Consider the following 54,745-nt stretch of genomic DNA (forward strand, 5'->3'; position numbering starts at 1 on the left):
CTTGTGCGACGGTCATGGCCTGGTTAACGCGGCCATCTTGCGGACAATTGCGCTCAACCTCCTGCGTCAACACGGATTTGCCTCACTCACCACTGCCATTCGACAACTCGCGCACGACGTCCACCGTCTATTTTCCTTCTGCCAATGAATCAGCCCTGCCCTTCAAAAGGGGGATTCAGGGGGATCCACACCGGGAAATCCATCCGAGCAGAAGGTTTTCAAACACACCCTAAAGCTACTCTTGGCGAATCGCGGCAGAAATATTCATCCGACCAAGACGAAAAGCTGGGTAGATTCCGGCCAGCAGAGCCGCAACGATCGCCACCAGCAACGCCTGCCAAAAATATTTGCCTTCGATCGCCATTTGCAGCGTCCAGCCAAACGATCGCACGTTGATCACGTAAATTAAGATCCAGGCCAGCGCGAAGCCGAGCGGGAGGGCGAACACTCCGGCCATCGTGCCCATCAATCCGGTTTCCAGCAGGGTGAGCGTTCCGAGTTGGCGCGGGGTCATGCCCGTAGCGCGAAGAATGCCGAGTTCGCGGGTGCGCTCAAGCTGCAAGCTCATCAAGGTGCTGAGAACGCCGATGAAGGCAACGACGACGGCAAGTAGACGGAGGGCGTTTGTGATCGCAAAGGTGCGATCGAAAATTTCTAGCGAACCTTGCCTGAGACTGCGATTCGACTGAACGGACAGACTTTGTTGACCTTTGAACGTTTCCTTAATTGCCTGCACAGTTTGCTCGACATCCACACCGGGAGCGACGAACAAGCCGAGCGAGGCAATGCGATCGTCGTGCCAGAATTGCTGATAGAGATTGTCGTCGAGAATAATTGTGCCGCGATCGGATGAGTAGTCGTAGAAGACGGCAATGACCGGAAAGGTGCGATCGCCTTCGGGTGTTTCTAACGTTACAGTCTGCGGGATTTCGCTGACACCTTCGCGCAGGTACAGCGCTTCCGAGATGATTGCACCTTCACCGCGATCGAGCGCATCCCAAGGATCAGACCCCAAGTCCGGGCGAATCCAACCGTAAGGACGCTTGCCTTGTGAGACATCGCCATCGGCAGAAATCAGCTTCACGGACTTGTCAAAATCGCGGACGGTCACTTCGGCATCGTTGTAGGTGACGGCTTTGGCGATGCCCGGAAAACTGCGGAGCGACTGGGCGATCGCAGGCTCCACTTTTCCTAGAACACGATTCGCCGTCGTCGTTGGTGGCGAAACGTAAATATCCGCCTGCAACGTCTGATCGAGCCACTGAACGACCGTGCCACGAAACGACCCGACCATAATCGACACGCCGACGATCACCGAAACGGACACCATCAGGGCGGCAACCGCAACCGAGGTGCGGCTGAGCGATCGCAAAATATCTCTCGGTGCAATTCGTCCCAACACACCGATCGAATCGGCGATCGGGGCGATGCCGCGCATGACGCTGACAATTAGCGGGGGTGTCAGCAAAGCCGCTCCCAGCAAAACGGCGAACAGTCCGGCAAACGCGGCCACCAGTCCAGCAGACTGCCAGCGGAGCAGTAAAATTCCCGCTCCGGTCAGGGCAAGCCATGCGATCGCCAGTTTTGGCAAAAGCTGAAGGACTTTGTTTTCCAGGGTCGATCGCTGCAAGGTCATGCTGGGCGTTGTGTTCATCGCTTCGAGGGCGGGCAGGCTGGAGGCAAACAGGGCGGAAGCGATGCCAATGATTAAACCTTTGGCGATCGTGCTGTTCGACAGCGTCACCTGCTTAACGTTCACCACAAAGTAGAAATCGTTGATCGTCTGCGTAATCAGCCCGACAATGCTGCGACCGAGAACAATTCCCAGCCCAACGCCCAGCAGTGAACCGATGATGCTGAAGATGAACGCCTCGCCCAAAATTAAGGTAAATAGCTGACCTTGCGTCACGCCCAAACAGCGCAAAATTCCAAAAATTGGACGACGCTGCACGACGCTAAACGTCACGGTGTTATAAATCAAAAACATCCCGACGACCAAGGCCAGCAAACTCAAAGCGGTGAGATTGAGTTCAAAAGCCGCTGTCATTTGCTGAACAGCGTTCTTTTGCGCTTCAGCGGTTTCCAGCTTGACACCTTCGGGCAAGAGGGCAGTAATTGCCTCCACATCCGCTGCCTGCCGCACAATTAAATCTACTTCACTCAGATAGCCCACCTGCCCCAAAATCTCCTGAGCAGTGGCAATGTCGGCAAACATAAAGCTGGTCAATGCCCGTCGATTCAACGTATCCGCGACTGAGAGAATGCCGACCAGCGTCGTCGATCGCGCCTGTCCCGCCACATCGAGATGCAGCGTATCGCCCAGCCTAACGCCATACTGATCCGCTGTTTCCTTCGACAGCACGATCGTATCCGGCTCAGTCAAAAACTGAACAAAGCCTGTGCCCTGACTGTTCACATCCTCGAAATAGCTGCGAAACGGAGCTTCGGCAAACAAATCCACGCCCACCAGTCGCAACGGCTGATCGCCCAATTCACTGACTCGCGCATAACCCTCAACGATCGGCGCAGACGGAACCGCATCAAACTCCCGCTTCAGCTTCGCGTAAACCGACTCGTCCACACCCGTCGGCGAAACCGCCACAATTCGATGCGTTGCCCGTCCCGTAATCGCATCGGTGGAAAGCGAAAATGCCCGCTGTGCTGAGCCATTGGCGAGATCGATCGACACCATCATCGCCACCCCCAGCGCGATCCCCAAAATGCACAGCACATACTGCAACGGTCGCTGCCGAATCCGCTGCCAAGCAAGCTGCCACAGCGGACGATTTGAGGTAATGGGCGCACTGGTGATCATAACGAAGGCGATTGCAGGTCAACCTTCAGACTAGCAAGTTACGGATTGTAAAGCTATGGTTTGGCGGGTGTCAGCAAAGAGCAGGGGCAGGAGACGAAGCGAGCGACACGAGGGTCGCGGACGGCACAGCCAATGCGAAGCGCTACATTGACCACCCACAGATACGCCCTTGCGTAGGGTGCATGGGAGGACTCTCCCTGCTGGGGTTGGAGGTGTGGAGGAGGGGTGGCCCTAGCCTCCACTGGCTCGGATCAAAAGAGCAATTCAGAAAGCGATCGCTTCCTCACCCTCCAAAAATCCGACCCTACTTTCCTCTCACTGTTTCATAATTCTGCTGAAACCACTCATACGTCACCTCAATTCCTTTCTTCAAAGAAGTTTTTGGATACCAGCCAAGCGCATTAATCTTCGAGGTATCTAACAGCTTGCGCGGCGTTCCATCCGGCTTAGAAGAATCAAACTGCAAATCACCTTCATAGCCAACAACAGCTTGAATCATCAACGCTAATTCTCGAATCGAAACTTCATCGCCTGTGCCGACATTGATAAAGTCGCGATCGCGATAATTTTGCATCAAGAAAATCAACGCATCCGCCAAATCATCCACAAACAAAAATTCCCGCAGCGCCGAACCCGTTCCCCAAATTTCCACAGCCGGAGCGTTTGATAGCTTCGCCTCATGAAACTTGCGAATCAACGCAGGCAAAACATGAGAATTGGCAATATCAAAATTGTCATTGATGCCATACAGATTCGTTGGCATTGCCGAAATAAAATCGACCCCATACTGACGCGAATAATTTTCACAGAGCTTGAGTCCGGCAATTTTGGCGATCGCATACGGCTCATTCGTCGGCTCCAATTCACCTGTCAGCAGATGTTCTTCTCGCATCGGCTGCGGGCAAAATTTCGGATAGATGCAAGAGGAACCCAAAAACAGCAGCTTCTTCACCTGACTGAGATAAGCGCTGTGAATGATGTTCGTTTCAATTACTAAATTGTCGTAGATAAATTCTGCTCGATAGATATTATTTGCTTGAATTCCACCGACTTTTGCCGCTGCTAAAAAGACATACTCCGGCTGTTCTTTTGCAAAAAAATCTTCAACCTCAGCTTGTCTACGCAAATCGAGTTCTCGGCTCGTTTTTAGGACAAGATTTTCGTATCCCTGCTGACGCAACACCTTGACGATCGCACTTCCCACCAATCCTTGATGACCCGCCACATAAATTTTTGAGTTGGCTTTCATGAAGATTTCCTAGCAAAAAAACTCAGTCGATCTCTACTAATATCCGACCTGCGCCGCCCAAAACGGGAAATCTCAGCGGCTTCATCAAACTATTGCACAGGCGATCGCACTGCGGGTGAGGAACTGAGGTTTGCTGGAAATGCTTAAGCGGCGGAAGGCAGCGATCGAGCCAAAACCGACTGATAGTAGCGCTGTAGCTGACGAGTCGCCGCCGCCCAGCCCCAGCGTTCCGCCTCCTGACGGGCATTTTGGCGCAAAGTCGATCGCGCTTCCGGCTGAGATAATAGCCGTTGTGTCGCGGCGATCGCGCCCCGTTCATCAGTCGGGTCAAACAGATAGCCATTCACGCCGTCCGTGACGATATCCGGAATTCCACCTGCATTCGCGGCAATGACCGGACAGCCCGCCGCCATCGCTTCGAGCAGGACGAGTCCTAACGTTTCCGTGCGCGAGGGGAAGACGAACGCATCGGCGGAAGCAAACGCGGCAGCCAAATCCGTTCCGGTCAGATAGCCAACAAAGTTTGTGGGCGTGTTGGCAAAGATTTTTTCAAGTTCTTGCCGATAGGGACCATCGCCAACGAGGGCAAGTCTCGCCTTGGGAATCGCTTCGAGGACAGGCTTGATGCGATCGATTTCCTTTTCCGCCGACAGTCGCCCCACATACAGCAGCAGCGGATCGTCCGGATTGCCTTGCGTGAGGCGCGATCGCATTTCCTGACTTGCCAGATGCGGCTGAAACAGTTCCACATCCACGCCGCGCTGCCACAGTTCGACGCGCTCAATGCCGTGACTGGTTAGCTCTTCCTGCATCGCCGTTGACGTACACAAATTCAGCAACGCCTGATTGTGCATCGCCTTAAGCAGTTCCCACAACACACCTTCCAGCATTCCCAAGCCGTAATGCTCTAGATATTTCGGCAGATGTGTATGGTATGAGGCTACAAGCGGGACGCGATGCAGCTTGCTGTAGTAGATTCCCGCTAGACCAAGAACGGCGGGATTGACGACATGGACGAGATCCGGCTGAAACGCATCCAACGCCTGACCGATCGACGGACGCGGCAAGGCCAGCTTCAACTCTGGATACAAGGGCAGCGGAAATCCCGAAACGCCATGAATCTTCGCCCCTTTGTATTCGCGCAATCCGCCATCCGGCGAAAACACCAAGACCTGATTGCCCGATCGCTGCAAATGGTCAACCGTGTGACTCAAGCGCGTCACAATGCCATCAACTTTCGGCAAAAAAGTTTCGGTGAAAAGAGCAATCCGCATAGAGGCGTTAGGTTTTTAGGGGTTAGAGACAACAAAGGCAGGAATATCAGCAGGTATAGAGCAAGAATTGAGGGCTAGTCACCACGTGCTTGCAAACACCTAAACCCTCAATTCTTAACCCCTAAAACCTATCCTTTCCACTTCACCTGAGGCAGAATTTGCTTTTCGTCAACACGCCCTTTGTACTTGATGCTGAAGTTCAACAGCGAATCGAGCAGCGAATCAGACAGGTAGTGCGGCTGCAAGCCCAAGTCGAGCAGGTTGGTGTTCTTGGCGTTGAAGTAGTGTTCTTCTTTTTCGACTCTGGGATTTTCCAGGTGGTTGATTTCGACCTTCATGCCCAGTGCGCTTCCGGCTTTTTGCACCATGTTCGCCAAATCGCCAACGCTAAACATCTCGGTGAACTGGTTGAAGACGCGGAATTCTCCAGCATTGGCAGGATTCGCGATCGCCAACTCCACACAGCGAACCGTGTCGCGAATATCGAGAAAGCCGCGAGTCTGTCCGCCCGATCCGTAGACGGTGAGCGGGTGATCGATCGCTGCCTGAATACAGAATCGGTTCAGAGCCGTTCCGAACACGCCGTCATAGTCCAAACGGTTAATCAGCAACTCGTCCATTCCGGTTTCTTCGGTCAACACGCCGTAAACCACGCCCTGATTGAGGTCGGTGGCGCGGAGTCCCCAGATCCGACAGGCGAAATGGATGTTGTGCGAATCGTGAACTTTGCTGAGGTGATAGAACGATCCGGGCTGCTTCGGATAGGGAAGCGTGTCTTTGCGCCCGTTGTGTTCGATCGTGATGTAGCCTTCTTCGATGTCAATGTTTGGCGTTCCGTATTCGCCCATCGTGCCAAGTTTCACGAGATGGCAGTCGGGGAACTGCTCGCGCATCACGTAAAGCAGGTTGAGCGTTCCGACGACGTTGTTGACCTGTGTCAAGACGGCGTGTTCGCGATCGATCATCGAAAAAGGAGCCGATCGCTGTTCGCCAAAATGCACGACGCTATCTGGCTGGAAGACAGCCATCGCATTGCTGAGGAAGCTGTAGTTGTTGATATCGCCAACGAATAGATCGATTTCTTTGCCCGTAAGGTCTTTCCAGCGCTGAATGCGATGCTGAATCGGGGCGATCGGCGTTAGCGTTTCGATGCAAAGCTCGGCGTCCCAGTGGCGGCGCACCAGGCTATCTAAAATTCCCACTTCGTAGCCACGATTGGACAGGTAGAGCGCGGTTGCCCAACCGCAATAGCCATCGCCACCAATTACTAGGACTCTCATCTTGCTAAATCTTGTTTGGGGAATACTCGTCCAAATCTATCAGGTTTGGGCGCACTTCAGAGCATCAGGGTGTGAGAGTTCGTAGAGCATCTACCGTCCGATAGAGCGAATCGCGTTCATCTGCTCGATCGCGAAGCTTGCGGAACGGTATCGCGCCACTAGAAGCAGGAACGTTAGAATAAACGATTGGTGAAGACAAACGCGAACTCGATAGGTTAGGAGCAAAAACTTTATGCCAAAAGCGATTTGGAACGGAGTGGTTTTAGCCGAAAGCGATCGCACTGAGGTCGTGGAAGGCAATCAGTATTTTCCACCGGATGCCATCAAAAGCGAATACTTCAAGCCCAGCGATACGCATACGACCTGTCCCTGGAAAGGCGTAGCAAGCTACTACAGCATTGAAGTTGATGGACAGGTGAATAAAGATGCCGCCTGGTACTATCCGACCACAAAAGATGCAGCGAAAAATATCGAAGGCTACGTTGCTTTTTGGCGCGGTGTCAAAGTTGAAGCGTAAGCTTACGGAAGTTGAGCGCGGCTGCTTGAAGTAAGCAATGGCACTGATGCAGCAAGGCGGAGCGCGGGCACACTGAAAGGCGATCGATCGTCATCGAATTCAGTGAAACCGACTTGCTCCGCTGTGCAGAGTCGGCTTTGCCGTTGTTTATCGCTGGTTCTGATAAAATTCTGCTGAATCTTTCCCCTAGGGTAATGCAAGTACAAAGTCCACCCGCCCCGATTCCTCTCATTCTTGAAACGCTGCCGAATCCAGACATTGCGGATGGCGAGTGTCCGCGTCGGGCACGGGTGCAGATTGATTTGCTGCTGCTGGCGATCGAAGCGCTCGACTTGGGCGGCTCCGAAGCGATCTTGGCAACAGTGGATGAACTCGACCTCAAAAGCGTGATTCGCAATCGCGTTTCGCTTTGGCGGATGCGTAGCACCAATCCTTGGCGGCAACGCTTCAATCCGCGCCGCCCACTCAGCCTCACTGAAGCAAAAGCGCTGGTGACGATCGCTTGTCACCTCGCTCGCCGCCTCACGGTTTTGATTCGGCAACTGCTAATGGTTGAACAGCAATTGCGCGAAAAGGAATTGCCGCTCGATCAGCACTATTTACTGAGCCAATATCTAGAGCGATTTCGCGCTCACTTTCGCGCTCGCATGAATCCTCGTCGCGCCTTGGTGACGGCTTACAGCAGCACAGATGAGCAGTTGAACGATTTGGCGATCGATCTGCTCGGCCAACTGTTATTTTGCACCGGAACGGCAGGCTCGCAGCGACTTTGGAGCAGCTTGTTTGATGGAGAAGTAGCATGACGATTCTGCGCCAATACAGCCTGCCCAACTGCAAACTGATTTTGCAAGGACTCGGCGATCCTGCCGTTCCGCTCGATCCAATTCGTCCGCTCCTCTCCGTTTTGGTGAACGCCGAGTGTCACTTCAGCGGCTACGAACAGCCCATCCAAGGCGGACGCGAATTTTTTGAAAACCTTGCGGCCTGCGTCTCGCAATACGCTCAAGAATTTCTAAGCAGCATTCAGCATCCGATCGCTCAGGGCATCGTGCAGCTTCAAAAACTCGACGCCAATCACCATCGCCTCACTGTTTTGCCGCAAACAGACGGCCAGCAAGCACAAGCGATCGATCTGGGCACGGTGCAGCTTTTTGATTTAGTCGAAGCGATCGATCAGTTTGTGGCTGATCCGCAAACGCTGCCCGATTTCAAGCTTGGCTTAGCGCCGCTCTCAAAGCGATATGTGGCAAGCAGTGAACCGATCGCCCAGCGAGCCGCGCCCGTTGCGATCGGACTGTCGAGCTTGGCAGCAGCAGCGGCTTTGCTGTTCTTCATTCCGATTCCCGAAGTGCGCCGCCCTGAACCTGCGGGCGCAAATGGTTCACCAGATGCCGTCAGCGCGTCGCCCACGCCTGCAACGGCGGCAGGCAGTCCGCCCGAAATTGCCGCTAGCCCAACTGACCCTCCGACTGCCTCAGAAACGCCTTCGCCCAGTCCAACCACCAGTCCGATCGCAGCCGCCAGTCCGGGCGCAACACCCAGCGAAGCCGAAGTTACCGCGCTGCTGAACAACACGCCGGAAATTACCGACCCGGAAACGATTCGACAGCTCAAGCTGAGTTTGCGCGACCAGCTCGATCGCGAGTGGACGCAGCAGCCGCCCGCCTTTGATGAACCACTAGAGTATCGTGTTGCCGTTTCCAGAGAAGGCGACATTTTGGGCTTCAAGTTTGTCAATGACGCTTCGATCGCGCATGTCCGCGAAACGCCTCTGCTCGACAAAAGCTATCAGCCGATCGATCCGAATGCACCTAACCGCGAGCCGATCGCCCAGATGCGCGTTGTCTTCACGCCGAACGGTGTCGTTCAAGTGAGTCCTTGGCACGGCAAACCCAATTCTTAGCGAAACGCTCGCTTTGCTGGCAGCTTTTGGTCACAAACGGGTGAGAGGGCGGCGGTTCGTGGCTACTCAAGTCAATGGGGTTGATTCTGATCTAGAGTTAAAAATCTATCCTCACATCGCTCTTGGGAGTAGCAGCGTGGACATTCAGATTGGCAGGGGCAAAACCGCTCGCAGAGCATACGGATTTGATGAGATTGCGCTCGTTCCTGGCCCACGAACGCTTGATCCGAGTTTGGCCGATACAAGCTGGCGAATTGGCGGCATCGATCGCGAAATTCCGATCATCGCTAGCGCAATGGATGGCGTAGTGGATGTAAAAATGGCGGTGCGCCTGTCGGAGTTGGGAGCGCTCGGCGTCCTGAATCTAGAAGGCGTTCAAACGCGATACGTTGATCCAGAACCGATTCTCGATCGCATCGCCTCAGTTGGCACGACCGAATTTGTGCCGCTGATGCAGGAACTTTATGCCGAACCGATTAAGCCGGAACTAATCGAGCAGCGCATCCAAGAAATTAAGCAGGCAGGCGGCATTGCTGCCGTGAGCGCGACGCCTGCCGCAGCCTTGCGGTTTGGTGCAACCGTTGCCAAAGCCGGAGCCGATTTGTTTTTTGTGCAGGCGACTGTCGTTTCCACTGCCCACCTGTCGCCCGAATCGATCGCCCCGCTGGATCTGGCGGAATTCTGCCAAGAAATGCCGATTCCGGTAATTTTGGGCAACTGCGTCACCTATGAAGTTGCCTTGAATTTGATGAAAGCAGGCGCGGCAGGCGTCCTAGTCGGCATTGGCCCCGGTGCAGCCTGCACGTCGCGGGGCGTCCTTGGGGTAGGCGTACCGCAAGCGACCGCCGTTGCGGATTGTGCCGCTGCCCGCGACGATTATTTTCAGGAAACTGGAAACTATGTGCCCGTCATTGCGGATGGCGGCTTGGTGACGGGCGGCGACATCTGCAAGTGCATTGCCTGCGGTGCAGATGGCGTAATGATTGGATCACCGTTTGCGCGATCGCAAGAAGCTCCCGGTCGCGGTTTTCACTGGGGCATGGCAACGCCGAGTCCCGTTTTGCCGCGCGGAACGCGCATTCGAGTTGGCACCACCGGAACGCTTGAGCAGATTTTGCGCGGTCCGGCTGGACTAGACGACGGCACACACAACTTCTTGGGCGCACTCAAAACCAGCATGGGCACGCTGGGAGCAAAAGACATTCGCGAAATGCAGCAGGTCGAAGTCGTGATCGCGCCCTCACTGCTGACCGAAGGCAAAGTCTACCAAAAGGCACAGCAGCTTGGCATGGGTAAATAAGCTTATCCTGTCAAGGGGTGAGTGATAAGTTTATCTCAATTGGCACGGGGCGATCGGACAAAACTGATAACGTTCGCCTAAAATAAGGTAAGCGGAGACGCAAGTTTCCGTTCACTCCTCACACCACACTCCGCTCGAACTTCGGTTCGGGCGGTTCCTCTTTTGGAGCATGGGTCACGAGTCAGGCAGTGTTCACGAGCGCTGGTGACTCGATCGCCTGCTGCTTATGCCTGGTTTGCACCACTCCAGCGCCAGTTATAGCGGTTCCACTCGTAAACCCCTTGAATTTCATATTCTGACCCGTTCTCAAAGCGAATCGTGCAGGTCGTATAGCACTGGTAGCTGGTGGGTATGCTGGCCGCCGTGTCGCAGGCCGCAGAGACGCTAACGACGCGACAGGTAATCCATTCGCGCTGGCAAGGACCATCCTCTTGCACCCACTCCCACAGGCTGTTAGAAACTTCGATGCGATCGCCCACCTTCAGCGTCAATGTTTCCTCGGCATAAGCGGCGAGATGATGCGTCTGAATGCGATCGAGCCACTGCAAGCCGTACTGGTCGCGCACAAACTGCATTTCGCCTGAAGATTGACCTTGCAGCCAATCATTGAGCAGTTGCGTTTTCCAGGGGCGACCCTGCTGCTCTTGCTCTCGCACAAACGCCAGAAGTGTGCTGCGCTGATCGGGCGTGAGTTGATCGAGCGGATTGGAATCTGCCGGAGTCAAAAAGGCACTCAGTAAGATTTGCTGCTGCTGCGGATCGAGCGGCAGACCTGCGGCCTCACATCGGGCAAAGGCGGCTTGCAGCGCTGCTTCAAATGCGGAATCCATGAGGCCGATCGACCCTGCCAAAGAAGAAAAAAGTGTCTTCCATTATGCCAAACGGTTGAACCGATGGCGATCGCACTGTGGGTAGAAAATCGCGGTAAGCTGGGAAAGGCTTGTCGCTGATGGATGCTTGTGATGATTGCGCTTCAAAAAATTCGCCGCAGCTTAATTTGTATGTCGATCGCGTGCGGCCTGTGGCTGCTGAGCTTGGCGATCGCGCCGACCGCCTCTGCGCTGACGCAAATCAAGCTCAGCGACTTGTCATATGAAACTTGCCCTGAAGAAATCGGTGCGGGAACCGTGACTCCCGGCGGCTCAAGCTTAGCGGCAAACTGCTTTTTGATTACGGGAAAAGCGACTAACGAGACCAACAAACCCGTTTTGAATGCCGATATTTTTGGCCGAATCTACGACGCCAACAATAACTCGGTGATGCAAAACCGCACTCGGCTCGGTTCGATCGAAGCAGTGCCACCGGGAGTCAGCGATTTTAGCTTGCGAATTTCGGTTCCGGCCAATCAGCCGACGCCGTTGAAGCTGGAACAGTTCAAGGCGTCTGGCTTTGCCGGAAAAGTGCGGCGCTAGGCAACACCGAGCGGAGCGAGTGCCTGAGTGAGCACTTGCAGCAGAAGGATTGCCAGCATCGGCGAAAAATCGATTCCGCCCAGCGGAGGAATAATCGATCGAAACAGATTCAAGTAAGGATCGGTAAGCTGACTAATCGTCGCGAAAATCGGGTTGCTCCAGTCCACAGTCGGAAACCAGGTGAGCAACACGCGAACTAGCAGCAGCACAAAATAGAAATTCAGAAAAATTACCAGCGACCTGGCAATCATCGCAACCGGATCGACAGCAGAAAACTCGTTCATGCGCTTGGGAATCAAAGGTTAGCTTCAGTTTAGACGATTCTACAAAAGATTCGCGCTGCGTCTGAATGGCGCGAGCGACCCTCAGGCTGCTGCTTGAGAAACAGCCTTCACCCCTTCTACAAAGTTCAAGCAGCCCTAAGGATCGCGGGTAATGATGCGATCGGTTTCGGTCGGGCGAGTGCCATTCACGCCGCCAAGCTGTTCGCGCACATCGTCGATCGCATCGTTGAGCTGCGCGATTTTATCTTCTAGTCCGCGCCGTGCAAGTTCAATGCTTTGCTCGGTTGGCGGCTTGAGCGATCGGCGTTTGCGCGAAGGGCGATCGTCGATCTTTGAGAATTCTTCTGTTGGATTCTCAGTCAGCCGCGAGGCGACCAGAACGCCAATCACACCGCCAACCACACCACCGCAGATAGCACCTGCAATAAATCCACCCACAAAATTATCTTGCTGACTCATGATTGCTCAACTCGCTTAGGTTCCAAAGGTGCGATCGCCTGCGTCTCCCAGACCGGGAACAATAAAGCCGCGACTGTTTAAGCCTTCATCGATCGCAGCCGAATAAATGCTCACAGCGGGATACGCTCCACTCAATTTTTGCAAAGCAGGCGGTGCCGCGACAACGCAAATAATTCGCACCAGTCCCGGATCGATGCCGCGCTTGCTTAATTCATTCAGCGTTGCGAGAATGCTGCCGCCCGTTGCCAACATCGGATCGGTGATTAGCACTCGCGTTTCCGGATCGAAGCGATCGGGCAGGCGATTAAGATAGCAGTTGGGTTCAAGGGTTTCCTCGTCGCGCACCAGTCCCAAATGATAGATCGAAGCGAGCGGCAGCAGAGCTTGTGCGCCTTCGAGCAGCGAAAGACCAGCCCGCAAAATTGGCACAACGGCGATCGGCACTTCTGGATTGATGAACGTTGCTGCCGAAGGTGCGAGCGGCGTTTGCACCGTTGTGTCCATCGTTGGCAACCATTCGCGAGTTGCTTCATAGGTCAGCCAGCGGCCTAGCTCGGTCATGGCGCTGCGAAACAAAACCGAAGGCGTTGCTTCGTCACGGGCAACCGCCAGCCAGTGCTTGATCAGCGGATGGGGCGGAACATAAACACGCAGTTGGGAAACCATTGACGCAGATGAATGAAAAGACTGGGTGCAAATTCTGACTTATCATACTCTCTCGCGGCATGAGTGGCATGAAATGTCGATCGAGGGCGGCAAGCTGCTCAATTTTTCACAGTTTGATGTAGCAACGATGAACATTGACCGATCGATCGACCTTTCTCATGTTGATCACTTCGTCCTGACGGTGCGCGACATTCCAACCACCTGCGAATTTTATGCGCGGCTGGGAATGGAGGTGGTGACGTTTGGCGATCGCAAAGCGCTCCAGTTCGGCCAGCAGAAAATCAATCTGCATCAAGCTGGACAAGAAATCGAGCCAAAAGCGCAACGCCCCACTCCGGGTTCTGCTGATTTCTGTCTGCTGGTACGCACGCCGATCGAAGCTGTTGTGACCTACCTCGAATCTGAGGGAATTGCGATCGAATCTGACATTGTGTCGCGCACCGGAGCAACCGGAAAGCTGCGATCGATCTACATTCGCGACCCAGACGGAAATTTGCTGGAACTGTCAAATTCTGATGATTAAAAAGGCGCGATCGCCAATTAAAAGCGATCGCGCCTCTCAAACTACGATGTGCCTCTAGCGAGCGTTGCGCTCAGTCTTAGCTTGGCCTTTGTCCATCGTGCCGATCTTGTCATCCACATTGGGATTGTTGATCGCGCCTTTTTGACGAGCATTTAGCTCGATCGTTTCAGGAATTTTTTTGCCCAGTTCGCGAATATTTTCCAGTCCCGTATCTCCGATCGGACGTTCTTCACTGTCGCCGAAATCTTCAGCTTTCTGCTGGACGCGCTCGATCGTGCCTTTGTCTGGCGTGTCTTGATCGGCCTGAATCACAGGCAGTCCAACGCCTTGTGAATCCGCGCTAGCAGCAGTCGTAAACAGCGGAGCAAACAAAACGGTCAGTGTACAAAGCAAAACAATAACAGCACGGCGAATCGTGTTCAAAGCCAGTTTCGACATAAGTTTTTTCATTTGGAACCTCCATAGAATTTGCGGCAGCGCTGCTGAGGAAGCGATCGCCGCCGACTCATCCTCGACAGTAATCGCAGACCGAAAACTGCTTCTTCTCCCTTCGGTAAGAGAGTTGCAGGCAGGAAGGGCTGAATTTGCCTGAGAAGCACTTGCCAAATTGTTAATTTTTAGTTACATTACTTTACATGAAGTTACAAAAGGAGCGATCGATGGTGAAAGGACTCGTGACCGAAGAACAAGGCAGACTGAACAACTATGCGATCGAACCCAAGGTTGTCGTTGTGGAATCGCAGTTTGGCTTCAGCGAATACGCCGAAAAGCTGAACGGTCGCCTCGCAATGATCGGATTTGTGGCGCTTGTGGCGCTCGAAGCAGTGACGGGTCACGGCATCATCGGATTTTTCCAAAATCTCTAGAACCAATATCGGAGTCAAAAATTATGAGAACAGATTTAGATTTTCGCGATCGTTCCCTGTTCGGATCAGTTGTTTTTCGTTCCACGTTCAACCGCTTTGAGCCGATTACCGCAACGCAAGCTTGGTCTTTGTTTTTCACCGCTAGCCGCGAAGACAAAGCCCTCGGTTTCAATCCCGAACTTGGTCGCTTCTTTAATTATTTGCTGCTGGCGATCGTCACGACCGGAATTTTGTGGAGCGTCTGGTTTCGCCCGCTCTAACTCATTTTGCAATCGACAATATATCTGGAGGGGGCATGACACATCGTGCCCCCTCTTGCCGTTTGCCGACCCGCCACACAAGCCGAATCCAATCTACGGCAGAATGAAAGGATAAAGCTTGGAACGGTAAATTTAGCGATATGGATATCAAAAACGGCTTTGTGGAGGCGATCGGCAACACGCCGCTGATTCGACTCAACAGCTTTAGCGACGAGACGGGCTGCGAAATTTTGGGCAAAGCCGAATTTCTCAATCCAGGCGGGTCAGTGAAAGACCGCGCCGCGCTCTACATCATCAAAGAAGCCGAAGAAAAAGGATTATTGAAACCGGGTGGAACCGTTGTCGAAGGAACCGCAGGCAATACGGGAATCGGGCTGGCGCACATCTGCAACGCAAAGGGCTACAAATGCCTGATCATCATTCCCGAAACGCAGTCGCAAGAAAAAATTGATTTGCTCAGAACCTTGGGCGCCGAAGTTCGCACGGTTCCCGCCGTTCCCTACAAAGACCCGAACAACTACGTTCGTCTGTCAGGTCGCATCGCTTCCGAAATGGAGAACGCAATTTGGGCGAATCAGTTTGATAATTTGGCAAATCGTCGCGCGCACTACGAAACGACAGCAAAGGAAATTTGGGAGCAGACCGGAGGATCGATCGATGTGTGGACAGCCGCTACAGGCACAGGCGGAACCTATGCAGGCGTTTCAATGTTCCTGAAAGAGAAAAATCCAAACGTCAAGTGCATCCTGGCCGACCCAATGGGCAGCGCACTCTACAGCTACGCCAAAACGGGAGAAACCAAAAGCGAAGGCAATTCGATCACTGAGGGCATCGGCAACAGCCGCGTCACGGCCAACATGGAAGGCGTGCCGATCGATGACGCGATCCGCATTGAAGACCCTGAAGCCCTGCGCGTGATCTATCAGCTTTTGCACCAAGACGGATTGTTCATGGGCGGCTCGGTTGGCATCAACGTGGCGGCAGCAGTGGCGATCGCCAAGCAGCTTGGGGCGGGACATACGATCGTCACGATTCTTTGCGACGGTGGCGCACGCTATCAGTCACGATTGTTTAATCCCGAATGGCTCGCTTCCAAAGGGCTATCGCTTAGCTAAGGTAATCGATGGACGCGATCCGCAATAATCTCCCCTTTTCACAGGGAAATTTCGATATACAATCGCATCACTGCATCACCAAACACAGCGCTTCTTTACACTAGGGAATTTCTATGAAATCACTTCGTCGCCTGCTCATCCTGCCGCTGCTGGCGCTGTTGATCGCAGTCACCGTGATTGCCTGTGCGGGCGGCGGTGGCGGTGGCAGCACAAACAGTTCTTCTAACACTCCTGTCAAGGTCGGCTCCAAAGACTTCACCGAAGCTTTCATTATTGGCGAAATGTATGCGCTTGCTTTGGAAAATGCCGGACTCGAAGTAGAGCGCAAGCTGAATTTGGGCGGCACTCCGGTCGCGCAAGCAGGCTTGGTGAGTGGCGAAATTGATTTGTATCCTGAATACACCGGAACGGCACTGCTCGATGTCCTCAAGCAGCCCAGCCAAAGCGATCGCCAAGCCGTGTTCGACAAAGTATCAGAAGGCTACAAACAGCAGTTCAATTTGGTTTGGCTCGATCCGTCTCCGATGAACAACACGCAAGCCTTGGCGATGACAAAGGAAAAATCTGACGCGCTCGGCATTAAAACAATTTCTGACATGGTTGCCAAAGCCGACCAGCTTATCCTGATTGGCGCACCGGAATTTCAAGAGCGACCCGACGGCATTCCTGGCTTGCGAAGAGTTTACGGTGAGTTCGAGCTAAAAGAATTCAAAGCGGTTGATTCGGGCTTGCGCTACAAAGGTTTGGTCGATGGCGAGGCTGATGTCACTGTTGCCTACAGTACAGACGGCGAAATTAGCGCCTTCAACCTTGTTGTTCTCGAAGATGACAAGAATCTGTTTCCGCCTTATCAAGTGGCTCCGGTTGTGCGGCAGGAAGCCCTCGATGCCAATCCTGCTATTCGCGACGCGCTCAATGCTCTTGCGCCAAAGCTGACTGACGAAGTGATGCGACGACTCAATAATGAAGTCAGCGGCAAGCAGCGCGAACCGGAAGAGGTCGCCAAGGAATTTTTGACGCAAGAAGGCTTGATTAAAAGCTAGGTTGTCGGCGATCGACTTAGCTGCCACCCCCAAAACAAGGAGAATTGAGTGAGCGCCATTCGATTTGAGCAGGTGAGTTTGCGATATTCGGGTGCAGCGAGGCCAGCGGTCGATCGCGTCAGTTGCGAAGTCGAAGCAGGCAACCTCGTTGTGATTTTGGGGCCATCGGGCTGCGGCAAAACCACTCTACTCAAGATGGTCAACCGCCTGTATGAACCAACATCCGGCACGATCTTCGTCAACGATACGGACGTGCGCCGCCTGAAAGTGACGACGCTGCGGCAGCAAATTGGCTATGTGATTCAGCAGTCCGGCTTATTTCCGCACATGACGATCGCCCAAAATATTGCCGTCGTCCCTAAGCTGCTCGGCTGGTCAAAACCGCGTATCAACGCGCGAATTGACGAACTGCTGCTGCTGGTTCAGCTTGATCCTGAAACGTATCGCGATCGCTTTCCGGCTCAGCTATCGGGCGGCCAGCAGCAGCGCATCGGACTGGCTCGTGCTTTGGCAGGCGATCCGAACGTTTTGCTGATGGATGAACCGTTTGGAGCGATCGACGCCATTACCCGAACGGCCTTACAGGACGAAATTCTCCGCCTCCAGCGGCAACTGCGAAAAACCATCCTGTTTGTTTCGCACGATGTCGAAGAAGCGCTGAGGCTGGCCGATCGCATTCTCATCCTCAAGGAAGGCCAAATCGTCCAGTACGACACGCCGTTCAACATCCTCACCAAGCCCGCTAACGCCTTTGTTCACGATTTGATGGGCACAGACGACATGGTGCGACAGCTTGGCCTGTTGCGCGTTGAAACCGCGATGACCGCTCCGCCCGCCGACTATGCCAGCAACGGCCAGCCGACGATTGCCCGCAACGACAGCCTGCGCGATGCCCTCTCGCTCATCCTCCGCACAGGCGCACCGAATCTTACGGTTCTCGATAATGGCTCAGCAGTCGGCGTTTTGACGCTCGATCACATCCGCAATTCCGCCAGTCTCGCCGCCAGTTAAGGCATCTCATGACCTACATCCTCAGAAATCCCAATGTCGTCTGGGAGCTAGTGCTGGAGCATTTGCAGATGACAAGTTTGACTTTGGCGATCGCCGTCCTGCTCGCCCTGCCGATCGCCCTCCTTGTCACCCGCTATCGTGCGCTCAATGTTCCAGTTCTGGGAATTCTTGGCATTCTCTACACCGTGCCAAGCTTGGCGCTGATTATTCTGCTCGTTCCGCTGTTTGGGCTGAATCAGCGATCGGTAATCGCTGCAATGGTGATTTATACGCAGGTGATTTTGGTACGCAATCTCGTCGTCGGCTTGCAGTCAATTAAGCCTGTCATCATCGAGGCGGCGAAGGGCATGGGCATGAATGCGTGGCAGCGCTGGTGGCAAATTCAAGTGCCGCTGATTACGCCTGTTTTTCTGGCAGGTCTGCGACTGGCGGCGATCGTCGCCGTTGCGATCGCCACAATTGGCGCAAAATTCGGCGCGGGCGGTTTAGGCAAACTTTTGTTTGATGGCGTGTCGCAAAATCGCTATGACAAAATTTGGGCAGGCGCGATCGCGGTTGCGCTCCTTGCTTTTGCCATCAATGGCGCACTGTTGGCGTTGGAATGGGCGGCAAATCCGACTCGAAGAATGAAGCGATCGCGGGTGGGGCGATCGCTTTCCATTGAGAACCAGTCGCCTACAATTTAACTAAAGATTCAGTACGGCCATGACTGCCCTGATTCAGCCTCCCTTCAACCTTGAACAGCGCGTTGTTTTGCCGAGTGCGACTTGGCAGCAGTACGAAAATTTGTTGGCAACGCTGGGCGACTATCCAGGATTGCGCTTGATTTATCTGGAAGGAATGCTCGAAATTTTCATGCCCTCGCCGGAACACGAACTGCTGAAAAAAACGATCGCCCGACTGATCGAACGCTACGCCGAAGAAGTTGATATTCCGCTACATGGCTGCGGCTCAGCAACGTTTCGACGAGAAGCAAAAGCGCGAGGATTAGAACCGGATGAATGCTATTGCGTCGGAGTGTTGAAAGATTTGCCGGATTTTGCGATCGAAATCAGTTTAACCAGCGGCATCAACAAACTTGCAGTCTATCAAGGACTCGGTGTTTCTGAAGTTTTAATTTGGCAAGACGATCGACTCACGCTGTATCAACTGCAAGCAGAACACTATCAAGAAACATCCAGCAGTCAGTTTTTCCCAGGTCTCGACCTCCAACTGTTTGCCCAATTTATTCGACCGCAGGAGCAACCGCAAGCCGTGAAAGATTTTTTGCAGGCAGTTCGCTCATCTCAAAATTGAGACAAAAATCCGGATTCACGAACCAATAACAGAATCTAACAATCCAGCGATCGCTCCTAATCAAAAAATTTGCGCTTTTTGTCACACATGACTAATTCAATTTCCGCTCAGACAAACGATCGAATTACTCATATCATCGCGACGCTTTGGCAGGATTTGCCGACGCTGTTTGAACGGGATATTTCCTACGATATTTACAGCCAAGACATCTTTTTCAAAGATCCGGTGAATACGTTCAAGTGGAAATTCAACTATCGGATTATTTTCTGGACGTTGCGCTTTCATGCTCGCTTATTTTTCACCGAAATCCATTTCGACGTTCACGAAATTACCCATCCCGAACCCGATCGCATCTTTGTCACTTGGACAGTACGCGGAACTCTGCGCGTTCCTTGGCGATCGAAACTTTTATTTAACGGCAACTCCAACTACACGCTGAATGAAAAACAACAGATTTATCGGCATATTGATTCCTGGGATCGATCGCCTCAAGAAATTTTGCGACAGTTTTTTCGTCCCGCTTCGCAGCCGCCCACTTAACATTTTGCTGGGCATTTTGCTGGCGTTTATCTGCCTGTGGCTGACCCTGATTCCGCCCGCTTTTGCTGCCGATCTTGCCAACGGTGCAGCCGTGTTTGAAGCTCGCTGCGTTGGCTGTCACGTCAACGGTGGCAACATTGTTCGACGCAACAAAACGCTGAAGCAAAAAGCGCTGCAAAAATTCGGCATGGATTCGATCGAAGCCGTTGAAGCGATCGTCACCAACGGCAAAAACAATATGTCCGCATACAAAGACAAATTAACTGAAGAGCAAATTCACGATGTTGCGGCTTACGTTCTCGATCGAGCGGCAGCAGATTGGCGTTCATGACGCTTTTTGCGCGACTGTTTTCCATTCTTGAATAACAAACGGCGGCACAGTTAATTTCAGGGGTTCGGCAGTCGGAAGATATAGTTCGATCGCTGGATTGCCGTTTAGCTCAAACATAACCGGACGCAAATCATACTCGCCTGCTGTGTTTGGAAGTGGTGTATCGGTGACAGGAAAAGCCGTCCAAGTTTGACCATCTCGCGTTGAAATGGTGAGCGGTTGTCTGGTCAATTCTGCGCCACCCGGAAAGCCGACTAATCGCAGATTCAAACTATCAGTTTCACCCGCTTTCATGCGCTTGTAAAACACAATTTGCCAAGCGGTTTGATGCTCGTCGCGCAGCGTTTGCAGCGATCGCCACAGGACGCGATCGCCCGCTTCAGAATAGCGATGAGTTGAGGCAGAAGCAGCCGAGGGTGAACCGAATAGCAAGAGAGCGATCGCCAACCATCCACACAGCCAAACGCGGCAGCGCTGCTTGTCAAGATGTGCGGGAGAGAACCGATAATAGAAGCCTGTACGAATCCGAGACATTCAATGCGCTGTGCGATTTCGAGCCGATCGGGGCAAATTTTAGCAGAAGGTGAGCTTTTTATCGATCAAGATGAAAGCGGCAACTTGCGCCTTAACCTGCGTACCGATCGCGGACGATTGATTCAAGGCGGCGCGATCGATGCAGACGGCAGCATGACAGAAGCCAGTCGCGTTCTGTTTCGCCAGTTTTTCGAGGTTTGGGGCATGAGCGATCTAACGCTGATCGCCAAGGTGAAGTAAGGCTGTTCTAGCGAAGTTCCTAATTTTAAATTGTTACAAATCTTCACAATTATCAGAGATTTCCCCAACCTTTCCACAGTCTTTCCACAGAGTCAGCAAATGTTTTCCACAGGTCAATTGAAGTTTTCCACAACCCTCCACGCAGCAATGCGGGCTGAGTTGCTGCCTGTGGAGAACTTCGATCGCCTGCAAAATCCTTGTTACAGGCCATCAAGCTTTGAAGTAATGTAACGAAAATCAGCTTCAAACCCGCATTCCTTCGTGAAGTTGAATTTTATCTAAAGGCAGTCTTAACTTTTCGCAACGTTGACACCTTTGCCCGCCTAGCCGCAGAATGTGCCCACTGAGGAAACGAGCGCACAGCGAACTGCACTTCAACCCTCGATCGACTGCGATCGACGCTGCAATTCATCTAGTGCAGTCCTAGCGTTGCCGTCTCAAATTCCATTCACCCCCGCAGAGGTTTCCATGTACGCAACCGTCAGCATTCTGGCCGAAATCCCCGAAGAACTGCATGAATCACTCACGGGCTATCTCGAAACGCACCCCGACTGGGATTTCGATCGCGTCCTCGCCGCCTCTTTGTCGCTGTTTCTGCTGCAAAACGGCACAGGCGAAACGCCCGAAACTTCGCGCAACTATCGCCGTGCGGCTCGCGTGTATCTCGACAGTTTGTTTAATCACGCGGTCTAGCTTGTTTGCTAGCAAGTTTGCAGTTCTGTAAACCTTGTCCTGTGGCCGCGATCGAACTTGATAGGATCGAACAGAAAAATAGTCGAGAAATCCTTAAATTCATGGCTTATCTCTGGTTCAAAGCGTTTCACATTGTCGGCATTGTGGCTTGGTTTGCCGGATTGTTCTACCTGCCTCGGCTGTTTGTCTATCACGCCGAAGCCAACGAGCAGCCCGAACCCGCTCGATCGATTTTGCAAAATCAATATCAGGTGATGGAAAAGCGGCTGTATCGGCTGATCATGACGCCTGCTTTGGTACTGACCTTGACAATGGCGATCGCAATGGTGATCGCTGCCCCCGACCTGCTCAAACAGCGCTGGCTGCACATCAAAATCGCGCTTGTCGTCTGTATGCTGATCTACGACCACTACTGCTTGCGTCTGATGAAGCAGATGGCACGAGGCGAATTTCGCTTCACCGGACAGCAGTTCCGCTGGTTCAACGAAATTCCCACCGTGTTTTTTGTGACGATTATTATGCTGGCCGTGTTCAAGAACAATTTCCCCACCAATGCAGCTTCCTGGGCGATCGTGGCGATGGTGGTTGCGATGGCGGCGATCATTCAGCTTTATGCCCGCAAGCGGCGGCTCGATCGCGAACGGGACGCTGCAATTCCCACCAGCGAAGTCGAAGCGGGTGCATCTTAAGAATCGACGGCTGAAATGTCAAGATTCGCCGAAATCGATCGAATTCGGTTTTCCCCCTTGACCCGAAGCGATGCAAAGTCGCTAAAATGATCGACAGGTGTAGCTGCGACGTTGGTGACTGCCAATAATGTTTTATGATCTATGCCTTGTTTACGACGGGACTCAAGATGTCTCAGTGGCAGTAGACCAAGCTTGTACTTGGAAACTTTAAACTGAGGCCACGATTCCCACCCTGGATTATTCCAGGTCAAAAGCTGAGGTAAGACGGCGTTGCGGTGAACCTTTGAGAAGTCCTTCCCTTGCGAAGGGCTTTTTGCTTTCTGGGTTGGTTACGCGATCGACCTCCGGTGAAAATCACGACGCTGCCTGAGTGCGAAACTGCGTCGGGGTTTGTCGCATCGGCTGAGATGGATTCCAAATGCCCTGACCGAGAATGCGAGCTTTTTCTTGAGCATGGGCAAGGCGATCGTCGTAAGGAGACAGCACGTTCGATCGAACCAAGACCAATCCTTCTTCAATCAACTGTTCATTCACGAAGGCGCGATCGAGCCACACCAAAGCCGAACGATAGCTTGTTGATTCGATCGGCGCAAACTCCAACCGGACTATCTGCCCTTCGATCAATTCTTGCAGGCGCTGTTTGGCTTGATTTGCCCAAGGTTGCTGACGCGGATCGGGAGCTTCAACGCCGAGCAGACTGACCGTTTGGATTTGCGAATTGAGGCGAACTTCGATCGTTTGGCCGCTCGTGACGCGCGTGACCAGTCCGGTTTCGATCGATCGCGGTGCTGCCTGACAGCTTGTCAGCAGCATCGCGATCAGAACGAAGCTAATCTTCATCCAGCGGCAAACCGCGCCGGACTTTTCCTTTACCAAAGTGTTGACCGAACTGAAGCTCATACACTTCGTCTTCGTTTTGCGTTTCAACTTTGAGATCCGAACAGGCATAGCTGACGCACAGCAAAGCATAGGTTTCTTGCAGCTTGGGCGACAAGCCCATCGCTTCCGGCTGATAGATGTCGCCGGACAAAACCCGAACCGCGCAGGTCGTGCAGGCTCCATTTCGGCAGGCAAACGGCAACTTGACGCCTTGGGCTTCAGCGCTGTGCAGGATGTAGCGATCGCCTGGAACTTCGACCAGATGGCGCTTTCCGGTTTGGCGATCGAAAATTTCAATGGTGTGGTAAGGCATGAATCACGCGAAAAGGTCGTACAGACTTTGATCATAAAGCGATCGACACCACCACAGGCCGAACGAAACAAGCCGCGCTTTCAGTGTGCCCGGATTTCTGCTAACATAGCCACTTGCGTGGGTAGAGTTTTCTACCGCCATCGGGAGAGATGGCCGAGTGGTTGAAGGCGCAGCACTGGAAATGCTGTTTAGGGGTAACTCTAACGAGGGTTCGAATCCCTCTCTCTCCGTTCTTTTCTCAAGACAAAAGCGATCGAGTCTCGATAAGTTTGGTGGCGGTGGTTCGATCGATCGCTAACAGGAGTTACGCAGGAGAAATCTTAAACTGGAGAAATGAGCTTCACTAAAGTGGACTACTGCCAGTACCTGCTGAGCAGTCCCATTAACTACACGGTGACGAATTTGGCCGACCCTCTAGAGGGCAGCAGTCACGACCGCATCAACCTTGGATGGCCGCCCTGCAAGCAGGATGCTTGTTGGCTCCAATGACGTTTTTGATGCAACCGAGACTTGTTTGAGTTGTGGTTGGAGGCGTGCTCAGTGCCGCAATTGCAGCCGGGGGGTGTCATCGTGATTGACAATGCCAGTTTTCATCTGGGTCAAGCCATTGAAGAGATTGTGGCGCCAGCAGGATGTGAGATTGGGTACTTGCCCTCCTATTGTCCAGATTGGAACAAGATTGAACACGGGTGGAGTGTGCTCAAGCATTGGATGCGACAACGGTGGGATGAGTTTGAGACCTTTCGTGATTGGGTCGATGCTGCCAAAAACCGTCCTAACCTGTCTGCGTAGCGCTATATTTCTAGCTACATAGTTCTAAAAGAGGCGATCGACCTTGTTCAGGGTCGATCGCCTTTTCCGTTTCTTGAGCAGCCGCAGTGTCACCCTCAACGAACTACGAGGACGCTGAGTTCAGGCAAATTTGCATTGAGAACTACGAAGATTGGCGATCGAATGCTTTCCAGCGCGATTCAGAAACCTGGAGTTTTATAGAATCGTCAAAGCAGTCAGTGATAGGCGATCGCAATGCCCTTCCCCCAATTCTCCCGCCTCAATCCCCCAATCTGTGTCGTCGCACTTCTGATCGCGATCGCTGTTCTGCCGAGTGGAAACGCGATCGCTCAGTCCCCTAGCTTGGATGAGACAACGCTGTTGCTGCTGACTGATCCGCTCGATCCGAACTTGCTGGAACCGGGAGCCACGCCTGCGGACGGATCGATCGTTACAGCAGAAACGGTTGAGCAAAATCCACCTGCGGGTCTGACGCTGCCGAGCCTGTGGTGGACACAAGAGCAGTTTGGCGGAAAGCTGCTTGCCACCTGGATTGCAAACGCTGGCTTAGATGGCACACCGCCGCGTGTTGATTTGATCGTCAACCAGCAGATTTGGAGCAGCTACAGCTACCTAGAGCGCTATACGTTTCTCAATCAGTTCGGCACAGCAGCGCAGGATTTTGGCTACAGCACTCGCATTTTTAACCGTCAGCAAGAACTGTTGGCCGCCTACATTTGTCCTGATGCGGCAGATGGTTCATGCAGCGTGTTTCTCGATTCGTCCGGGCCTGGCGGCTTTCAGGGCGGCTTTACGATCTCACCGTTTCCCACAAGCGGCGGTACTGGTCAACCGTAGTTTTGGGCAACGGCTGCAAAAATTCGCTGCGATCGAGCAGTTCCTTGGCCGGAAGCTTCAGCCCATCCTCGCGCAAAGCGTCGGGCAAATTGGCGCGATCGGCTTCTAGAACTGGAGAAGCCGCATCGCTCAGCAGCGAAATTGCCGTTGCCACTTCGGGCTGCCAGCAAAATTCGATCAGTTGATTTAAGAGCGGATTGGCGGGTCGATCGCTTTTGGGACGCACCCACAAATCGGCGTTCAGCAGCGTTCCTGAAGGCGGAATCACAGCACCAAGCTTGTAGTTCCGCTCCAAGACTGGCAAAATCTCGAACGACCAGCCGATCGCCGCCCAAATTTGACCCAGCAAAAGCGGCTGCAAATACGCTTCGGAACTATAGAACCTGAGTTGCTGATGGAGCGATCGCAGTTCGGCTTCGAGAGTCGGAACGCTGCTGAGATTGTCTAAATTGAACGACCGTCCCAATTTCTTCAGCGTCACGCCGACCGCCACACGCGGACTGTCAATCAAGCCCAGCTTGCCTTGCAGCGGCGATCGCCACAAATCCGCCCAGTCTTGAATTTTCCAGTCGAGGCGATCGAACGCATCGCGCCGATAAACGATCATCAGCGTTCCCCAGCGGTAGGGAGCCGCCCAGATTTGACCGTTGCGCTGAGCCAGATCGCGCCATCGCTGCGGCAGGTTTTGCCACGCGGCAGAGTCTTGTAGTTCAAGCGGCTGAATTAGGTTTTGGGCGATCGCTGCATTCAACCAACTATCGCCCAGGCTGACGAGATCCGCAGCAGGTGGCGATCGACGGAGCAAGCCACCTTGCGGTTGTTGCGCGGTTTGCAGCAGCTTGTAGAGGTTGGCGAGCTGCGCTTGAGAATTGACGGCGATTTTGGTATTTGCCTGCTGCTGAAATTGACCAAGAAGCTGCGGCGGCAAGGAATCTTTGAGCAACTGCACACGCAACGTTGAATCGTTCGGACGATTGCAACTCGACAGCAGCGCGGCGATCGACACGCTTCCCATTCCCACCAGCAGCGATCGACGGTTGATCATGAAGCTTGGTCTTTTTTCTCAACGCCAAAGCCGATTAAGGTAATTACGCTGGGCGGTTCGCCTGCGGGCGGACGCTGGTAGGTGACGATCGTTCTCAGCCGCACATCGGGCGCAACCAGTCGCATCTGATCAACGGCCACCGATCGCTTGTAATACGTCGTCATTTCCAGCGTTTGGCGAATCGGCTGATAGGTGAAGCGTCCGGCGATCGCACCGGATTCCGAGTAGCCTTCATCGCGCAAATAAAATCCGGCGATCGCGTCGGCATCGGCCACTTCAGCAGCGGCAGGCTGCGGCTGCGGCTCGAATTCAGCGGCGGCAGCATCCACATAGCGATCGGGCACAAACAAAGCGTTGAGCTGCATCGAGACTTCTTCACCCGTTTCGGATTTGGTGTCAAAGGCGATCGCAAAGCCGGGGCAGGCGTTTTCCTGCACCAAAGCGGCCACATCCAGCTTGATCCCAGAAAAGTCACCACCGCTCAAAATTCGCTGTTTTTCGACTTCGGCCAGCGTGTCAGCGCGAAATTCGGTGTATGACCGCTCAATCTCGCCCGATCGAATGGAGTGATAGGTGCGATCGGTTCGCCACAATCCTGCACAGGCGACAAAAAAATCTTGAAAGCTGAGCATCGCAAAAGAAACCCGAATGAACGTGCCGCTTACTCATTCTGACAGCTTTTTTTGTGAGCTGAGCGCAGCCAGTGCGAGATAGATGATTTTCAATGTCAGTTTGAAGTGCAATAGGTTTTTATTGAATAAGACCACGAATTATTGGAACTTGGAGTGCGACAAAATTTGGGAATTGAGATTTGAAATAATCGTCCATCAATTAATTGAGTAATAATACACAGAATTGAAACAGTTCGCCTCCAGATTCGATCGAATAATCTGCCACAAAATCTGAAAGGCTTCCGGACAATTCTCGCTGTGCAAATTGCGACGAGCAATCTAGCAGTGGATCGATCGCAATGTGGCCGAGAAGCCGCGAACTTGCTAGAGTTCAGCCAAAGTTAATGTGTGGATTTTTTCAGAATTTCAGATTGATACAGCACTAAGAATCTGTAACAATTCTTACATAAAGAAAATCGTTAAATGATTCAGGAATTCTCGATCATTTTCAATGAAGTTATTTAGGATAAAGAAGTTGATTTTCTCAAGCGAAAGGCGTCAAATGGACTCTCTTCAAAATCAAGTCGCTTCACTCAATACCAGGGTTGACGCACTCCAACGATCGATCGATCAGCTCAACGACAAAACGGTTGAAGTTCTCTCAGAAGTTCGTGCCAACACCAGCGTCAGCGAGTATGGAAGCGCTTCGGTTTCGCGGCGCTATGGCAACACAGGCTTTGGCGTTGATGCAACGCTGACTCACAAAGATGTGCTGGTTGATTCGGACTATCAAGACGCTGAACTGCAAAGCGGCGATCGCGGCTTGTCACCTGAAATTCAAATTCAGCGCCTCACCGCTCAGCTCACCGCTGCCTACAATCGCATCGCTGCCCTCGAAGAACAACTGCTCGCCCAGCGCATTCAGTAGCTTGCCTTAGCCGTGTCGCTCCGCATACTCTGCCGCCAACGCCTCGATCGCCTGGAGCAGTTCGGTCTGCTGCCAGCCTTGGTAGAGATGGGCTGCGATCGCCATACCGCCCGCTCCGACGCCTTCTTTCACAAAGCCTTGCTCATAGGCGCGAAGCTGATCAAACCGAGAATTTGCAAAGCTGAGTCGCGTTGCCACTAAAGGTGCATCCAGCAGTTTTGCCAATCCCACCGTGTCGCCTGTTGGATCTTCAGCGACCCAGCGCGTCGTGCCCACCACAACGCGATCGCCCTGCCACGCCAGCGATCGACAATGTGCAATCGCCCGAAGCAGCGCATACACCGCTAGCATTTGCGTTCCGCCTGCCAGCAACACGCCGATCGATCGACTCGCTGCGATCGCCATGCCCGCCACAGCAATCTGCATCGGATCGCCCACTGCCGCCACAACTTTCAGGGGATCGCTTCCGGCTGGCAACTGTTGCAATCCCGCCTGCACGATGTCCCACTTCTGCGAGTGATTGCAGTGCGGATGGCTGCTGTTGACTTTTCCTGCTGCGTCCCAGCCCAAGCCTGTCAGGACGGCCAGCGCCGTTGTGGTGCCACCGACGACGCATTCACCCAAAATTAAATAGTCGGTTTGAGCTGCGATCGCTTCACCCCAGCGCAAGCCCTGCTGCAATAAATGTTCGACCGTTGCCAGATCGATCGCCTTTCCGGTTGACACGCAGTTCGCCGCTTCGCCGCCCAAATCGATGCAGGGAACAGACGGGGCAAGGCGCAATCCCGCATTAAAAAGCTGAACAGGAATTGCTTGAGACTGAGCGATCGCTCGTGAAATCAAAGTCGGAGACGCGCCTGCTGTCAGCGGTGGCAGCGGATAGCGCGGATGAGGCTGCACACCGCCATAGAGAAATTCGGCATCGGCAAGGGCGGTGAACTGGCGATCGCGTGGTGTCCGGCCTGCCGCAGAAATGTGGGGAATCAAGCCTGTGTCGGTGAAGCCCAAGACGCAGGCAAAGTAGGGCTGCATTGAACAGAAGCGATCGATCCACGCTTGACACAACTGCGGCTGCGAGTAAATGCCGATCACCGCTCAGGCGTCCTCCATCAACACCTGCACCCAGCGCGGCGGATCGGGAATGGGATTGCCCACGCGCTCTAACAGCAGCCAAGCCGCCAAATGCACGGTGAACAAATAAACCAAATCACTCAGCAAAATCATTGCCACTGTGACAATCTGCACGATCGTCAAATCCGGCTGGCCTAACATGCCGATGCCCAAAAGCCCCCAGTCAACCAAGCGGGTCGTTGCCCACTCGATCAAATCTGTAATGCGATTGGTGATGTAGAGCCAAAGATCTTCGCCCAAAAAGGTGGAAAGAATCCAGACGCGCAGAAAAAAGCCAAACGTCGAGATCAACGTGCCCGTAAGGATCGAGGGAAACCAAGGTGAGCCTTTGCGCCACATTGCGCCAAGCTGCACACCGATCAGACCGTAGGGAATCAAAAATAGCAGACTCAAATATGGTCCCGTCAGCACACCCAACAGCAGCGTCGTCACGATCGTACACATCCAGGCGGCTCGCTGTCCCCAACGTAGATAGATCAGCGCGATCGGCGTGGGAAACACAATCCGCATCCAGGGGCCGACGCTGAGATAGTAGCTCACCATCCACAGCAAACTCGCCGTACTTGCCAAAAACGCCGTTTCCACCAAGCTCAGCGGCGGCGTTGCCGTTGTCACATGCGGAATTTCCAAAGGCGGTTCTGCTTCCTCTGCACTCCGAGGAAGCGCATCATCTTGATCATTGACAGAACCACTCATGAGACAAAGGCGATCGAATTAGCAGATCTACTGTATCGAGAAAGCGGGGCGGTTGGCGGAATTCGATCGCATGGTGCAGTTGAAGCGTTCGGCTTTGCTCCGAATGTGACCGGGGCTGCGGCGATTTTTCAGCATTTTTGTTTGGCTCGATCGACTCAAGCTTCATCTTCTTGGAGTTCATAGACTGCTTGTGGTTCTTCACTGCTGAAATCCACTTTGTCATAAAGGTCAGCCAGTGAAATTTGAAATACGACAGAAGCCAGCGTCAAGATTGAATCTTCGCCGTCGTATTCACAAAAAATCCACTTTCGAGATTCAGCTTTTGCATAATGCTCAACATGCATGGCGTACTGATCAATCAACACATATTCTTGAAGGCTGGAAATCGATCGATAGGCCGCAAATTTTTGAGCGCGATCGTAACTTTCTGTTGAGTTTGACAGTATTTCTGCAATGATTAGCGGATTAGTGAGCGTGTCTTTTCGCCCTTCCATCAGTTCGATCGGCTGAGCAATCACCATTACATCTGGGTAGGTAAAGCTTCGCAAGTTTGGAACCCAAAGTCGCTGATCCGTGATAAACCCCTGAAAAGGTTGCCGCTTCAATGCAAAATTCAGTGATGCATAGAGATTTCCTGCGATTTGGTTGTGATTTGGAGTTCCACCTGGCATTTCAATAATTTCACCATCCATGTAAATATGTCGTTCTTTGGCGTTGACTTCTAACGCGAGATATTCTTCTGGTGAGTAGTAGCGTTGCTTTTGTGCTTGCATGACCATCGGGTAAAATCCCTCAAGCGATCGAACTGATTTTCTGCATTCTATCAAGCCGCAATTTCAACACCAAGCGAATTGAAGCGGATTGGTATAATTGGTATAGATAAAGATTGAGAAAATACGATGACGACCTCCAAAAACGAATCGTTTGAAGTAGCCAAAACCGAAGCAGAATGGCGCGAAATTTTAACGCCAGAACAGTTTCATGTGTTGCGTAAACACGGCACAGAACGCGCTGGAACCAGCCCGCTTGACAAGAATTACGAGACGGGAACTTATGTTTGTGCTGGCTGCGGAACGCCGCTATTTACCTCAGAGACAAAGTTCAACAGCCGCACAGGTTGGCCGAGCTTCTATGCCCCGATCGAAGGCGCGATCGAAACAACCGTTGATCGATCGCTGTTCATGACGCGCACTGAAGTTCACTGTCGTCGCTGCGGCGGACATCTCGGTCACGTCTTCAAAGACGGTCCCGCCCCAACAGGCGATCGCTACTGCATGAACGGCGTTGCCCTTGAGTTCACGCCGTCCACAGATGCTACGTCGTAGCGATCGAGCTTCACCACCGTTTAGTAATTCGCATCGCGGAGGGACATGGCGCTGCCGTGCCCCTCTCAACGTTTTGCCCTAATCCGGTAGAACTGAGGGAGAATATCGATCGATTAACTTCTGCATCTGCGGATGCTCGATTAGCGCTTCAGTACGGCAGTAGTGGTGAAAAATGCGAATGAGTTCGCTTTCGTTGTGGTCAAAATAGTCTTGCAGCTCTGGCGCTTTCCAGGCGCGATCGTTTCCCAGATGAAACGTGGCGTGCCAGTCGCGAAATTCAAAGAACTTTTCACTATGAACCATCAAATTGAGGAGCATTACCTTTCCAATTTTGGCGGCTCCAATACAGGCATTTCCTAACTGATACTTCGGATAAACATTGCGTCGAAACACAAAGCAGTCGTGTCCGCCTTGGGGTGTGCCAACCTCAGCAAACATTAAGGGAATTTCTGATAGATTCGAGTAGGTTTTGGAAATTGTGCGACGATTGATTGCGAATGCGTCGTAGCCCTGATCGATCGCCCCCTTGACAGTTAGATAAAAACTGGGCATCAAGGCAATATCAACGTTGGTATAAATGAAGTAGTCTGCATCGGTTGCTGCATAAAGTCGATCGAGAATATCGACAATCAGCGGCAGTTTTCTGGGCTTCTGAAAAAAACCAACATCTTGAACGGATCGATCGAGATTTGGCGTTTGCTGAAAATCATCAGGAACGATCGATTGATCTTCAAGATACTGCGCGGAGAAGAGCGAAATCGAAACGCAATTGGCAGCGAATGCTTGAGCAATCCGCATCGTTTCAAAAGTGATGGGCTGAGCAATGTAGAGGCCGGAACTGGGCGAAACAATGACGGGATTAACAATATGAGCAAGCTTGATCACTGCGGTAGCTGACGAAAGGTTTGTTCAATCAGATGCTTGGCTTTTTGGTCAAGTAGAAACCAATCCACTTCGCCATCTTCGTCGAGTAAATCCGTGTCAACGGCAATGAGATCATCGGGCGTTCCGGGATGATAGTCGCGGAAGCAAACCTGATAGCACAACTGCCACAGATCAAGTTTGATTTGGCGATCGCTTTGCGCTCCCGGAACGGTATCGCTTGCTTGCGGAACGGTATCGCTTTGTGCTTCCGGAATGGTATCGCTTGCTTGCGGAACGGTATCGCCTGGTTCGAGCCAAAGCTCATATCCGGGCTGAAAACGCGGCAGTTGTGCCAGCGTGTGTTCGATTTCGGCAATTTCGTGATCGTCAGAAGCGCGAATCAGTTGCTGATGCAAATCAAGAACTTGCGCTTTGATGTCGTCTGTGACACCATCCGGCCAAGTTTGTGTGTCGTGATAGGTTCCTTTCCAGGTGGTTTGTTCAAGCTGCTTACGCAGATTGTCGATGATGCGAATGAACACAGGCTGCATCAAAATTTCGGCTTGCTGCCAGGCGATCGCGTCCGCAAATTTCGGAGTCATAGCCATCAAAGCGAATTGTTATGTTCACAGCTTAGCGAAATTGCCTTTTCGGAAACCTGCAAAAAATCTGTCAATTCTCGGCATTGTGCTCGCCTCGTGCTTCAGTAAAACTATGCTCGGCAGTCAGAATTGCAACCTCGATCGATTTAACATCTCGGTGCTTCAAGGAAATTTATAGATGTCAAATGCAGCCTTTGATCTGATTGGCTTGACGCAACTGCGGAACGATCCGCGCTTTGCAGGAATTGACGGCAGCGGCATGAGCGTTGCTGTGATTGATACCGGACTCGATCGCACGCATCCCCTCCTGCAACCGAACTATATTGCGGGCGTGGATTTTGTCAATGGTGGCGACAATCCGATCGATCGCGACGATCACGGCACGCATGTTTCGGGCACGATCGGCGCTCGCAATGGCGATATTGGCGTAGCGCCGGATGTGCGGCTGATTGGTCTTCAGGTGTTTGAACCGTCAGGCTTCACGAACTTTACGACCGTTGAAGACGCGCTGGAATGGGTGCTTGCCAACCGCCAGCGCTACAACATTGTGGCCGTTAATATGTCGTTGGGCAGCGGCTTTTATCAATCGCCCTCAGAAGTGACAGGCGATATTCTTTCAGATGACATTCGCCGTCTCGAAGCGGCGGGAGTTACGGTCGTTTCAGCGGCGGGAAATTCCTACAAAAACAACGAATATCAAAACGTCGGTGCTCCAGCGATCTACAGTACGCTTTCGGTCGGCGCTGTGTGGAAAGACGGAATAAACCGCGACCAATGGTGGGGGCCAGAAGGCGCAACGGCGATCGATTTCACGACCGGAGCCGATCGCATCACCAGCTTTAGCCAGCGGCTCGCGGCCAACAACATGCTGTTTGCGCCTGGTGCATTAATCACCAGTACAGTTCCGGGCGGCGGTTTGAGGGACATGGCCGGAACCAGCATGGCCTCGCCGATCGTTGCAGGTGCGGTGGCGTTGCTTCAGGAAGCCGCGCAGCAGTTTGGCGGACGCTTGCTCACGCCTGCCGAAGTGGTAGAAATTTTGCGATCGACTGCTGATTCGCTGTTTGATGGCGATGATGAAGACGACAACGTGACCAACACGCAGGTCAACTATCCGCGCCTCGATGTTTACGCTGCCGTTCAAGAAGTGCAGCGCCGCTTTCAATCATCTGCACCGAGCGGCGATTCAAACGGCACAATTCAAGGGGCGATCGTTGCGCCGACGCTCACAGGCGAAGCGGTTGCGCCGATTTTTGGTTCGATCGGTATTGACGGTCAAAGTACGCAGATTGGCGGCAGCGATGTGGATATGTATCGCTTTGTCGTCGCAGCACCGGGCGATGTGTCGATCGAACTCAGTGGCAATCCGAACAATCCGGCAAATTTCGATTCTTATCTGCGCCTGTTTGATGCCAACGGCAATCAAATCACGTTCAGCGACGATATCAGCGACGCCAATTTCTTCTCCAAGATCACAACAAGGCTCAATCCCGGTACGTACTACGCTGGCGTTAGCGGTTTTAACAACTCAACTTACAATCCCACTGTGGCAGGCAGCGGCATTGCGGGCGCAACCGGAAACTATGCGCTGCAACTTTCGCTGGTCAGTCCCGACCCGAACGGCTTGATTAGCGGCGCAGTCGCCGTGAACCTGGGAACCGATCGCGAACCTTTGTTTTTCAACGGCTCGATCGGCGCAGACTACGGGCGGTCTGTGGGCGTGTCGGATGTGGACTTGTTCAAGATTGTCATTCCGGACAACGGAATTTTATCGATCGATATCGACACGCCGTTTGACAGTGGATTTGTCGATTCCTATTTGCGTTTGTTTGATGCAGATGGCAACGAGCTATTTTTCCCGGATGGCGATCCGTTTGCCAGCGATGATGACCTGGCCTTCAATGCCGATAACGAATTCACCGAATTTACCGATTCACGCTTTCCAAACTTGGTGTTTGAAAGTCCAACCGATCGCCAGTCCTTTCAAGGCCACACGACTGATAGCTTTTTGGGCGCGATCGTCGAGCGCGGCGAAACCTACTACATCGGCGTGTCCGACTTCTTCAATCAAAGCTACAACGCCACCAATCTTGACAACCGTCCCGCATCGGGAACAGGCGGGCTGTACAATCTCACTGTTTCGTTCGTCAGCAACGACCAGAACGGCAGCATTACACAGGCACTCGACAGTTCTGTCATTCCGCTTCCGGTCAGCGGTCAGCGCGGCGTGATTGGGCAAGACACCAACTTCCGCACGGGACAGTTGATCGAGGTGGGCAATCGCGATGTGGATTTTGTCCGCATCAATTCGCCCACCGCAGGCATTCTTGACATCGACATCGACTCCACCACCAACGCAACTGTCGGCACTTCAGTCGATACGGTGGCCTTGCTGTTCGACGCGAACGGCAATCTGCTCGCCTCCAATGACGACACGGACGCGCTCGATCCGCGCTTGCAGTACGAAATCACCGCCAATACCGATTACTTCGTGGCGATCGCAGGCTACGGCAACAGCAGCTTCAATCCGTTTCAGTTGGGCAGCGGTTCGGCAGGCGACACAGGCGAATATATCTTCAACAGTCGCGTGCTGCCGCAATCGCAGGCGGTTGTGCTGTCAAACGATCGCGTCAGCAATGGTGCTGTCCAAACCATCAGCCTCGGCCAAACGATTCAGGCGAACATCGGGCAGGACAACGGCTTCGTCAGCGGTGCGGATGACATCGACATCTATCGGTTTGTGGCGAGCGAAACCGGACGAATTGATGTGCGAGCGATCGCCACTGCTGCCTTTAGTGCCGATACGTTCCTCCGCATCTTCGACGCCAACGGCAACCAGATCGCGATTAACGATGACGAAGACAGCACGACGCGAGGCAGCTTTGCCCAAATTGCCGTCACAGCGGGCACAACCTACTACATCGGCGTCAATGCGTCGAGTCCGCAAGCCGCCAATTACAATCCGTTCACCGGAGCGGGCGCGGCTCCCGGTCGGCAGGGCGATTACGGTCTGCGGGTGACGGCGGCCACCGCAATCATCAATCCGCCACCGACAGAACTCAACCTGATTGGCACAGATGCAGGCGAAACGCTGACAGGCGGCGAATTCAACGACACGATCGATGGCTTGGCAGGCAATGACACGCTGGTTGGACTCGGCGGCAACGACATCCTCACAGGCGGAGCCGGAGCCGATAGGATGACGGGCGGAGCCGGAGCCGATCGCTTTGTGATCAGCGCCAGACAATCGCGAATTGACGAAATCGATCGCATCACCGACCTCAAATTTGGGCAAGGCGATCGCATCTCGCTCGATCGCGACGGCAATCTGTCCACCATCGAGCGACCCAGAGCGCTGTTTAATGCTGGAAATCGCACGGCTCGCAGCTTAACCGGAGCGATTCGATCGGTGTTTGGCGATCGCAATGCGCGATCGCGGGGCAACCAGGCGCTCAAAGGCAACGAAGCCGCTATCCTCCGCTGGCGCGGCAGTGCCTACATGGTGATTAATGACGGCAACCGCAGATTTTCGCCGAGCAGCGATTGGGTGATCAACGTCAGCGGGCTGGAACTCAAGCCGAGAGATGCAAGAGCCACCGTTCTCTCGGTGGGGAACTACTTCAGCTAAGCGATCAAACCGTTCTAAATAGCAGTAGGGGCACGATCGATCGTGCCCCTACAAACGGTGATGCATCCTAATCGGCTTCAGGCAGGTTTGGCTTCAGCGAGCCGCTGTGCGATCGAAGCTTTTTCCAGCAGGCCGACGAGCGTACCGTTCTCGCCCACTACTGCCAAGACCGACAGTTTCTTGTCTTCCAGCAGGTTCACCACGTCTAGCAGCGATCGATCCGGCGCGACCGTCTCCAGATTTGCGATCGGCTGCATGACTTGCGCGATCGTCACGTTCCACCAGTCATTCGTCGGAATTGCTTTGAGCGCATCGAGCGACAGTTCACCCACCAGTTTGCCTTCCGCATCCACAACGAGAAACTTTGTCCAGGGCAGATCGCGACCGATAACCGAACTGTTGACGAACTCGCGCACCGAACTGTCCGCTTGAGCGATCGGACTGTCAGTTGCCACCACATCAGCCGCCGTCAGGCCAGCCAGTTTCGCTTGCAGCGTCGCAACCTGATTCGATCGCTGCGCGTTTTGCAGCAAAAATCCGCCAATCAAAATCAGCCAAAAGCTGCCAAACGGAATTAGCCCCAACAGCGAACCAAAGCCGATCGCGATCGCCGCCCAGCCAATGATTTGACCGACCACGCTGGCAAACGCCACTCCTTTGTAGGGTTTGCCTGTGATCTTCCAGACGATCGCTTTCAGGACGTTGCCACCATCCAGCGGCAAACCGGGAATCAAGTTAAATAGCGCCAGGGCAAGATTAATGTAGGCCAGCAGACCGACGATCGCGCTGGCAACAGGCGGCAGGGCAACAAAGGCATCCAGTGCCGTGAACGAGCCAAATAAAATCAGACTGACGAGCGGGCCAGCGATCGCGACCTGAAAGGCTTGTCCGGGCGTTTTCGATTCTTCACCCAGCGCTGCGAGTCCGCCGAAAATAAACAGCGTAATCGAATTCACGCTGATGCCTTGCCAGCGAGCCACAAAGCTGTGGCCGAGTTCATGCGCCAAAACCGAGGCAAACAGCAGCAGTGCGGCGACAAATCCCAGCAGCCACGCACCTGTGCCCAAAGCGGGAAACTCGATCGATAGCCCGTTGCCGTAGCTCCAAGTCACCAGCGCGAGAACGACAAACCAAGACGGATTGACGTAAAACGGAATGCCAAATAGATTGCCAATTTTGAGGTTGCTGTTCATGCCACGATGAAGCGAGTCATACTTCGATCGTACCGGAGCAGCGAAATCGCGCTACTCTTTCGAGCGGGGGAATGTCCGCCCCCATCAGGAGAGGTTTTACCCCTATGCCGAATTTGTATCCGGCGATCGAACCCTACAGGACGGGGATGCTGTCCGTTTCCGATCTGCACACGCTTTATTTTGAGCAGGTTGGCAATCCGAACGGCAAGCCGATCGTGTTTCTGCACGGCGGGCCGGGAGGCGGCTGCGAACCGTTCTATCGTCAATTTTTCGATCCGCAAAAGTGGCGTGTCGTTTTGTTTGAGCAGCGCGGCTGTGGACGCAGTACGCCTCATGCGGAACTGCGAGAAAATACAACTTGGGATTTGGTCAGCGACATTGAGAAACTGCGATCGCACCTGGAAATCGATTCCTGGACGGTATTTGGCGGCAGTTGGGGCAGCACCTTGGCGCTAGCCTACAGTCAGACGCATCCCGATCGCTGCACGGGCTTGATTTTGCGCGGAATCTTTCTGCTGCGATCGAAAGAACTGCGCTGGTTTTACCAGGAAGGCGCGAGCTATTTGTTTCCCGACGCTTGGGAAGATTATCTCAAGCCAATTCCACCCGAAGAACGACAGGACTTGATCGCGGCGTACTACCAGCGCTTGACAAGTAATGATCCTTCGGTGCGGCAGGAAGCGGCGCAGGCTTGGTCAGTCTGGGAAGGCCGGACGAGCAAATTGATGATCGATCCTGCTCTAGAGCGGCGATTTGGAATGGAAGATTTTGCGGATGCGTTTGCGCGAATCGAGTGCCACTACTTTGTGAATCGCGGCTTTCTGCCCACCGATAACTATTTAATTGAGCAGATCGATCGCATCCGTCACATTCCCGCTGCAATCGTGCAGGGTCGCTATGACGTGGTTTGTCCGACAGTTTCTGCTTGGGAACTGCATCGCGCTTGGCCGGAAGCCGAACTGTTCATCATTCCAGATGCAGGCCACTCGGCAACGGAACCGGGAGTTCGTAGCGCCTTGGTCAGCCTCACCGATCGATTTGCCGACCTGAAATAAAAAAACGGGGACACCGAAGCATCCCCGATCGCTGGTCAAACTTTTATTTCCCTCCGTCGGGCGCGATCGAACAGGGTTCGCACAAATTGGCTGTTACTGCAAACGGACGGCCACTCCAAACGAACGGTTACTGCAAATTCGTTTGGCAGCTTGCCAAAATCCGCTGGTCGTTTTCGCTGACGGTATCAATCCGGTGAAAGCCTTCGATCTGCACGGGCGTAATTGTCATGTTGCCGACCGTTGCCACTGCGTCGCTTTGCTCCAGGCCAATTTCATAGGGGTAAGATGCCTGCTCATAGCTGTCAATCACGTTGAGCGCCAAGCGATTCGATTCGATCGCACCGTTGAAGCAGTCGAACGACGAATAGGGCATGTAGAACGCTCCGGTGATTTGGCGATCGCGCACTTCAAACACCATGTAGGCAGAACCAAGCTGCTCCGCTTCCGGTGACTGACCGTAGAGATACACACCATTGGCAAGCGGCTGGCTGGCCGTTTGTTCTGCCGTTTGTTCTGCTGTTTGCTCCACACTGGCTGCTTGCTTGACGATCGATCGCTGCGACGCTTCGGCGGCATAAGTAGGCGTAGCGATCGCCATTCCGGTGGCCAGAGCTAGACCTGTAGCAGCTTGGGCAAGCGATCGAGCGCTTTGGAACAGAGGACGCACAGAAAAATGATTTGAAGAAAAGTAACGCATCGCATCCCCCTATAACAGCAACGATTAAAAAGAAATTTCAGTAATCCAACCTTACTGGAGAATATTTGCTCAACCATTCAGCCAAGCGAAATACTTTACAGTTCACTAGAGGCTGAGCTTTATCGCCTGCTCATACCAGCAGGTTATCTGCCGAAAGACGAGCAAGCAGTGATCCACCCGCGAACCATCGGTGATCTACAACAACATCGGATGTGATTCCAGAAACTTGAAAAAGAAATTTTTGTGCTCTTTTCGGCAGCATCCGCGCAAAAGCCAGGACAGCGATCGCCTGTTGGAAGCGGCGATTCCCAACAATGCACCCCGTCCTAAATTAGGAGTACCCAATTTTTGTGACTGAACTCACACCAAGCAGTGATTGCCGAGACGGAAAACTCGATCATCGATACTCAGCTAGGGTATGTTCTAAACCTTTCTGGTGGTGAGATTGCCTAAAGAAGATCCCCCTAAATCCCCCTTCTCAAGGGGGACTTTGAAAACTCACCCTAGATTCAGGAGAAACCGCTTGACTTTGCCGAATAATTCCGCTAGTGTTGCTTGCTAATGCTGCCAAATGACAGCAAAGACCGATCGCTTAGACCCAAGGTCTAGCCACGCGACCCGAAGCTGCTCGCAACAGACTTCGAGCCGCTGACCCACCAAACTGAACAGGGCAGTTGATAGGCTAACTGGGATCATACCCTTCTAGCCGTCTCGATTGCTGCGTCTTGCGTCGGGGCGGCTAGACTTTTGGGTTTTCCTACCCACCTAACACAAGGAAAACTCATGGAATACTTCGATTGCTCGTCCACTAACGGCGGCTCAGATTTGCCTGCCCCCAAGCCGCAAGTTTCTTCGGTGATTCGTCTGCCGCAAGATCCTCGACTGCCCATCAAGCACATCTTGCTTGGTGCGCCGATCGCGGTGCGGCAAACGACAATGCGCCTGCATCAGCTTGGCTATGCCGATGTACACGACTGGGCAGAACCGCTCAAGCTGCGCGATGAAATTTGCTTTACGCCGCAGCCCGAAGACGTGATGAGTATGCTGGTGCGCTATCTCTTCATCGAGTAGACCACAGGGGCGATCGCTCATTAATCGATCGCCCCGAAAAGCAGCGCGATCACCGCTGAGTGATATTCCCCTAGGCTAATGCTTTAAAGCCCTTTGATCCTCCCCAACCCCATAAACAAGGAGGGATCTGAACCACCCTTCAAAGTCCCCCTTCTCAAGGGGGATTTAGGGGGATTAACCAACGGCCATGCGATTCACCAGAAGCGTTTAATACACACCTTAGAACAGTCTTTCGGTTCGATCGAACTTGACTACATCACCGAGGAAAGTTCATCTACGACTTTCAGGCGACCTCGACAGACTGCCCGAAGCACCCGATCGATCGCCCGTCGTTCTTCGTCGCTGAGCGATTCATCCAACACTGCCGCCAGTAGACCATATCGATCGGCCAGCGTCACCACTCCCGTGTAGCTCACCTGTGCAAACATGTCTGCAATAGCGGATTGAATCAAAAACACCTGCATCACGCCAGCAACAACTCGATAGCACTAGTATCTTGTTTCTAGGCAAAAATACCTGTGATGCTACGGAGATTTTTGTGTGATTCGATCGCGCTTTTGATGTGATCGCCATCACTTTCACAGAACGTTACTTTAGCGCTGAGTATTGCTTCACACCCAGGCTTTAAACTCGATCACATTACCCTTGAAACTTAACTCGCGCCTGCTGCTATGTACCCCAACATTCGTCCTCGTCGCCTCCGCAACCATCCTCAACTGCGGCGCATGGTGCGAGAAAACACGTTAACCACCAACGATTTAATCTATCCGCTGTTTGCCGTTCCGGGCGAAGGCATTGCCCAAGAAGTGCGATCGATGCCCGGAGTGTATCAATTGTCGATCGACAAAATTGTTGAAGAAGCCAAAGAAGTTTATGACCTGGGCATTCCTGCGATCATTCTCTTTGGCATTCCTGCCGATAAAGATATCGATGCCACCGGAGCATGGCACGATCACGGCATTGTGCAGCAGGCGGCCACTCGCGTCAAAGCAGCCGTCCCCGATCTGCTTGTCATCGTGGATACCTGCCTGTGCGAATACACGTCACACGGACACTGTGGCTATCTTGAAGTTGGCGACCTGACTGGACGAGTCCTCAACGATCCGACACTGGAACTGTTGAAGAAAACCGCCGTTTCGCAAGCGCAAGCGGGAGCCGACATCATCGCACCTTCCGGCATGATGGACGGCTTTGTGCAGGCGATTCGATCGGGTCTAGATGAAGCCGGATTTCAAGACATCCCGATCCTGTCCTATGCTGCCAAATATGCCTCGGCCTACTATGGCCCGTTCCGCGATGCGGCAGAATCGGCTCCGCAGTTTGGCGATCGCCGCACCTATCAGATGGATCCGGGCAACGGTCGCGAAGCTCTCAAAGAAATCGCCCTCGACATCACCGAGGGCGCAGACATGCTGATGGTCAAGCCTGCTTTGGCCTACATGGACATCATCTGGCGCGTCAAAGAAGCTACTCAGCTTCCTGTCGCTGCCTACAACGTTTCGGGCGAATACGCAATGGTGAAAGCCGCCGCCCTCAACGGCTGGATCGACGAAGAGCGTGTGGTGCTGGAAACGCTGCTTGGCTTCAAGCGAGCAGGAACAGACATGATCTTGACCTACCACGCTAAAGATGCAGCCCGCTGGCTGGCAAAAAGCTAACGCATTCGCGAGAACATCGTGAAACCGCAGGAAGAATTATTTGCTTCCTGCGGCTTGTTTTTTCAAGCGCAATTTCCAGCAATGGCTCGTTTACTGACGCTGCTGACAGATTTTGGAACACGCGATAGCTATGTGGCCGCGATGAAAGGCGTGATCGCCCAGATCGATCGCACCCTCCAGTCGATCGACCTCACGCACGACATCGAACCCCAAGATGTTTACAGCGCTCGCTTTTGCCTGATGACCGCTTATCCGTACTTTCCGCCTGAAACCGTTCATGTTGCCGTTGTTGATCCGGGCGTAGGCAGTTCGCGGCGGGCGATCGCCGTTCAACTCGAAAACGGCTTCTTGGTCGCACCCGACAACGGACTGGTCAGCGGCGTTCTCAGTCAGTTTTCCGCTGTAGCGGCTGTGGAACTGACGAATTCCGCTTACTGGCGCGTTGCCAAAACAAGCTGCACTTTTCACGGACGCGATATTTTTGCTCCGGTGGGTGCACATCTGGCGCGAGGCGTTCCCCTAGCCGAACTGGGAAACCCGATCGATCTCCACAGCCTGATCCAGCTTTCACTTCCGAATCCCGCATCCACAAAAGACGGTTGGACAGGCTGCATCCAGGCGATCGATCGCTTTGGCAATTTGATCACCAACATTCCCGCTGATGTTTTGCCGCCACGCTGGTTCGTGTCGATCGCTCAAACCCGAATCGCTGGCAGCTTCACCTATGCCGATCGTCCGGTCGGAGAACTGCTTGCCCTCGTTGGCAGTCACGGCTTTGTCGAAATCGCGATCAACTGCGGCAGCGCTCAAGCCGCGTTGAAGTTGGCGATCGGTACGCCAATCAAAATCCAAAACGATATCCTGTAAACAACACGCCGCAGCCGACTCGCCATGACCAACGCCGAACCGACGATCGAAATCTATCAAGGCCAATTTGGAGAATTCACCATCACCCCAAGCGATCGCCAAGGCGTGATTGTCTATCGGCTGAGTTTGTTTGTCGCTGCTGTGTGTTTTGCGATCGGCAGCGGATTTGTTTTGTGGAAAGGGGCAGCGATCGCGCCGCTCCTGACGCCGCTGTTTACCGTGTTTGCGATCGCGCTGGGTATCAGCCTGCTGACGATTCACATCTACATGGCCGCGCTGCATCGCACTTTGCAGGCATTTTGGCTGATTGGCAGTTTGGCCGCTTTGGGCGTGGCGCATTTGTATCCTGAACCGTTCGCCGTGAGCGTTTACGCGCATCCACAGACGATTTGGGGCGTGGGCTTTATGTTTGCCGCGCTGAGCGGAATCTTCTTCAAGGAAGCGTTTTGCTTCGATCGCCTCGAAACCAAGCTGCTAACGCCGATCGTTCCGCTTTTGCTGCTCGGCCATTTGTTTGGCGTGCTGTCGATCGACTGGGAGCGAATTTTGCTGATCGTCTGGTCGATCGCTTTCCTTATTTTCGCGGTACGCAAGCTGATTCAAGCTATTCCACCGGACATTGGCGACAAAAGCGTGTTCGCCTACCTGAAGCAAGCGCGATCGTGACGCTGCTGCTGATTGGACAGTTCTTTGTCCTCGCGCTCAGCTATATCGGAATTGGATTGGGCTATCTGCCCGGATTGCGCTTGAATCGAGCCGCAATCGCTTTTGTGGGAGCCGTCTTGCTGATCGGGCTGGGCATGGATCTGGAAACGGCATGGCAGGCGATCGATGCAAACACGATTTGTTTTCTGCTCGGCATGATGATCGTCAATGCCAATCTTGCATCTGCCGGAGTTTTCTCGCTGTCGCTGTCGGTTTTGCTGCAAATGACGCAAAGTCCGTTCGGGCTGATGGTTGTCTTATCGATCGCCAGCGGTGTTCTGTCCGCGTTTTTCCTGAATGACACGCTGGTCATGGTATTTACGCCGCTGACTATCAGCCTGACGCAAACGCTGAATTTGTCGCCTGTTCCTTATCTGCTCGCGATCGCGGCGGCCACCAATATCGGTTCAGTCGCCACGCTCAGCGGCAATCCGCAAAATATTTTGGTTGGTTCGTTTTCGGGCATTCACTATTTAGACTTTGCCCGATCGCTCACGCCAATTGCGATCGCTGGATTAGTTTTGCAAATCGGCTGGCTGTGGCTGCTGTATCCCGACGTGCGATCGATCGAGCCACTTGCCGTTCCCAAACTGCGCGTCCGCTTGTTCAAGCCGCTGCTGCTCAAAAGCCTCATCGTGACGGCAGGGCTGCTGGTGGCGTTTGTGGCAGGTGCACCGCTGGGTAAATCGGCACTGCTGGCGGCAACGCTGCTGCTGGTGACGCGCCGATTGCGATCGCAGCGATCGCTAGAGCGAGTGGACTGGAATTTGCTGCTGATGTTTTCCAGCTTGTTTGTGCTGACTCGCGCAACCGAGCAGCTTAATTTACTGCAAGGCTTGACGGACTGGGTGGCAAATTCGATCGGCTTGCTCAGCGTGACGGCAGTTCTGTCGAATTTGATCTCGAACGTGCCTGCTGTTTTGGTTTTGCACCCGCTGATTGCCGCCGAGAATTCATCAGAATGGTTAATGCTCGCCGCTGCATCCACATTAGCGGGTAATCTAACACTGTTGGGATCGATCGCAAACTTAATTGTGGTCGAAGCCGCTGCAACGCTCGGATATCAGCTCAGCTTTTGGGAACATCTACGATTCGGTCTGCCGCTGACTTTGTTAACGCTGGGATTCGCTTATTTTTGGCTGCGCTAGCGGCTCGATCGAGTTTGATTTCTTCATTTGTTCGACGGTGCAACGATGTCAAAAGAACGTGCATTTTGGCTGGCGTGGTCGCGCATCTCCGGAATGGGAGCCATTTCACAAAAGCGGCTCTATCAGCATTTTGGTAGCCTCGAAGCTGCCTGGGAAGCGGATGTCAACGAACTCGCGCAGGTCGAGGGCATCGGCGAAATGACGGCAACGCTGCTGGTGAGCGATCGATCGCACCTCAACCCGACGCAGCTTTTGCGCCAGCACGAGCAGGACAATCCCAAATTCTGGACGCCTGCCGATCCCGACTATCCGCGCTTGCTGCTGGAAATTCCTGATCCCCCTCCGCTGCTGTACTACCGAGGCGAAGTGCAGCGATCGGAAAATATTGGGGAAACGCCATGCATTGCGATCGTTGGGACGCGCGATCCGTCTGATTATGGCCGCCGCTGGACTCAAAAAATTAGCGCGGCGCTTGCCCGTGAAGGGTTCACCGTTGTTTCTGGCTTGGCGGCAGGTGTAGATACCGAGGCGCATCTCACCTGCTTACGCACCGGAGGAAGAACGATCGCCGTGCTGGGAACCGGAGTCGATCTGGTTTATCCCTGGTCGAATCGGGCACTCGCAAGAGAAATCGCGGAGCGCGGCTTGATGCTGAGCGAATATCCCGCCGGAACGCAGCCCGATCGCGTCCACTTTCCCCGCCGCAACCGAATCATCGCTGGACTTTGCCGCGCCGTTCTTGTCCTGGAAGCGCCGCACAAATCGGGCGCACTGATCACCGCTCGACTTGCCAACGACTACTGCCGCGATGTTTATGCTTTGCCTGGATCGCTCGACAGTCCTCGATCGAAAGGCTGTCTAGAACTGCTCAATCACGGCGCTCATGTGATTCTTGGTGAAGGTCATTTGATGGAGCTTTTGGGCGCAATGCCGCATATTCAGCTTGTGCATTCAACGCCCAAACAGCTTGGCTTGCTGCCGCCAGATGCGATCGATCTTGACCCGGAACTGGAGCAGGTTTTGCAGGCCGTAACGCTGGAGCCTGTTGCGCTCGATCGAATTGTGCAGCAGGTCGATCTGGCAACCGGAGCCGTTCTGAGTGCTCTGTCGCAGCTAGAAATCTTAGGACTTGTCGCTGCCCTGCCCGGAACGCGCTATCAGCGCTGTTGAGTTCCGCTTTGCGATAGATGATCGTCCTGCCCTGCCGACGCAATCTAGAAATAGAATTGTCAAAAGCCGCAGGAGGGCTATGTTTTTACAGGATAAAGAAACTGGAACGATGGTCGAGGTGCTAGACCCGGAAGCGCTGTTTAGCCCGACCGAAACTGAGGTTCCAGGACGGACGCAAGCAGGTCAAGAAGAGCAAGACCCCGAAAAGTTTGCCAAGGCCAATCTGAAATTCCCCTCGGGTGAAGAACTGCCGCGCTGCTGGGTGGATGCTGACTACCGCAACGCTGATGCACCTGCACCCGCCTAATCAGAGGCGATCGCTGCCAAGCAGCAAGAGCCATTCTGATCGAGTGTGTTTTGACAGGCAAAGATCCTCCCCCGCCCTCCTTATTAAGGAGGGAGTCGCCCTCAAAGTCCCCCTTCTCAAGGGGGATTTAGGGGATCGAAGCACAAGCAATCCACCGTTCCGGAACTTTTAGAGCGCGCCCTAGAATTCATGAACGTGGATAAGTTTGCAGCAGTTGCATCAGTCGCGATCGATCGAAGCTGCGGGGGTCAAGGCGCGTTCCCGATCGATCGACGGCTTGATGCGTGGTGATTCGATCGTTCGGCACACGAGTTTGAGCGATCAGCCAAGCTAGCGATCGATACTGCGCGTCGGTGTAGCCACTGTGCGATCGCTGATTGCCGCGACCATCCGGAGGTGTTTCAAGCGAAGTGTGATAGGCGAAATTGTTGACCGAGGGCGGAAAGCCTGCCAGTAGCCGAACGGTTTCCGCACCGTTCGCACCGACAAAGACTGAGTTTCCGGCTCCGAACGCTCGCATTTCGGGCGGCACAAGATAAACGATTGTGCCGTCGCGCCGAATCAAACTGTGATAGCTGACCTGATCGGCGTCGTTTGGGTGCGGCGTTTGAAAGGTATTGATCGCGCTTTGGGCGGAACCGACGGTTTCATGCATGACCACAATCAGCGCATTGTTGACTGGATTGCCGTTGATGTCGGTGGCAAATCGCGGGCCATAGTTGGATGGATCAACCAGTGCTCGTTCTTGACGTGGAGCAGGAAGCGGCGACTGAGCGGCGGCAGGTGGAGTCGTTTGTTTGGGTTGTGAGAGAACCGGGATGTGGGTCGGCCAGCTTTGCTGATCCGGCACGGATCGCGCCAGTCCGCTATAAAGCTGGCTTGCGCCTGTTTTGTTTGCAAAAAACACTATGGCTAGCGCTGCAACCGAGAGAATTACCATTCGCCCAATGCCGCTATTGAGCTTTGTAAACGACCACCATCGACTCCGCATACTCGTCGCCCAAAGATTGAGATTTGTTGAGATGCCAGAATTATAACCTCGCAAAATCCGTGTGGCGATCGCGTCTGGAAAGCGTGACAAATGGCACAAGCAGCAATCGATCGCCAAAATCCGCAGCCGAGAATACAAAAGCCGTCCGTCTAAAGGTTAAGATCTTTGATCGAACTGAACATCTTCTCTCAACCGTAGTAATGGCAGAAACCCTTTTGTTTAACGCTTTGCGCGAAGCGATCGATGAAGAAATGGCGCGTGACTCTTCGGTGTTTGTGCTGGGGGAAGATGTCGGTCACTACGGCGGCTCCTACAAAGTCACCAAAGATTTGTACAAAAAGTACGGTGAACTGCGCGTTCTGGACACGCCGATCGCCGAAAACAGCTTTACTGGAATGGCCGTCGGAGCCGCAATGCTCGGTTTACGTCCGATTATCGAAGGCATGAACATGGGCTTTTTGCTGCTCGCCTTCAACCAAATCGCTAACAACGCCGGAATGTTGCGCTACACATCGGGCGGCAACTTCAAAATTCCAATGGTGATTCGTGGCCCCGGTGGAGTCGGGCGACAGTTGGGCGCAGAACACTCGCAGCGGCTCGAAGCCTATTTTCAAGGCGTTCCCGGCTTGAAGCTTGTCGCCTGCTCCACGCCCTACAATGCCAAAGGACTGCTTAAATCCGCAATTCGCGACAACAATCCGGTTTTGTTCTTCGAGCATGTCTTGCTCTACAACCTGAAAGAAGATTTGCCCGAAGAAGAATATCTCGTGCCGCTGGACAAAGCCGAAGTGGTGCGATCGGGCAAAGATGTCACAATTCTCACTTACTCACGGATGCGGCATCACGTCATGCAGGCGGTCAAACCGCTGGAGCAGCAAGGCTTTGATCCCGAAGTGATCGACCTGATTTCCCTCAAGCCGCTGGACTTTGAGACGATCGGCGCATCGATTCGCAAAACGCATCGCGTCATCATCGTCGAGGAATGCATGAAATCCGGCGGCATCGGCGCAGAACTGACCGCCTCGATCAACGATCGCCTCTTCGATGAACTCGATGCGCCCGTCCTCCGCCTCGCCTCGCAAGATATTCCCACGCCCTACAACGGCAAACTGGAAAATCTGACGATCGTGCAGCCGCAGCAAATTATTGAAGCGGTCGAAAAAATGGTCAGCCTGCGCGTTTAGGCTGGTCAATTTGAAATGAAATCCGGCGTTCAGGAAATGAATTGAACGCCGGATTTTTGCTGCGGTTAATCGTCGTTGGAGAGGTAGGTGTAGCGGCGGAGCGATCGTTCGTAATTCTGCAACAGCAGTTGCGCTTCCGGCAGCTTAATTTGCTTATCCTGCAAGGCTTGCTCGGTCTGACGGCGCATCTGCTCGATTAGATCTTCCGCGTCGTACTGCACATAGCTCAGCACCTCGGTCATCGTGTCGCCCTTCACGACATGCTCGATCTGATAGCCCTTCGGCGTCAGCTTGATGTGAACGGTATTCGTATCGCCAAACAGATTGTGCAGATTGCCCATCGTTTCCTGATATGCGCCGCACAGAAAGAGGCCAAGATAGTAGGGTTCGTGGGACTGCTTCAGCGGATGGAGTTCCAGCACCGATTTCACATCGCGCAGATCAATGAACTGATCGATTTTGCCGTCGCTGTCGCAGGTCAAATCCGCGAGTGTACCGCGCTCGGTTGGTTCTTCGTCGAGTCGGTGGATGGGCATGATCGGGAAAAGTTGATCGATCGCCCAGCTATCCGGTGCAGACTGAAATACCGACAGATTAATGTAGTAGATCGAGGCCATGATCTTTTCAAGATCTTCCAAGTCGTCCGGCACATAGTCCTGCTGACGAGCGATCGCCAAAATCTTTCGACAGCAAGCCCAATACAGCCGTTCGGCTCTCGCACGTTCGACCAAACTTAGATAGCCGAAATTAAACAGGCTGAGCGCTTCTTCCTTGAACTGCGTGGCGTCGTGAAACGCTTCCTGATAATTTTCGGAATCGATCGATCCATAGGTTTCTGACAGATTGCGGATGATCAAATGCTCTTTTTCTTGCAGCGGTTCGGGCACTTCAGACGGCACTTCGCTCGTTCCCAAAACGTCGAAAATCAAGACGGACTGATGCGCGGCGAGGGCAGTGCCGCTTTCGCTGACGATCGTGGGCGCATCGACCTGACGTTCTTCGCAGGCTTCTTTGATCTCGGCCACGATGTCGTAGGCGTAGTTCTGCATACTGTAGTTTTTCGAGGCGTGAAAGTTCGTCTTGGAGCCGTCATAATCGACCGCCAAGCCGCCGCCCACGTCGAGGAATTTCATGTTCGCACCGAGTTTCGCCAGTTCCACGTAAATTTGGCTGGCTTCGCGAATCGCGTCTTTGATCACGCCGATCGCGCAAATTTGCGTGCCGATGTGATAGTGCAAAAGCTGAAGCGAATCGAGCAATTTGGCTGCTCTCAGGCGATCGACCGCATGAATAATTTCAGGAATCGTCAGGCCGAACTTGGCGCGATCGCCTGCCGATGTGCCCCAGCGTCCGGTTCCCTTGCTGCTCAGCTTCGCCCGAACGCCCAAAATCGGCTGAATGTCGAGCTTTTGGCTGGCCGCAATTACCAGATCGACTTCTTCAATCTGCTCCAGCACGATAATCGGCGTATGGCCGAGCCGCTGCGCCAGCATTGCCGTTTCGATATATTCTCGGTCTTTGTAGCCGTTGCAAACCAGCAGAGCGTCGGGCGTTCTCAGCGTGGCAAGCGCAATCAGCAACTCCGGCTTCGATCCGGCTTCGAGTCCGAACTGATGCGGCTTGCCAAAGCGCACCAAATCTTCGACCAGATGCCGCTGCTGATTCGTCTTGACGGGAAACACGCCGCGATACACGCCCGGATAGCTATAGCGCGTGATGGCGCGGCTGAAGCAGGCATTCAAGCGCTCTAGACGATTTTCAAGAATGTCAGAAAAGCGAATCAGCAGGGGCAAATTCAAATTGCGCTGCCGCAGGGCGTTCACCAGTTCAAACAAATCGATCGAGCCGCCGCGATCGCCCTGCGGAGAAACCGTCACGTGCCCAGCCGCGTTAATCGAAAAGTACGGCTCACCCCAACCGTTAATCCGATAGAGTTCTTCGCTTTGCTCGATCGTCCAGTTTGACCTAGGTTCGGGCGATCGAACTAGCCCGTTTTGTGCCTGCACTGCTGCACCGCTTTTTTCCATCAAGAGTTGCCTCAAAAAACTTTACAAGACGACTAGTCTAGCGGAATCTTGAGGGATTTGCAGGAGCTTTCAGGTTAAGGATAGGTGAAGGACGATCGCTTGAGTTTCTTCAAGAGCTACCAAGAATGAGCAGCAAGCATCGCATTGATATGAGTAAGAATGCGATCTAGCTCTGCGATCGCGTCAAGTTCAGCAACTTCATCTACATTTAACTGGTTAGCCTTTTTCTTCTCCAAAAGACTCTCCATCCGAAGCTGAAGAGAGTCGCTGAACTTAAACAAATTTCACTCACCAACTTTCTCAAGCTGAATTTCATGAATCATTGATGATGGTGCATTGAGAATTGCAATCATTTTTACCTCATATATTTGGCTCTAGGGAAGCATGGTAGTTAGGCTGAACTAGAGGTACTATCACGCTTCTGGATTGCGCTTCTGGCATTTTCTGGAAGCCGACTATACAGAGCTTGAATCTGATTAGGTCTTGTAATTCTATCTTCAACAATGAAGTTGATCATATCGAAAAGACTGGCAGCTACATCGGGTGAATCATTAATATTAATCTCGCCAGGGTGAACAGAGTTGTTTCCAATAACTCTGCAATAATCAAGCGCTTGCTGAACTAAAATAGGAAGACCCTTTTCTACAAGTTCTTTGATGTCAGCATTAATATTTTTCCCACTACCTCCTAGATGCAGAAGAAGCTTTTGAACACATAATCTTAGTAATGCAGCCGAGGCTCTAGGAGAAGCAGCAAAAATACTACGTGCTTCCTCGTAATCCAATTTGCAGTCTTCTGGCAAATCTTCATGAGGTGGAACCACTGATACTTCTGGAGGGTCTACGAGGTTTTGCTTATACCAATATGATCTCTGCCCGCAATGACTACATACACAAATATCAAACCGCTCATCTCTCTTCAAGTTATCTTGTGATACACCAGAAAGAACTCTTAACCATTTTTGAGATGCATAAACTCCACAATGTGGACAATGAAATCCTTCTTGCCTATGTTTCGGTGGGTAGTATTTCATAAGTGTTGTGCAAGTAGCTTAGCGGTCTTTAAAATACCTTAGCCTTCAACTGCTGGAAGTATTACCAATTCTCTAACCGAATTTACCTAACTGCTCGATCGCCCCACAAGTCCCTATTGACTTCCCCGCGCAAATCCGCTAACGTTTCTCTTCAATGCTGCTCATTTGCAGCGTTAGCCCGAAAGTTTAGCCGTCGCGACTGGCGTTGTGTCACCAACAACCAGCCGCTGACCCGTCAAACTGAAAGCGCCAGTTGTGGCGGGCTAGGGAAATTTTACTCCCTGCCGCCCTAATTGCGTTTGACTTTCGCAAGGGGGCGGCTAGATTTTTGGGTTTTCCGCCCAATTCAACACAGGAAAACCCAACTCATGAATATCGAAGATTCGCGCTCAAATGAGCGCTCCGATTCGCCTACGCCGGAAATCCGTTCCACTACCAAAATCAAAGGCGACAAACGCACTCCGATCAAGCACATCTTGATTGGAACGCCGGAAATTGTGGAATTTACGACTCGACGGCTCGATCAGCTTGGTTATGCTGAGGCGATCGAATGGGCGCGACCGCTTAACCTCAATGAACCTCTTAACATCGTTCCTGATCCCGGAGATGTGATTAGTTTGCTGGTGCGCTATTTGTCGATCGGCAAATAGTTGAAATCCAAGCGATCGCTGCATCATCGAGTGTGGCGATCGCCCTGTGGAGAAACCGTCACATGCCCCACTGCGTTAATGGCAAAGTACGGTTCGCCCCAACCGTTAATCCGACGCCTATCAAAACTTTTGTCGTTTGTTGACAAATCGATCGAATTTGTTGAAGAGACTTGCTAAGAAGTTACCAGCTTGAGGAGCGAAAACAGTAGCCAAGAGTTGCCAGTGATCGCGCTTTAATCAAGTCGTTAAAAAATGTTTTTCAGCCTGCTGCACGAATCCAACAAGGCGGCTAGAAAAGCCAAGAATCTAATGCTTTAGCAGTAGCGTTAAGAGATGTTTCATTCCTGCGATAGTTTTCTGCTGGCGACGATCGTAGGCACGATAGACAAAAATAATTCAGCAAGATTGCGATGAGCTTAGAACCTGATCCGTACAAGCAGCAAGAACTGAGATACAAAAGTATTGAGGCGCGATCGAGAGTCGTTACGGCAGTTGCCGCGATCGCCTCGGCAGTTACCGCTTTTCTAGCCTTACGCAGCGCCACAGCGCCCGATCAGCCCGTTCAAACTGCCCCAACCGCATTGCCTGCTTCACCTGTGCAGTCTGCTCCTGCCAATTCGCCAGCGGCAATCACTGTTCCGCCTGCTGCCCCTCCATCTCAGCAAGCGATTCCGCCTCAGCCTGCCGCTCCACCACAACAGGCCGCTCCAACTGCTCCAAGCACTCCGACTGGACAAGCGGATGACGATGAAGACCAGGATGACGACGGGCAAGATGATGGTTAGATGTCGGTGGCGATCGACTTCAGCGCGATCGCTCCAGTCCAACTTACTTAGCAGGATGAGCGCGACGCTCTAGCCAGAAGGAAAATCCGATCCAGGCAACGACGATGAGCAAGGTGGCGATCGCAAACTGCGACATCCAGGCCAGCAAGTCTTCCAGCGGAATGATTCTGCCCGCAAAATACGCCAAGCTCACCATTGCCGAAGCCCAAGTTGCGGCTCCGGCTAAGTTGCACAGGAAAAATTTGTAGTAAGGCATCCGGGCAATTCCCGCCAACGGCCCGGCAAAGATTCGCAACAGCGCAATGAAGCGACCGAGGAAAACAGCCTTCGCCGCGTTCTGGCTGAACTGATCGCGCACTTCTTCAAGCTGAGTCTCGGAGATCCGAAAGAAGGAACCCAATCGCGTCAGCAGTGTCCAACCGCCGATCGTGCCCAGCCAATACCCAAAGCTGTCGCCCAATACGGCTCCAGCGATCGCACTGACCCAGACGCCCCAATAGTTCAGTTCACCGCTGCCTGCGAGAAAACCGCCGACGATCGTAATCGTTTCACCGGGAAGCGGAACGCCTGCATTTTCCAGCATGATTCCCAAGAAAACTGCACCATAGCCGTATTCCTGTGCCAAGTGCTGAATCGTTTCTAATGACACAAATTCCATAAATTCGGCAATGCAGTGTTTAATAAACTTTACATTATTCTCACTTGATATTGCCCTATTTGTATCGAAGGTGTCAATCTGCTGGGCAGCTAGTTCTGCGTCAGCGCTTCTGAAAGATAGTCGGCGGTGGCTTCCACAAGGGCGATCGCATCTTCATACACCATCCGCGTGGGTCCCAACATGCCCACGCTGCCGACCGGAACATCACCGCGCTGATAGGTCGCGGAAATTAAAGCGCACGATCGCATCGGCTCTAGGGGATTTTCTGACCCAATGCGGACGCTGACGCGCTTTCCGGTTTCACCTTCCGGTGCGGTGAAAATCAGCGACCAAAGCTGGTCTTGTTCTTCTTCAAGGAGCTGCATGATCATTTGCACTTGCTGAAGTTCCGAGAACTCCGGCTGGCGACGCAGCACTTCGGCCACTCCGCTAATTAAAATGTGCGTTGAAACGGGCGTTTGGGTGCGGCGATCGAGTTCGGCCAGCGACGATCGCAGCAGATTCGTATATCGCTCAAATTCGCGCCCCAGTTCGCTCCAGTCAAGGGTGGCGATTTCGGAGAGCGATCGCCCGCGCAAATGCGTGTTGAGGAAGTTGGAAAGCACCTGCAACTCGCGCTCTAGCAAGTCGGATTCGGTTGCTTCCGGCGCGGCAGGCAAATTCATCAAAACCGATTGTGTTTGATAGGAATCGAGAACGACAATCAGCATGACGCGATCGGGATCAATCTGCACAAGCTGCAAATGCCGCAAAGTGGTCACGCTGGTTTGCGGCAGCGTCACCATTGCAATGTAGCCGCTCAGCGTTGAGAGAATTTGCGCCGCCCCGCGCATCACGGCTTCAAAGCTCCAGCCTTCCCAGTTCAACTGGTCAGTCAGCATTTGATCGACCTGTCGGGCGACGGCTTCGGACGGCGTGATTAGCTGATCGACATAAATTCGATAGCCGGAATCCGAGGGAACGCGACCCGCTGAGGTGTGCGGCTGATAGAGCAGGCCGGATTTTTCCAGGTAGCCCATTGCGTTGCGAATCGTCGCCGGACTCACTTTCGGATTGAATTCGCCGACGATCGCTTCTGATCCGACAGGCTTGGCCGTTGCGATGTAGTGGCGCACTGTAGCCCACAAAACTTGCTGCTGGCGATCGTTGAGCTTAATTTGCATAACCGCTTGTTAAACTTTCGTGATTCTAATCTAACTTTTGTTGCGGCTGTCGATCGTCAATTTTAATACTGTGACTTAATACTGGGGTACAGACGGATCGACGATTTGCGAATAGGCCGCGATGCCGCCCGCCAAATTCTTGACATTCGTGAAGCCCTGACTGGCGAGCCACTGGCACATCTGCATCGATCGCATTCCGTGATGACACATGACGATCGTTTCCGCATCCGGGTCGAGGCGCGATCGAATCTCACTCGACCACTCGCCATACTGACTCAGCGGCAGATTAAGGAAGCCGTCAAGCTGAGCGAGTTCAAGTTCTTCCGGTTCGCGCACATCGACAAGCTGCAAGTTCGGTTCAGCCTGTCGCTGCGCGAATTCTTCCACACGAAGCTGAGCGATCGGAGGGGGAGCGGCGGTCATGGGTTCAAG

General features: G+C 53.2%; 61 protein-coding genes, 1 tRNA gene, 1 other RNA gene and 2 pseudogenes. 37 read left to right on the forward strand and 28 right to left on the reverse strand.

Annotated elements, in window-relative coordinates; all coding sequences use genetic code 11:
- Window positions 1-235: 235 nt before the first annotated feature.
- The 4 genes from H6F67_RS24845 to H6F67_RS24860 all read right to left on the reverse strand — a co-directional run bounded on the left by H6F67_RS24845 (window position 236) and on the right by H6F67_RS24860 (window position 6,618).
- A complete protein-coding gene (locus tag H6F67_RS24845) occupies window positions 236-2,815 on the reverse strand; it encodes an ABC transporter permease (protein WP_190769343.1) in 2,580 nt (859 codons plus the stop codon).
- A gap of 304 nt (window positions 2,816-3,119) precedes the next feature.
- Entirely contained in the window at window positions 3,120-4,064 is a 945-nt protein-coding gene (locus H6F67_RS24850; RefSeq protein WP_190769344.1) for a GDP-L-fucose synthase, read from the reverse strand.
- A 143-nt stretch (window positions 4,065-4,207) separates the two neighbouring features.
- The gene (locus H6F67_RS24855; RefSeq protein WP_190769345.1) at window positions 4,208-5,338 is read right to left on the reverse strand and encodes a glycosyltransferase family 1 protein; all 1,131 of its coding nucleotides are present in this window, start codon (window positions 5,336-5,338) and stop codon (window positions 4,208-4,210) included.
- 128 nt (window positions 5,339-5,466) lie between these two features.
- Window positions 5,467-6,618 (reverse strand): NAD-dependent epimerase/dehydratase family protein, encoded by a 1,152-nt coding sequence (locus H6F67_RS24860; protein WP_190769346.1) that lies wholly within the window; start codon window positions 6,616-6,618, stop codon window positions 5,467-5,469.
- Between the two features lie 232 nt (window positions 6,619-6,850).
- Here H6F67_RS24860 and H6F67_RS24865 point away from each other — a divergent pair, with 232 nt between their 5' ends.
- The 4 genes from H6F67_RS24865 (at window position 6,851) to H6F67_RS24880 (ending at window position 10,338) form a co-directional block, all read left to right on the forward strand.
- A complete protein-coding gene (locus tag H6F67_RS24865; RefSeq protein WP_190769347.1) occupies window positions 6,851-7,135 on the forward strand; it encodes a DUF427 domain-containing protein in 285 nt (94 codons plus the stop codon).
- Between the two features lie 194 nt (window positions 7,136-7,329).
- On the forward strand, window positions 7,330-7,938 hold the full coding sequence (locus H6F67_RS24870) for a DUF3038 domain-containing protein (protein ID WP_190769348.1): 609 nt from the start codon (window positions 7,330-7,332) through the stop codon (window positions 7,936-7,938).
- Window positions 7,935-9,038 (forward strand): DUF4335 domain-containing protein, encoded by a 1,104-nt coding sequence (locus H6F67_RS24875; RefSeq protein WP_190769349.1) that lies wholly within the window; start codon window positions 7,935-7,937, stop codon window positions 9,036-9,038. Before H6F67_RS24870 ends, H6F67_RS24875 begins: the two co-directional genes overlap by 4 nt.
- A 136-nt stretch (window positions 9,039-9,174) precedes the next feature.
- Window positions 9,175-10,338 (forward strand): GuaB3 family IMP dehydrogenase-related protein, encoded by a 1,164-nt coding sequence (locus H6F67_RS24880; protein ID WP_190769350.1) that lies wholly within the window; start codon window positions 9,175-9,177, stop codon window positions 10,336-10,338.
- Window positions 10,339-10,562: 224 nt separating this feature from the next.
- Here the strand turns inward: H6F67_RS24880 and H6F67_RS24885 are convergent, their stop codons facing one another.
- Entirely contained in the window at window positions 10,563-11,168 is a 606-nt protein-coding gene (locus H6F67_RS24885; RefSeq protein WP_190769351.1) for a hypothetical protein, read from the reverse strand.
- A 171-nt stretch (window positions 11,169-11,339) separates the two neighbouring features.
- On the opposite strand from H6F67_RS24885, the gene H6F67_RS24890 reads away from it, so the two are divergent.
- Window positions 11,340-11,750 carry a hypothetical protein gene (locus H6F67_RS24890; protein WP_242020791.1) on the forward strand — a complete coding sequence of 137 codons (411 nt, stop codon included), beginning with the start codon at window positions 11,340-11,342 and terminating at the stop codon, window positions 11,748-11,750.
- Here the strand turns inward: H6F67_RS24890 and H6F67_RS24895 are convergent.
- From H6F67_RS24895 to upp, 3 genes are all read right to left on the reverse strand, one after another.
- Window positions 11,747-12,034, reverse strand: a complete 288-nt coding sequence (locus H6F67_RS24895) for a YggT family protein (RefSeq protein WP_190769353.1) — start codon at window positions 12,032-12,034, stop codon at window positions 11,747-11,749. The two genes, H6F67_RS24890 and H6F67_RS24895, sit on opposite strands and share 4 nt — an antisense overlap.
- A gap of 135 nt (window positions 12,035-12,169) precedes the next feature.
- Window positions 12,170-12,493: a hypothetical protein gene (locus tag H6F67_RS24900; protein ID WP_190769354.1), complete on the reverse strand. Its 324-nt coding sequence runs from the start codon at window positions 12,491-12,493 to the stop codon at window positions 12,170-12,172.
- Between the two features lie 15 nt (window positions 12,494-12,508).
- Window positions 12,509-13,159 (reverse strand): uracil phosphoribosyltransferase, encoded by a 651-nt coding sequence (upp, locus tag H6F67_RS24905; protein WP_190769355.1) that lies wholly within the window; start codon window positions 13,157-13,159, stop codon window positions 12,509-12,511.
- A gap of 25 nt (window positions 13,160-13,184) precedes the next feature.
- Here upp and H6F67_RS24910 point away from each other — a divergent pair, with 25 nt between their 5' ends.
- A complete protein-coding gene (locus H6F67_RS24910; protein WP_199304629.1) occupies window positions 13,185-13,682 on the forward strand; it encodes a VOC family protein in 498 nt (165 codons plus the stop codon).
- 54 nt (window positions 13,683-13,736) lie between these two features.
- Here the strand turns inward: H6F67_RS24910 and H6F67_RS24915 are convergent, their stop codons facing one another.
- Window positions 13,737-14,132 carry a hypothetical protein gene (locus tag H6F67_RS24915; RefSeq protein ID WP_190769356.1) on the reverse strand — a complete coding sequence of 132 codons (396 nt, stop codon included), beginning with the start codon at window positions 14,130-14,132 and terminating at the stop codon, window positions 13,737-13,739.
- Between the two features lie 209 nt (window positions 14,133-14,341).
- On the opposite strand from H6F67_RS24915, the gene H6F67_RS24920 reads away from it, so the two are divergent.
- From H6F67_RS24920 to petJ, 9 genes are all read left to right on the forward strand, one after another.
- Window positions 14,342-14,548, forward strand: a complete 207-nt coding sequence (locus H6F67_RS24920; RefSeq protein WP_190769419.1) for a chlorophyll a/b-binding protein — start codon at window positions 14,342-14,344, stop codon at window positions 14,546-14,548.
- Window positions 14,549-14,571: 23 nt separating this feature from the next.
- A complete protein-coding gene (locus H6F67_RS24925; RefSeq protein WP_190769357.1) occupies window positions 14,572-14,808 on the forward strand; it encodes a hypothetical protein in 237 nt (78 codons plus the stop codon).
- A 140-nt stretch (window positions 14,809-14,948) separates the two neighbouring features.
- Window positions 14,949-15,923: a cysteine synthase A gene (locus tag H6F67_RS24930; protein ID WP_190769358.1), complete on the forward strand. Its 975-nt coding sequence runs from the start codon at window positions 14,949-14,951 to the stop codon at window positions 15,921-15,923.
- Window positions 15,924-16,036: 113 nt separating this feature from the next.
- A complete protein-coding gene (locus H6F67_RS24935) occupies window positions 16,037-16,966 on the forward strand; it encodes a glycine betaine ABC transporter substrate-binding protein (protein WP_190769359.1) in 930 nt (309 codons plus the stop codon).
- Between the two features lie 48 nt (window positions 16,967-17,014).
- Entirely contained in the window at window positions 17,015-17,977 is a 963-nt protein-coding gene (locus H6F67_RS24940; protein ID WP_190769360.1) for an ATP-binding cassette domain-containing protein, read from the forward strand.
- Between the two features lie 8 nt (window positions 17,978-17,985).
- The gene (locus H6F67_RS24945) at window positions 17,986-18,663 is read left to right on the forward strand and encodes an ABC transporter permease (protein ID WP_190769361.1); all 678 of its coding nucleotides are present in this window, start codon (window positions 17,986-17,988) and stop codon (window positions 18,661-18,663) included.
- Between the two features lie 19 nt (window positions 18,664-18,682).
- Window positions 18,683-19,273 carry a Uma2 family endonuclease gene (locus H6F67_RS24950; protein ID WP_190769362.1) on the forward strand — a complete coding sequence of 197 codons (591 nt, stop codon included), beginning with the start codon at window positions 18,683-18,685 and terminating at the stop codon, window positions 19,271-19,273.
- A gap of 87 nt (window positions 19,274-19,360) precedes the next feature.
- Window positions 19,361-19,813 carry a DUF2358 domain-containing protein gene (locus H6F67_RS24955; RefSeq protein WP_190769363.1) on the forward strand — a complete coding sequence of 151 codons (453 nt, stop codon included), beginning with the start codon at window positions 19,361-19,363 and terminating at the stop codon, window positions 19,811-19,813.
- A 4-nt stretch (window positions 19,814-19,817) separates the two neighbouring features.
- Entirely contained in the window at window positions 19,818-20,144 is a 327-nt protein-coding gene (gene petJ / locus H6F67_RS24960; RefSeq protein ID WP_348251968.1) for a cytochrome c6 PetJ, read from the forward strand.
- Here petJ and H6F67_RS24965 read toward each other — a convergent pair.
- Window positions 20,139-20,678, reverse strand: coding sequence for a DUF3122 domain-containing protein (locus H6F67_RS24965; protein ID WP_190769365.1), 540 nt, complete (start codon window positions 20,676-20,678; stop codon window positions 20,139-20,141). The two genes, petJ and H6F67_RS24965, sit on opposite strands and share 6 nt — an antisense overlap.
- Window positions 20,679-20,681: 3 nt before the next feature.
- Here H6F67_RS24965 and H6F67_RS24970 point away from each other — a divergent pair, with 3 nt between their 5' ends.
- The 4 genes from H6F67_RS24970 (at window position 20,682) to ssrS (ending at window position 22,583) form a co-directional block, all read left to right on the forward strand.
- Window positions 20,682-20,918, forward strand: a complete 237-nt coding sequence (locus H6F67_RS24970; RefSeq protein WP_190769366.1) for a hypothetical protein — start codon at window positions 20,682-20,684, stop codon at window positions 20,916-20,918.
- A 468-nt stretch (window positions 20,919-21,386) separates the two neighbouring features.
- Entirely contained in the window at window positions 21,387-21,611 is a 225-nt protein-coding gene (locus tag H6F67_RS24975) for a DUF2811 domain-containing protein (protein WP_190769367.1), read from the forward strand.
- Window positions 21,612-21,712: 101 nt separating this feature from the next.
- Window positions 21,713-22,300, forward strand: a complete 588-nt coding sequence (gene hemJ / locus H6F67_RS24980; protein WP_190769368.1) for a protoporphyrinogen oxidase HemJ — start codon at window positions 21,713-21,715, stop codon at window positions 22,298-22,300.
- A gap of 97 nt (window positions 22,301-22,397) precedes the next feature.
- Window positions 22,398-22,583: non-coding RNA, 6S RNA (ssrS, locus tag H6F67_RS24985), on the forward strand.
- 71 nt (window positions 22,584-22,654) lie between these two features.
- Here the strand turns inward: ssrS and H6F67_RS24990 are convergent.
- Both H6F67_RS24990 and H6F67_RS24995 read right to left on the reverse strand, forming a co-directional pair.
- On the reverse strand, window positions 22,655-23,140 hold the full coding sequence (locus H6F67_RS24990; RefSeq protein ID WP_206753941.1) for a thermonuclease family protein: 486 nt from the start codon (window positions 23,138-23,140) through the stop codon (window positions 22,655-22,657).
- Window positions 23,130-23,492 (reverse strand): 2Fe-2S iron-sulfur cluster-binding protein, encoded by a 363-nt coding sequence (locus H6F67_RS24995; protein WP_190769370.1) that lies wholly within the window; start codon window positions 23,490-23,492, stop codon window positions 23,130-23,132. The genes H6F67_RS24990 and H6F67_RS24995 overlap by 11 nt, the downstream gene beginning before the upstream one ends.
- A 143-nt stretch (window positions 23,493-23,635) precedes the next feature.
- Here H6F67_RS24995 and H6F67_RS25000 point away from each other — a divergent pair.
- The 4 genes and pseudogenes from H6F67_RS25000 (at window position 23,636) to H6F67_RS25015 (ending at window position 25,121) form a co-directional block, all read left to right on the forward strand.
- A tRNA-Ser gene (locus tag H6F67_RS25000) sits at window positions 23,636-23,722 on the forward strand.
- A 103-nt stretch (window positions 23,723-23,825) separates the two neighbouring features.
- A pseudogene (locus tag H6F67_RS25005) lies at window positions 23,826-23,936 on the forward strand (IS701 family transposase); the annotation flags it as partial.
- Window positions 23,937-23,938: 2 nt separating this feature from the next.
- Window positions 23,939-24,284 (forward strand): annotated as a pseudogene (locus tag H6F67_RS25010) (transposase); the annotation flags it as partial.
- Between the two features lie 234 nt (window positions 24,285-24,518).
- On the forward strand, window positions 24,519-25,121 hold the full coding sequence (locus H6F67_RS25015) for a hypothetical protein (RefSeq protein WP_190769372.1): 603 nt from the start codon (window positions 24,519-24,521) through the stop codon (window positions 25,119-25,121).
- On the opposite strand, the gene H6F67_RS25020 is transcribed toward H6F67_RS25015, so the two are convergent.
- Both H6F67_RS25020 and H6F67_RS25025 read right to left on the reverse strand, forming a co-directional pair.
- Complete coding sequence (locus H6F67_RS25020; RefSeq protein ID WP_190769373.1) at window positions 25,075-26,166, reverse strand: extracellular solute-binding protein; 1,092 nt, start codon at window positions 26,164-26,166, stop codon at window positions 25,075-25,077. The two genes, H6F67_RS25015 and H6F67_RS25020, sit on opposite strands and share 47 nt — an antisense overlap.
- Complete coding sequence (locus tag H6F67_RS25025) at window positions 26,163-26,798, reverse strand: phycobiliprotein lyase (protein ID WP_190769374.1); 636 nt, start codon at window positions 26,796-26,798, stop codon at window positions 26,163-26,165. The genes H6F67_RS25020 and H6F67_RS25025 overlap by 4 nt, the downstream gene beginning before the upstream one ends.
- 541 nt (window positions 26,799-27,339) lie before the next feature.
- Here H6F67_RS25025 and H6F67_RS25030 point away from each other — a divergent pair.
- Window positions 27,340-27,705 (forward strand): hypothetical protein, encoded by a 366-nt coding sequence (locus H6F67_RS25030; RefSeq protein ID WP_190769375.1) that lies wholly within the window; start codon window positions 27,340-27,342, stop codon window positions 27,703-27,705.
- 6 nt (window positions 27,706-27,711) lie between these two features.
- On the opposite strand, the gene cobT is transcribed toward H6F67_RS25030, so the two are convergent.
- The 3 genes from cobT to H6F67_RS25045 all read right to left on the reverse strand — a co-directional run bounded on the left by cobT (window position 27,712) and on the right by H6F67_RS25045 (window position 30,305).
- The gene (gene cobT, locus H6F67_RS25035) at window positions 27,712-28,797 is read right to left on the reverse strand and encodes a nicotinate mononucleotide-dependent phosphoribosyltransferase CobT (protein ID WP_190769376.1); all 1,086 of its coding nucleotides are present in this window, start codon (window positions 28,795-28,797) and stop codon (window positions 27,712-27,714) included.
- Between the two features lie 3 nt (window positions 28,798-28,800).
- Complete coding sequence (locus H6F67_RS25040) at window positions 28,801-29,532, reverse strand: DUF2232 domain-containing protein (protein WP_190769377.1); 732 nt, start codon at window positions 29,530-29,532, stop codon at window positions 28,801-28,803.
- A 155-nt stretch (window positions 29,533-29,687) separates the two neighbouring features.
- Window positions 29,688-30,305: a Uma2 family endonuclease gene (locus tag H6F67_RS25045; RefSeq protein ID WP_396799051.1), complete on the reverse strand. Its 618-nt coding sequence runs from the start codon at window positions 30,303-30,305 to the stop codon at window positions 29,688-29,690.
- Window positions 30,306-30,431: 126 nt separating this feature from the next.
- Between H6F67_RS25045 and msrB the strand changes: the two genes are divergently transcribed.
- Window positions 30,432-30,857: a peptide-methionine (R)-S-oxide reductase MsrB gene (gene msrB / locus H6F67_RS25050; protein WP_190769379.1), complete on the forward strand. Its 426-nt coding sequence runs from the start codon at window positions 30,432-30,434 to the stop codon at window positions 30,855-30,857.
- Between the two features lie 78 nt (window positions 30,858-30,935).
- On the opposite strand, the gene H6F67_RS25055 is transcribed toward msrB, so the two are convergent.
- Together H6F67_RS25055 and H6F67_RS25060 are read right to left on the reverse strand one after the other, a co-directional pair.
- The gene (locus H6F67_RS25055) at window positions 30,936-31,742 is read right to left on the reverse strand and encodes a hypothetical protein (RefSeq protein ID WP_190769380.1); all 807 of its coding nucleotides are present in this window, start codon (window positions 31,740-31,742) and stop codon (window positions 30,936-30,938) included.
- The gene (locus H6F67_RS25060) at window positions 31,739-32,323 is read right to left on the reverse strand and encodes a hypothetical protein (RefSeq protein ID WP_190769381.1); all 585 of its coding nucleotides are present in this window, start codon (window positions 32,321-32,323) and stop codon (window positions 31,739-31,741) included. The genes H6F67_RS25055 and H6F67_RS25060 overlap by 4 nt, the downstream gene beginning before the upstream one ends.
- Window positions 32,324-32,501: 178 nt before the next feature.
- On the opposite strand from H6F67_RS25060, the gene H6F67_RS25065 reads away from it, so the two are divergent.
- Entirely contained in the window at window positions 32,502-35,951 is a 3,450-nt protein-coding gene (locus tag H6F67_RS25065; protein ID WP_190769382.1) for a DVUA0089 family protein, read from the forward strand.
- A 77-nt stretch (window positions 35,952-36,028) separates the two neighbouring features.
- On the opposite strand, the gene H6F67_RS25070 is transcribed toward H6F67_RS25065, so the two are convergent.
- Entirely contained in the window at window positions 36,029-37,144 is a 1,116-nt protein-coding gene (locus H6F67_RS25070; RefSeq protein WP_190769383.1) for a site-2 protease family protein, read from the reverse strand.
- A 104-nt stretch (window positions 37,145-37,248) separates the two neighbouring features.
- Between H6F67_RS25070 and pip the strand changes: the two genes are divergently transcribed.
- Complete coding sequence (pip, locus tag H6F67_RS25075) at window positions 37,249-38,199, forward strand: prolyl aminopeptidase (RefSeq protein WP_190769384.1); 951 nt, start codon at window positions 37,249-37,251, stop codon at window positions 38,197-38,199.
- 127 nt (window positions 38,200-38,326) lie between these two features.
- Here the strand turns inward: pip and H6F67_RS25080 are convergent, their stop codons facing one another.
- Entirely contained in the window at window positions 38,327-38,866 is a 540-nt protein-coding gene (locus H6F67_RS25080; protein ID WP_190769385.1) for a hypothetical protein, read from the reverse strand.
- An 813-nt stretch (window positions 38,867-39,679) separates the two neighbouring features.
- Here H6F67_RS25080 and H6F67_RS25085 point away from each other — a divergent pair.
- Window positions 39,680-39,967 (forward strand): hypothetical protein, encoded by a 288-nt coding sequence (locus H6F67_RS25085; RefSeq protein ID WP_190769386.1) that lies wholly within the window; start codon window positions 39,680-39,682, stop codon window positions 39,965-39,967.
- A 251-nt stretch (window positions 39,968-40,218) separates the two neighbouring features.
- On the opposite strand, the gene H6F67_RS25090 is transcribed toward H6F67_RS25085, so the two are convergent.
- Window positions 40,219-40,431, reverse strand: coding sequence for a hypothetical protein (locus tag H6F67_RS25090; RefSeq protein WP_190769387.1), 213 nt, complete (start codon window positions 40,429-40,431; stop codon window positions 40,219-40,221).
- A 207-nt stretch (window positions 40,432-40,638) separates the two neighbouring features.
- On the opposite strand from H6F67_RS25090, the gene hemB reads away from it, so the two are divergent.
- From hemB to H6F67_RS25120, 6 genes are all read left to right on the forward strand, one after another.
- A complete protein-coding gene (gene hemB, locus H6F67_RS25095; protein WP_190769388.1) occupies window positions 40,639-41,625 on the forward strand; it encodes a porphobilinogen synthase in 987 nt (328 codons plus the stop codon).
- 81 nt (window positions 41,626-41,706) lie between these two features.
- Window positions 41,707-42,492, forward strand: a complete 786-nt coding sequence (locus H6F67_RS25100; protein ID WP_190769420.1) for an SAM-dependent chlorinase/fluorinase — start codon at window positions 41,707-41,709, stop codon at window positions 42,490-42,492.
- Window positions 42,493-42,516: 24 nt separating this feature from the next.
- A complete protein-coding gene (locus H6F67_RS25105; RefSeq protein ID WP_190769389.1) occupies window positions 42,517-43,158 on the forward strand; it encodes a DUF2301 domain-containing membrane protein in 642 nt (213 codons plus the stop codon).
- Window positions 43,155-44,345 (forward strand): anion transporter, encoded by a 1,191-nt coding sequence (locus tag H6F67_RS25110; protein WP_313927045.1) that lies wholly within the window; start codon window positions 43,155-43,157, stop codon window positions 44,343-44,345. Before H6F67_RS25105 ends, H6F67_RS25110 begins: the two co-directional genes overlap by 4 nt.
- 45 nt (window positions 44,346-44,390) lie before the next feature.
- Window positions 44,391-45,515: a DNA-processing protein DprA gene (gene dprA / locus H6F67_RS25115; RefSeq protein WP_190769390.1), complete on the forward strand. Its 1,125-nt coding sequence runs from the start codon at window positions 44,391-44,393 to the stop codon at window positions 45,513-45,515.
- A gap of 79 nt (window positions 45,516-45,594) precedes the next feature.
- Complete coding sequence (locus tag H6F67_RS25120; protein ID WP_190769391.1) at window positions 45,595-45,822, forward strand: acetyltransferase; 228 nt, start codon at window positions 45,595-45,597, stop codon at window positions 45,820-45,822.
- A 187-nt stretch (window positions 45,823-46,009) separates the two neighbouring features.
- On the opposite strand, the gene H6F67_RS25125 is transcribed toward H6F67_RS25120, so the two are convergent.
- Window positions 46,010-46,951 (reverse strand): N-acetylmuramoyl-L-alanine amidase, encoded by a 942-nt coding sequence (locus H6F67_RS25125; protein WP_242020790.1) that lies wholly within the window; start codon window positions 46,949-46,951, stop codon window positions 46,010-46,012.
- A 62-nt stretch (window positions 46,952-47,013) separates the two neighbouring features.
- On the opposite strand from H6F67_RS25125, the gene H6F67_RS25130 reads away from it, so the two are divergent.
- On the forward strand, window positions 47,014-47,997 hold the full coding sequence (locus tag H6F67_RS25130; protein ID WP_190769392.1) for an alpha-ketoacid dehydrogenase subunit beta: 984 nt from the start codon (window positions 47,014-47,016) through the stop codon (window positions 47,995-47,997).
- Between the two features lie 65 nt (window positions 47,998-48,062).
- Here H6F67_RS25130 and speA read toward each other — a convergent pair whose 3' ends face one another.
- The gene (gene speA / locus H6F67_RS25135) at window positions 48,063-50,024 is read right to left on the reverse strand and encodes a biosynthetic arginine decarboxylase (protein ID WP_190769393.1); all 1,962 of its coding nucleotides are present in this window, start codon (window positions 50,022-50,024) and stop codon (window positions 48,063-48,065) included.
- Between the two features lie 391 nt (window positions 50,025-50,415).
- A complete protein-coding gene (locus H6F67_RS25140) occupies window positions 50,416-51,057 on the reverse strand; it encodes a DUF4145 domain-containing protein (RefSeq protein WP_190769394.1) in 642 nt (213 codons plus the stop codon).
- Between the two features lie 368 nt (window positions 51,058-51,425).
- Between H6F67_RS25140 and H6F67_RS25145 the strand changes: the two genes are divergently transcribed.
- Window positions 51,426-51,707 carry a hypothetical protein gene (locus H6F67_RS25145; RefSeq protein WP_190769395.1) on the forward strand — a complete coding sequence of 94 codons (282 nt, stop codon included), beginning with the start codon at window positions 51,426-51,428 and terminating at the stop codon, window positions 51,705-51,707.
- Window positions 51,708-52,117: 410 nt separating this feature from the next.
- Window positions 52,118-52,492: a hypothetical protein gene (locus tag H6F67_RS25150; protein ID WP_190769396.1), complete on the forward strand. Its 375-nt coding sequence runs from the start codon at window positions 52,118-52,120 to the stop codon at window positions 52,490-52,492.
- A gap of 43 nt (window positions 52,493-52,535) precedes the next feature.
- Here the strand turns inward: H6F67_RS25150 and H6F67_RS25155 are convergent, their stop codons facing one another.
- From H6F67_RS25155 to H6F67_RS25165, 3 genes are all read right to left on the reverse strand, one after another.
- On the reverse strand, window positions 52,536-53,150 hold the full coding sequence (locus H6F67_RS25155) for a DedA family protein (protein ID WP_190769397.1): 615 nt from the start codon (window positions 53,148-53,150) through the stop codon (window positions 52,536-52,538).
- Window positions 53,151-53,239: 89 nt separating this feature from the next.
- The gene (hrcA, locus tag H6F67_RS25160; protein ID WP_190769398.1) at window positions 53,240-54,313 is read right to left on the reverse strand and encodes a heat-inducible transcriptional repressor HrcA; all 1,074 of its coding nucleotides are present in this window, start codon (window positions 54,311-54,313) and stop codon (window positions 53,240-53,242) included.
- Window positions 54,314-54,388: 75 nt separating this feature from the next.
- Window positions 54,389-54,736: a rhodanese-like domain-containing protein gene (locus H6F67_RS25165; RefSeq protein ID WP_190769399.1), complete on the reverse strand. Its 348-nt coding sequence runs from the start codon at window positions 54,734-54,736 to the stop codon at window positions 54,389-54,391.
- Between the last annotated feature and the right edge of the window lie 9 nt (window positions 54,737-54,745).

Source organism: Microcoleus sp. FACHB-1515, from assembly GCF_014696105.1.
Taxonomy (GTDB): Bacteria; Cyanobacteriota; Cyanobacteriia; order Elainellales; family Elainellaceae; genus JAAUTJ01.

Bases quoted from the DNA above. Each gene is read 5' to 3' on its own strand.
- H6F67_RS24845 (WP_190769343.1), bottom strand. From the start codon at position 2,815: ATGATCACCAGTGCGCCCATTACCTCAAATCGTCCGCTGTGGCAGCTT.
- H6F67_RS24850 (WP_190769344.1), bottom strand. From the start codon at position 4,064: ATGAAAGCCAACTCAAAAATTTATGTGGCGGGTCATCAAGGATTGGTG.
- H6F67_RS24855 (WP_190769345.1), bottom strand. From the start codon at position 5,338: ATGCGGATTGCTCTTTTCACCGAAACTTTTTTGCCGAAAGTTGATGGC.
- H6F67_RS24860 (WP_190769346.1), bottom strand. From the start codon at position 6,618: ATGAGAGTCCTAGTAATTGGTGGCGATGGCTATTGCGGTTGGGCAACC.
- H6F67_RS24865 (WP_190769347.1), top strand. From the start codon at position 6,851: ATGCCAAAAGCGATTTGGAACGGAGTGGTTTTAGCCGAAAGCGATCGC.
- H6F67_RS24870 (WP_190769348.1), top strand. From the start codon at position 7,330: ATGCAAGTACAAAGTCCACCCGCCCCGATTCCTCTCATTCTTGAAACG.
- H6F67_RS24875 (WP_190769349.1), top strand. From the start codon at position 7,935: ATGACGATTCTGCGCCAATACAGCCTGCCCAACTGCAAACTGATTTTG.
- H6F67_RS24885 (WP_190769351.1), bottom strand. From the start codon at position 11,168: ATGGATTCCGCATTTGAAGCAGCGCTGCAAGCCGCCTTTGCCCGATGT.
- H6F67_RS24890 (WP_242020791.1), top strand. From the start codon at position 11,340: ATGTCGATCGCGTGCGGCCTGTGGCTGCTGAGCTTGGCGATCGCGCCG.
- H6F67_RS24895 (WP_190769353.1), bottom strand. From the start codon at position 12,034: ATGAACGAGTTTTCTGCTGTCGATCCGGTTGCGATGATTGCCAGGTCG.
- H6F67_RS24900 (WP_190769354.1), bottom strand. From the start codon at position 12,493: ATGAGTCAGCAAGATAATTTTGTGGGTGGATTTATTGCAGGTGCTATC.
- upp (WP_190769355.1), bottom strand. From the start codon at position 13,159: ATGGTTTCCCAACTGCGTGTTTATGTTCCGCCCCATCCGCTGATCAAG.
- H6F67_RS24915 (WP_190769356.1), bottom strand. From the start codon at position 14,132: ATGAAAAAACTTATGTCGAAACTGGCTTTGAACACGATTCGCCGTGCT.
- H6F67_RS24920 (WP_190769419.1), top strand. From the start codon at position 14,342: ATGGTGAAAGGACTCGTGACCGAAGAACAAGGCAGACTGAACAACTAT.
- H6F67_RS24925 (WP_190769357.1), top strand. From the start codon at position 14,572: ATGAGAACAGATTTAGATTTTCGCGATCGTTCCCTGTTCGGATCAGTT.
- H6F67_RS24930 (WP_190769358.1), top strand. From the start codon at position 14,949: ATGGATATCAAAAACGGCTTTGTGGAGGCGATCGGCAACACGCCGCTG.
- H6F67_RS24935 (WP_190769359.1), top strand. From the start codon at position 16,037: ATGAAATCACTTCGTCGCCTGCTCATCCTGCCGCTGCTGGCGCTGTTG.
- H6F67_RS24945 (WP_190769361.1), top strand. From the start codon at position 17,986: ATGACCTACATCCTCAGAAATCCCAATGTCGTCTGGGAGCTAGTGCTG.
- H6F67_RS24950 (WP_190769362.1), top strand. From the start codon at position 18,683: ATGACTGCCCTGATTCAGCCTCCCTTCAACCTTGAACAGCGCGTTGTT.
- H6F67_RS24955 (WP_190769363.1), top strand. From the start codon at position 19,361: ATGACTAATTCAATTTCCGCTCAGACAAACGATCGAATTACTCATATC.
- H6F67_RS24965 (WP_190769365.1), bottom strand. From the start codon at position 20,678: ATGTCTCGGATTCGTACAGGCTTCTATTATCGGTTCTCTCCCGCACAT.
- H6F67_RS24970 (WP_190769366.1), top strand. From the start codon at position 20,682: ATGCGCTGTGCGATTTCGAGCCGATCGGGGCAAATTTTAGCAGAAGGT.
- H6F67_RS24975 (WP_190769367.1), top strand. From the start codon at position 21,387: ATGTACGCAACCGTCAGCATTCTGGCCGAAATCCCCGAAGAACTGCAT.
- hemJ (WP_190769368.1), top strand. From the start codon at position 21,713: ATGGCTTATCTCTGGTTCAAAGCGTTTCACATTGTCGGCATTGTGGCT.
- H6F67_RS24990 (WP_206753941.1), bottom strand. From the start codon at position 23,140: ATGAAGATTAGCTTCGTTCTGATCGCGATGCTGCTGACAAGCTGTCAG.
- H6F67_RS24995 (WP_190769370.1), bottom strand. From the start codon at position 23,492: ATGCCTTACCACACCATTGAAATTTTCGATCGCCAAACCGGAAAGCGC.
- H6F67_RS25015 (WP_190769372.1), top strand. From the start codon at position 24,519: ATGCCCTTCCCCCAATTCTCCCGCCTCAATCCCCCAATCTGTGTCGTC.
- H6F67_RS25020 (WP_190769373.1), bottom strand. From the start codon at position 26,166: ATGATCAACCGTCGATCGCTGCTGGTGGGAATGGGAAGCGTGTCGATC.
- H6F67_RS25025 (WP_190769374.1), bottom strand. From the start codon at position 26,798: ATGCTCAGCTTTCAAGATTTTTTTGTCGCCTGTGCAGGATTGTGGCGA.
- H6F67_RS25030 (WP_190769375.1), top strand. From the start codon at position 27,340: ATGGACTCTCTTCAAAATCAAGTCGCTTCACTCAATACCAGGGTTGAC.
- H6F67_RS25040 (WP_190769377.1), bottom strand. From the start codon at position 29,532: ATGAGTGGTTCTGTCAATGATCAAGATGATGCGCTTCCTCGGAGTGCA.
- H6F67_RS25045 (WP_396799051.1), bottom strand. From the start codon at position 30,305: ATGCAAGCACAAAAGCAACGCTACTACTCACCAGAAGAATATCTCGCG.
- msrB (WP_190769379.1), top strand. From the start codon at position 30,432: ATGACGACCTCCAAAAACGAATCGTTTGAAGTAGCCAAAACCGAAGCA.
- H6F67_RS25060 (WP_190769381.1), bottom strand. From the start codon at position 32,323: ATGACTCCGAAATTTGCGGACGCGATCGCCTGGCAGCAAGCCGAAATT.
- H6F67_RS25065 (WP_190769382.1), top strand. From the start codon at position 32,502: ATGTCAAATGCAGCCTTTGATCTGATTGGCTTGACGCAACTGCGGAAC.
- H6F67_RS25070 (WP_190769383.1), bottom strand. From the start codon at position 37,144: ATGAACAGCAACCTCAAAATTGGCAATCTATTTGGCATTCCGTTTTAC.
- pip (WP_190769384.1), top strand. From the start codon at position 37,249: ATGCCGAATTTGTATCCGGCGATCGAACCCTACAGGACGGGGATGCTG.
- H6F67_RS25085 (WP_190769386.1), top strand. From the start codon at position 39,680: ATGGAATACTTCGATTGCTCGTCCACTAACGGCGGCTCAGATTTGCCT.
- H6F67_RS25090 (WP_190769387.1), bottom strand. From the start codon at position 40,431: ATGCAGGTGTTTTTGATTCAATCCGCTATTGCAGACATGTTTGCACAG.
- hemB (WP_190769388.1), top strand. From the start codon at position 40,639: ATGTACCCCAACATTCGTCCTCGTCGCCTCCGCAACCATCCTCAACTG.
- H6F67_RS25100 (WP_190769420.1), top strand. From the start codon at position 41,707: ATGGCTCGTTTACTGACGCTGCTGACAGATTTTGGAACACGCGATAGC.
- H6F67_RS25105 (WP_190769389.1), top strand. From the start codon at position 42,517: ATGACCAACGCCGAACCGACGATCGAAATCTATCAAGGCCAATTTGGA.
- dprA (WP_190769390.1), top strand. From the start codon at position 44,391: ATGTCAAAAGAACGTGCATTTTGGCTGGCGTGGTCGCGCATCTCCGGA.
- H6F67_RS25120 (WP_190769391.1), top strand. From the start codon at position 45,595: ATGTTTTTACAGGATAAAGAAACTGGAACGATGGTCGAGGTGCTAGAC.
- H6F67_RS25130 (WP_190769392.1), top strand. From the start codon at position 47,014: ATGGCAGAAACCCTTTTGTTTAACGCTTTGCGCGAAGCGATCGATGAA.
- speA (WP_190769393.1), bottom strand. From the start codon at position 50,024: ATGGAAAAAAGCGGTGCAGCAGTGCAGGCACAAAACGGGCTAGTTCGA.
- H6F67_RS25140 (WP_190769394.1), bottom strand. From the start codon at position 51,057: ATGAAATACTACCCACCGAAACATAGGCAAGAAGGATTTCATTGTCCA.
- H6F67_RS25145 (WP_190769395.1), top strand. From the start codon at position 51,426: ATGAATATCGAAGATTCGCGCTCAAATGAGCGCTCCGATTCGCCTACG.
- H6F67_RS25150 (WP_190769396.1), top strand. From the start codon at position 52,118: ATGAGCTTAGAACCTGATCCGTACAAGCAGCAAGAACTGAGATACAAA.
- H6F67_RS25155 (WP_190769397.1), bottom strand. From the start codon at position 53,150: ATGGAATTTGTGTCATTAGAAACGATTCAGCACTTGGCACAGGAATAC.
- hrcA (WP_190769398.1), bottom strand. From the start codon at position 54,313: ATGCAAATTAAGCTCAACGATCGCCAGCAGCAAGTTTTGTGGGCTACA.
- H6F67_RS25165 (WP_190769399.1), bottom strand. From the start codon at position 54,736: ATGACCGCCGCTCCCCCTCCGATCGCTCAGCTTCGTGTGGAAGAATTC.